We start from the raw sequence: 41267 nt of genomic DNA on the forward strand, positions 1-41267 counted from the left end.
CTGCTCACCAGCGTGGCCGCCCAGAAGGTCTACGGCTCGGTGGGACGCTCCCGCCGCGCCCCCGCCGGCAGCTGGGCCCGGCAAGAGCTGCGCTTCGTGCTGGCCGCGGGGGCTGATCTGGAGTGGCTGCCCCAGGAACTGGTGCTCTACGGCGGTGGGCTGTTTGAGCAGGATCTGCGGGTGGAGCTGAGCGAAGGGGCCTCCTTCCTGGCGATGGAGGTGGTGCGCCTCGGCCTCACCGCCGCCGGCGAAGACCTGGGGCCAGGCCGCTGGCGTTCGGCGCTGGAGATCCGACGCCAGACACCGATCGGCCCCCGCTGGGAGCTGGTCGATCGCCTGGAGCTGGGTGGGGCCGCCCTCGACAGCGCCCATGGCATGGCCGGCCAGCCGGTGTTCGGCTCGCTGGTGTGGGCGTCACCTGCCCCCCTGGCTCTCGAGCAGCGCGACGGACTGCTGGAGGCCTGCCGCCAGGACCGGAGCGGCCTGGAGGGCGACATGGCCTGTGGCGCCCTGGATCAGGGCCTGGTGGCCCGCTACCGCGGCCCCTCCAGCCAGGCGGCCCGCTTCTGGTTCACCCGGATCTGGCAGCGCATCCGCCTCAGCCAGGGTCTGCCGCCGCCGGAACTGCCGCGGGTGTGGCCCTTCCAGGAGCAGCCATTGCTGTCCTGCGGGTCGTGAGGCGCCATTCGGTTCCAGCTGAACCGGTCGAGTCCGCGGATCGCTGCCAGAGTGGAGCCGCCGTGCCGCCGCCATGCATCTCACCCCCCAGGAGAAAGACAAGCTCCTGATCGTGACCGCTGCCCTGCTGGCGGAGCGTCGCCTCAACCGAGGCCTGAAGCTGAACTATCCCGAGGCCGTGGCCTGGCTCAGTTTTCAGGTGCTCGAAGGAGCCCGGGACGGCCTCAGCGTGGCGGATCTGATGGCCACAGGCAGCACCTGGCTGAACCGCGAGCAGGTGATGGAAGGCGTGCCTGAACTGATCGACGAGGTGCAGATCGAGGCCGTGTTTCCTGATGGCACCAAGCTGGTCACCCTGCATGACCCGATCCGCTGATCGACCCTCACCCACCCCCAGCCGTTTCCTGTCCCCCCGCCGCCGCTGCCCACCATGGCCCCCCTGATTCCCGGCGAACTGCTGAGCGAACCCGGCACGCTTGAACTCAACGCCGGGCGGCCGGTCACCACCCTGCTGGTGGCCAACAGCGGCGACCGGCCGATCCAGGTGGGGTCTCACTTCCATTTCCACGAGGCCAACAGTGCCCTCAGGTTCGACCGCGACGCCGCCCGGGGCCTGCGGCTCGACATCCCGGCCGGCACCGCGATCCGCTTCGAGCCTGGCGACAGCCGCGAGGTGCAGCTGGTGCCGTTCACCGGAGAGCGCCAGGTGTTCGGCTTCAACGGCCTGGTGAACGGTCCATTGGACTGATCCTCCGTTTCCAACTCCACCAGTCCTCCGCCTCCCGGCCCTGGCCGGTCTCCCCCCAAGCTCCGGCCATGCCCTACCGCATCGATCGCCGCTCCTACGCCCAGACCTACGGCCCCACCACCGGCGACCGCCTGCGGCTGGCGGATACCGAGCTGATCCTGGAGGTGGAGCGCGACTTCACCACCTATGGCGATGAGGTGAAGTTCGGCGGCGGCAAGGTCATCCGCGACGGCATGGGCCAGGCCCAGACCACCCGCGCCGCCGGGGCTGTGGACACGGTGATCACCAATGCCCTCATCCTCGACTGGTGGGGGATCGTCAAGGCCGACATCGGCCTGCGCGATGGCCGGATCGTGGCGATCGGCAAGGCGGGCAACCCCGACATCAGCGATGGCGTCGACATCGTGATCGGCCCGGGCACGGAAGCGATCGCCGGCGAGGGGCACATCCTGACCGCGGGCGCGATCGACACCCACATCCACTTCATCTGCCCGCAGCAGATCGAGACAGCCCTTGCCAGCGGGGTGACGACCCTGCTGGGCGGCGGCACCGGCCCGGCCACCGGCTCCAATGCCACCACCTGCACCCCCGGCGCCTTTCACCTGGCCCGCATGTTGCAGGCCGCCGAAGGCCTGCCGGTGAACCTGGGCTTCTTCGGCAAGGGCAACGCCAGCACGCCGGAAGCCCTGGAGGAGCAGGTCCGGGCCGGCGCCTGCGCCCTGAAGCTGCATGAAGACTGGGGCACCACCCCGGCCGCGATCGACTGCTGCCTCTCGGTGGCGGATCGGATGGATGTGCAGGTCTGCATCCACACCGACACCCTCAACGAAGCCGGCTTCGTGGAAGACACGATTCGCGCCATCGGCGGCCGCACCATCCACACCTTCCACACCGAGGGGGCCGGCGGCGGCCACGCGCCGGACATCATCCGCATCTGCGGCGAAGCCAACGTGCTGCCCAGCTCCACCAATCCAACCCGCCCCTACACGCGCAACACCCTGGAGGAGCACCTCGACATGCTGATGGTGTGCCACCACCTTGATCCGCGCATCCCGGAAGACGTGGCCTTCGCCGAGTCGCGCATCCGCCGCGAGACGATCGCCGCCGAAGACATCCTCCACGATCTCGGCGCCTTCAGCATCATCGCCAGCGACTCCCAGGCCATGGGGCGGGTGGGGGAGGTGATCATCCGCACCTTCCAGACCGCCCACAAGATGAAAGTCCAGCGCGGCTCCCTGCCGGACGATGCGGCGGGCCCCGGCGGCGGCCGCAACGACAACTGCCGACTGAAGCGCTATATCGCCAAGGTGACGATCAACCCGGCCATCGCCCACGGCCTCGACAGCCAGATCGGTTCGGTGGAGGTGGGCAAGCTGGCCGATCTGGTGCTGTGGAAACCGGGCTTCTTCGGCGTCAAGCCGGAACTGGTGATCAAGGGCGGCTCGATCGTCTGGGCCCAGATGGGCGATGCCAACGCCTCCATCCCCACCCCGGGCCCGGTGCACGGCAGGCCGATGTTCGCCGCCTACGGCAGGGCCCTGGCCCCCAGCTGCCTCACCTTCGTGAGCCAGGCCGCCCTGGACGACGACCTGCCGCGGCGCCTGGGGCTGAGCCGGCCCTGCGTTCCCGTGGTGAACACCCGCGGCGGCATCGACAAGGGGGCGATGCGCAACAACACGGCCCTACCCAAAATGGAGGTCGACCCCCAGACCTACGAGGTCTACGCCGACGGCGAGCTGCTCACCTGCGAGCCCGCCGAGGTGCTGCCGATGGCGCAGCGCTACTTCTTACTGTGATGTTTGCCGGGTAAGGAGCCTGCACAAGCTGGTCAAGCAGTGATTTGACGCTTGGTGGACCGGCGGCAGGGCAGCAGAAGGGGCAGCGAGTCGAGGGGCTTCTCAAAGCCCACGCCGAGGGTGACCACAAAGCCGGAGCGTACGAACCAGCGCAGCACGGCCGGCATCACGTCCACGCCGAAGGAGGGATGGGGCCGCACATCCAGTCGTATCCGCAGGCGCTGGGCCAGGGGCATGGGCTGGTCTTCCGTGATCAGCAGACAGAAGCCGCCCACGCTCACATCAAGGATGTCGGCGAGATACCAGGCAGAGGCAGGTTGGCCGAGATCATCCAGCACCTGCACGGCAATCGGGCGGCAGGCCTCCACTGGATTGCGCAGATGTCGGCGGGAGTCCTGATCGTCGCTGGGGCCAATGGACGGCTGCAGGGTCGTGCCGGCAAAGAAACTGCCCGGATACTCGAGCCCTTCAGTGGCCAGGCCGGGATCGGAATCACTGAAGGGGAGGTAATGGCCCTGGGAGGTCATGGAAAGGGGGCACGGAACGAGCTGGGCCAGGTTGCGCGGCAAGGTCTCGGGTCGGAGCGGCGTTGCCAGGCAGGCAACCGCCTCTCAGCGGATGCATCGACTGGACAACCCGGTCAGTGCAGGCTTATCCCCTGCAGGAAGTCAACTCTCATATCCCAATCTCAACTACCACACTAGGCGCGGATTCTCGGAACAACCTGTCACCGTCACAACGGATCCGGCTGCCTGCGCCACGACTCCGTGCAACCAGCCCCAGAACGCTTCAGGCCAAAGCATCCCCACCTGCCAGCTCAGGCCTTACCAGCACGGGCTTCCCCCGCAGCACCGTCTTCGGACACGGTCCCAGCAGTCACCGATCAACCCGCCAGAGATGACATCCGAGCCCCGTCGCCGTCGTGCACGCCTGCCGACACACAGAGCTGCTCAGCCAAGACCGGCACCCACAGAACGGAGCCGACCTCCGGCGCGATTAGGTTGATTGAGGCATCTGCGCTGTTCGGCACGGACCCCTGGCCAGGAAAGCAGCGGAAGAGGACTTGAAGCTCCTGACGCCAAGCAGCCATTCCGTAGCTATTCATACCCAGAGGTGCCCCCGACGCTCAGCATGATCCGCCAAGGTCAGCCGGAGCCGGGACATGTTTACCGAGTACAAACCCAACCGCGGCTACGACGAGTACTTCAGTTCCACCGATGAACCCCGGGCGGCCCTGCGGCCCCTGCTCTCCTCGCTCGGCAATCTGGGGCTGGAGGAACTCAACCGCAACCATGCCGCCGCCGGCATGCTGCTCAAACGTCTCGGGGCGACCTTCCGCCTCAATGATTCCGGCAACCGTGGCGTCGAGCGGATCCTGCCCTTCGATCCGCTGCCACGGCTGATCGCTGTCGGGGAATGGCAGCGGCTGGAACTCGGACTGATCCAGCGCCTCGAAGCGATCGACCACTTCCTGGCCGATGTCTACGGCGATCAGAACATCCTCAACGACGGCGTCATCCCCCGCTCCGACGTCGAGAGCTCCCAGGGCTGGCGCCCCCAGATGCAGGGATTCCAGCTGCCGCTGGGCCGCTGGTGCCACATTTCCGGCCTGGATCTGGTGCGCGATGGCAAAGGCACCTGGCGCGTGCTGGAGGACAACCTCCGCTGCCCCTCCGGGGTGGCCTACTTCCTGGAGAACCGGCGCGTGATGAAACGCATGTTCCCCAGCCTCTTCCAGGGCCGCACCGTCCAGCCGATCGACGATTACCCCTCTCACCTGCTGCAGACCCTGCGGGAACTCGCTCCCTGGACCGAAACGCCGAAGGTGGTGCTGCTGACGCCGGGTGTGTTCAACAGTGCCTATTTCGAGCACAGCTATCTCGCCCAGCAGATGGGCATTCAGCTGGTCGAGGGGCGTGATCTGATCTGCCAGGACGATCGGGTCTGGATGCGCAGCACCAGCGGCCTCGAGGCGGTGGATGTGATCTATCGCCGCATTGACGACGACTTCCTCGATCCGGCGGTGTTCCGCAGCGACTCCATGCTGGGGGTACGCGGCCTGATGGCCGCGTACCGCGCCGGCCGCGTCGCGATCGCCAACGCCCCCGGCACCGGCGTGGCCGACGACAAGCTGATCTATGCCTATGTGCCGGAGATGATCCGCTACTACCTCCACGAGGAGCCGATCATCGAGAACGTACCCACCTATCTCTGCTCCCGCGACGAGGATCAGGCCTACGTGCTGGAACATCTCGGCGAACTGGTGGTCAAGGCCGTGGCCGAGGCCGGTGGCTACGGCATGCTGATCGGCCCCCACGCCAGCGCCTCTGAGATCAGCGAGTTCGCCGACAAGATCAAGGCCAATCCCCGCAATTACATTGCCCAGCCCACCCTGGACCTCTCCACCGTTCCCTCCCTCAGCGACGGTGAACTCTTCCCCTGCCATGTCGACCTGCGGCCCTACGTGCTGCGCGGCAAGGGGGCCTGGGTCAGCCCGGGAGGGCTGACCCGCGTCGCCCTGCGGCGAGGCTCCCTGGTGGTGAACTCCTCCCAGGGGGGCGGCTGCAAGGACACCTGGATCGTGGACGAACGCCAGGCCGAGGAGGTGGGCGCATGCTGAGCCGCGTCGCTGAATCGCTCTACTGGATCAACCGCTATGTGGAGAGGGCCGAAAACATCTCCCGTTTCGTGGAGGTGAGTGAAGCCATGGCGCTCGACTGCCCGCCCGGCAGCGCTGAACCCTGGCTGCCCCTGATCGACGCCAGTGGGGATCGCGAGCTGTTCGACAAGCTCTGCCCGGCAGGCTCGCCCACCGACGTGGTGCAGTTTCTGGTGCATGAGGTCGAGAACCCCAACAGCATCGTCAATTGCATCGCCATCGCCCGTGAGAACGCCCGCCAGATCCGCGAGGTGATCACCACGGAGATGTGGGAGCACATCAACGATCTCTACTGGACCCTGCAGGAGAATGAGGCGTTCTGGCGCAAGCCTCCCCAGGAGCAGCTCCATGAGATCCGGCGGGGCTGCCAGTTGTTCTATGGCATCACCGATGCCACCCTCAGCCGCGACCTCTCCTGGCAGTTCAGCCGACTGGGTCGCCTGATCGAGCGGGCCGATAAGACCACCCGCATCCTTGATGTGAAGTACTTCCTGCTGTTGCCAAGCCCGGCGGAAGTGGGTGGTGTGCTCGACGAACTGCAGTGGATCTCCCTGCTGCGTTCGGCCGGGGCCTATCAGATGTTTCGTCAGTCGAGCCAGCGGGCGATCGAACCCAAGGCCGTGGCCGCCTTTCTGTTGCTGGATCCGGTGTTTCCCCGTTCGGTGCGTTACTGCCTGGAGCGCATTCACGACACCCTGAGAATCGTGCAGGGCCGCTCCGTGCCCGGCGCTCCCGATGCGCTCGAATGCCTCAGCGGCCTCACCCTGGCCCGCTGGAGTTACACCCGTATCGACGATCTGATCGCCACTGGTCTTCACGAGGCGATCGATGCCTTTCAGAGCGATCTCAACGCCATCCACGATCTGATCGAGGCCCGTTACTTCGAGGTGGCCATCCCCACCAGCTCGGACAGCAGCGACAGCTCCGACGCCTGATCTCCCCATCCAGCGGCTCCACTCCACCGGCATGCGCGCCCGCGTCACCCACACCCTCACGTACCGCTACAGCGCACCGGTGCTGCTCGGTCCCCATCGTTTCTGTCTCAGGCCCCGCGGCCACGGCTTTCAGCACCTCCGCTCCTTCGAGCTGAGCATCACCCCCGATCCCAGCCGCCTCTACCCCCTGATCGCCGCCAGCGGCGATGAGATCCTGCGGGCCCGCTTTCTCGATGCCACGGAGGTGTTTGAGGTGAAGGCCACCAGTGTGGTGGACACCCTGGTGCCGGCAGCCCTGGCCGTTTGCCTTGAGGAGAACGAGCCGCTGCTCCCCTATCCGATGGGCCATCTCAATAGCGATCTGCTGGGAAGTCTCCAGGGTTGGCTACCGAATGGCCAGCACGATCCGGCGGCGGTGGACCTGGCCCAGGAGGCGCTGATGGGCTCCGACCAGCGGGCGCTGATGTTTCTGACGCAGCTGGTGGAGATCATCCAGGACCGGGTGAAATACACCCAGCGTCACATCGGCCCGGCCTGGCCGGCCGGCCGCACGCTCAAGGAGCGGGTGGGGTCGTGCCGCGACCTGGCGATGCTGATGATCGAGACCTGCCGCTGCGTGGGCCTGCCGGCCCGCTTCGTGAGCGGCTATCACCTGGTGGAGCCGAAGCCGAAACGCTACGACCTGCATGCCTGGGCGGAGGTGTACCTGCCGGGGGCCGGCTGGCGGGCCTTTGATCCCAGCGGCATGGGCGCCATCGACGATCGCTACATCCCGGTGGCCACCTCATCGAAGCCGGAACTGACCGCCGCCGTGACCGGCAGCTTCTCCGGCCCCCCCAAGGTGACCAGTGAGCTGGAGTGGAGCATCGAAGCCGAAGAACTGGCCATGACAGAAGCGCTGGCGGCCGTCTGACGAAGCCGAAGAGATGCCGAAACCCCCATCATCGGTAGCGATTGGTGCAGCATCGCCACCCCAGCGGGGAGCATGAAGGGACCACCCTTTGATCCAGATGCGGCACTGTGCCGCGCCCTTTCCATGGTTCTTTCCCCCCAGTCCTCGGGCACGGCGTCCAGCCATGGCCTTGCCGAGGCGATGCGCCGGCATCTCTTCTACAGCCAGGCGAAGGCCCCGTCGCTGGCCACCAGCCACGACCACTACCGCAGCCTGGCCCTGGCGGTGCGCGACCGGCTGCTGCAGAGCTGGGTGGACACGGCCGAGTCCTACACCGAGCAGGGGGTGCGCACGGCCATCTACCTCTCGGCCGAGTATCTGCTGGGCCCCCACCTGGAAAACAACCTGGTCAACCTGGGGATTCGGGATGACGCCGAGGCCGCCTGTGAGGAACTGGGCCTGGATCTTGAGGACCTGATCGCCGAGGAGCCGGAACCGGGCCTGGGCAACGGCGGCCTCGGACGGCTGGCGGCCTGCTTCCAGGAGTCGATGGCCAGCCTGGAGCTGCCGGCGATCGGCTACGGCATCCGCTACGAGTTCGGCATCTTCCGCCAGGGAATCGGCCCCACGGGCCAGGTGGAGAGCACCGACCCCTGGCTGAGCCGCGGCAACCCCTGGGAGGTGATCCGGCCGGAGTGGAGCTATCCGGTGGAGATCGGCGGTCAGATCGTGCTGGGCGTGGCCTACGACACGCCGATCCTGGGCTACGGCGTGCACACCGCCAACACCCTGCGGCTGTGGTCGGCCCAGGCGCCCGACGACTTCGACTTCGCCTCCTTCAACGCGGGCGATTACCCCAAGGCGGTGCTGCGCAAGACCCAGTCGGAGACCCTCTCGAAGGTGCTCTATCCCAACGACGAGATGGAGCAGGGCAAGCGCCTGCGGCTCAGCCAGCAGATCTTCTTCGTGAGCTGCTCCCTGCAGGACATGTTCCGCATCCTGCAGGGGCAGGGCCTGGCGGTGACCGATTTCCACAAGAAGTTCGCCGTTCAGCTCAACGACACCCATCCGGCGATCGCGGTGGCGGAGCTGATGCGCCTGTTGATCGATGAGCACGGCGTCGACTGGGACACCGCCTGGACGATCACCACCGCCTCGATCAGTTACACGAACCACACGCTGTTGCCGGAGGCCCTGGAAACCTGGGGAGTGGAGCTGTTCGAGCAGTTGCTGCCAAGGCAGCTGGAGATCATCTATGAGATCAACTCCCGCTTCCTGCGCATGGTGCGGCTGCGCCATCCCGGCCAGCCCCATCTGCTGGAGCGGCTCTCCCTGATCGAGGAGGGCGAGCATCGCCGGGTGCGCATGGCCCACCTGGCCGTGGTGGGCAGCCAGCACGTCAATGGGGTGGCAGAGCTGCACAGCAAGCTGGTGAAGGAGCAGCTCTTCCACGACTTCGCCGCCCTCTGGCCGGAGAGGTTCTGCAACATCACCAATGGCGTCACACCGCGGCGCTGGCTGGCGGTGTCGAACCGGCCGCTGGCGGCCCTGCTCGATGAGGCGATCGGCTCGGGCTGGCGACGGGATCTCGATCAGCTGGAGCGGCTCGAGCCCCTGGCCAGCGACGCCGCCTTCCTGGAGCGCTGGCAGGGGGTGCGTGAGCAGGCGAAGCAGCGCCTGGCCCAAGCGATCCGTCAGGAGGCCGGGGTGCTGGTGGACACCACCTCCCTGTTCGACGTGCAGGTGAAGCGGATCCACGAATACAAGCGCCAGCACCTGGCCGCCCTGCAGATCGTGGAGCGCTATCTGCGCATCCGCAATGGCGAGCAGCTGCCGCCCCGCACCTTCATCTTCGGGGGCAAGGCGGCGCCGGGCTACGCCATGGCCAAGCTGATCATCCGCCTGATCGTGGGCATCGCCGAGATCGTCAACATCGATCCGGCCATGGATGGGCGCCTGCGGGTGGTGTTCCTACCCAACTTCAACGTCAAGCTGGCGCAGCGCATCTACCCGGCGGTGGATCTCTCCGAACAGATCTCCACCGCCGGCAAGGAGGCCTCGGGCACCGGCAACATGAAGATGGCTCTCAATGGCGCTCTCACCATCGGCACCCTCGATGGCGCCAACATCGAGATCCGCGAGCGGGTGGGCGAAGACAACTTCTTCCTGTTCGGCCACACGGCCGAGGAACTGGCCGTGATCAACCGGAACGGCTACCACCCGATGCCGTGGCTCGAGAACGACCCCGTGACCCGCGAAGCGATCGACCTGATCGGTTCGGGCCATTTCAGCGAGGGGGACCGCGACCTGTTCCATCCCCTGCTGGCTAATCTCTGCAGCAGCGACCCCTTCCGGGTGATGGCGGACATTGGCGATTACCGCCGTGCCCACAATGCCGTCGACGCGGCCTGGAGTGATCCGAGCCGCTGGGGCACCATGTCGGTTCTGAACACGGCCCGCTGCGGATTCTTCAGCAGCGACCGCTCCATCCGCGAATACGCCGAGCGGATCTGGCAGGTGGAGCCAGCACCGGTGCGAGCCTGCAATGTGGTGGGGGGTTCCGGCGACGGGCGCCATTCCTGAGGCCGTCCGGCAACGGTCGGTCGCTGTCCGCCCTACCACCCCTGGGTTCCGTCCTTCTTCAGCGCCACCGTTGTCCCAGCCTCCGGTCCACCACCACTCCTCGGTTCACGCCCCCGCCGCTGACAACCAGCCGGAACGAGCGTCGGCAGCCGCCGCGGCCGAGGCCCGGCTGAGGGCCGCCGGCATCCACCTCACCCTCGGCGGCGAGCCCACCTACGTGCCGTTCGAGCCGGAGGGTGCCGAATGGAGCGTCTGCGCCGATGGCCCCACCAAGCTGCCGATCGCCCAGCGCCTGGCGCGGGAGCTGCAGCAGCAGGTGTGGCCGGGCAGCACCCTGCTGTATTGCCCCGGGAAGCGCTACGAGGGAGAGGTGAATCCCCGCTGGGCGCTACGGCTGATCACCGGCCTTGAGGGCAGTCCACCGCCGGTGCGCTGGCCCGAACCCTGTCAGCCCGGTGATCTGGGCAAGCCTCTCACTGCCGCCGAGGCGACCGCCTGGCTGGCGGACCTGGGGGCGCGGCTGGGGGTGGAGCTGCATCCGGTCGAACTCAGCGACCCGCTGGATCCTCACCGGCGGGTGTGGGCCGTGCCACTCACCATCGACGATGCAACCCCACCGGAGGGCCGCGATCCCGAACACCCCGCCTGGCTGGCGGTGCCCTGGCCCCTGGCGAAGGCGCACCGCCAGCTCAGCGGTGCGCCCGGACCAGCCGGCCTGCGCCTGCCGCTTGAGCACTTCCCCGACCACGCCCCCCGCCAGGTGCTCACCCTGGAGGTGATCGAGTCTGATGGGGCGGTGGCTGCCGGCAGCTGGGATCTGTTTCTTCCCCCCCTGCTGAGCGAGCCCCTGGGGCTGCTGCTGCAGGCGGTGGCCGATGGCCTGGCGGATGCGGTGCCGGGCGCCCCCCTGGCGGCCCCGGCCCTGAGCGGCGTGCTGCCGAGCGATGGACCAGGGCGCTGGCAGGTGCTCGGCCTCACCGCCGATCCGGGCGTGCTGGAGGTGAACCTGCCCGTGTGCCACAGCTGGGCTGAGTACGACGGCTGGTTGCGGCGGCTGGAAATGGCCTGCACCACGGTGGGCCTGCGCAGCTGGAAGAGCGCCGGGGGCGGACGCCAGGAGAGCACCGGCGGCGGCAACCATCTGCTCTGGGGAGGCGCCAGCCTGGAGCAGAATCCCTTCTTCGGTCGACCGGCCTGGTTGAGCGGCATCCTGCGTTTTTGGCAGCACCATCCCAGCCTGGGCTACCTGTTCAGCGGCGCCTGCGTGGGGCCGGCCTCCCAGGCACCACGGCCGGATGAAGCGATCGGCTCCCTGTTTGACCTGGAACTGGCCTACAGCTGCATCGAGCAGGCGGATGCGGGCAACCCCGATGGTCCGCCCGACGCCGGCGCCGATCGCCGCAGCCTGATCGGCGAAACCCTGCGCCACCTCCATGCCGATCGCAGCGGCAACAACCACCGCAGCGAGATCAGCTTCGACAAGTTCTGGAATCCGGGGGCGCCGGCGGGCTGCCTGGGGCTGATCGAATTCAGGGCCCTGGAATCCCTGCCGCGGGTGGAGTGGAGCAGCGCCATCGCCCTGCTCTGGAGCTCCCTGGCGGCCCACCTGCTCGATCCTCGCCACCGGCCGGAGCAGCTGCGCCCCTGGGGCACTGAAGTGCACGACCGCATGCTGCTGCCCAGCCAGCTGTGGGCCGATCTCGACACTGTGCTGGCGGCCCTGGCGGAGGATGGCCTTGGGCTCGATCCCACCCCCTTCCAGCAGCTATGGGACTGGCGCTTCCCGCCCCTGCTCGACTGGCAGGACGGCGCCGCCTGGCTGGAGATCCGCCCCGCCCTGGAACCCTGGCCCCTGATCTGCGACACCCCGGTGGAGGGGGGCTTCACCAGCCGCTTCGTGGATGCCTCGCTGCGCCGCCTGGAGATCCGAGCGAGCGGCAGCTTCCGCGATCACCACCACCTCCGTCTCAATGGCCGCCTGCTGCCGCTGGCGCCGCTGGCAGCGGGGGGTGAGGAACCACCGCTGGCGGTGCGCTACCGCCACCACAGGCTCTACCCCTGCATGCATCCGGCCATCGAGCCCCACATGCCGCTGGAGCTGAGCATCGAGCAGCACAGCCCCAACCCTGAGGGCAACCTGAACACGGTGGCCCGCTTCTGCCTCGACGACGACGGCACCACATTCCAACCGATCATCCGGAGTGGCTGGGTCGGCGAAGGCGATGCCCCTCCCTGGACCCTGCCCGCTGAAGGCCTCTGCACGGTGGACCTACGGCTGGCCTGAACCTGGAGTCGTCCGCCTCGGCACAACGGCAAGCGGGTCATGACTCGGGCGGAACGGGCGGCACCGGTCCCACCAAGGGATCGGGCGGCCCCCAGTCCCAGCATCCGCACCAGAAGTTCTCGGGCACGATCCGCCAGTTGTGGTCCCTGCTCGGCTGGGGTGGCAGATAGCGGCAGGAGAGCAGGCCATCGGCATCGAACGCCGCCGAGCGCCGCGCAAAACGGCAGTTGGCACAGGTCTGCTGAGAGAGCTGCAGGGACATGGCGGGGAGGCAAGGCGCTGCGGCAGACGCCTGAAGACCGCTGGCGGAAGTCCGCAGGCGGTTGAAGAAGGCCCAACCGTAGTGGCAGTTCGCCGATTAGGGATCCCGATAGGCAGCCGCGATGGCATGGCGCTGTTGCCTGGCCCCAAGCAGGGCATCGACACAGGCGCGGTCGAGCTTGCCGTCAGTCGCCATCTGAAGCAAGGTCGCCTCGGCCGCCTCCGCGGGAAGGGCGTCGTAGATGTCCGCCACCGCCACGATGCGGGCCTCCAGGGCAATGGCCCCGTTCTCCAGGCCGAAGGGATAGCCGCTGCCATCCAGCAGCTCGTGGCGGCCCGCCAGCATGCGATGCAGCATCTGCGCCTTGGGGCTGGCCACCAGGCGCAGCCCCGCGATCAGGGCGTCGACCAGCTCCACGCCACGCAGCACCTCAGCGTCCATGGCACGGCGCTCCTCCACGCTGAGGCGGCCGGGCTTGCTGGCCAGGGCGACGGTGGTGAGCTGCCGGCCCACATCGGCAAGGGAGGCGAAGCCATAGAGATCGGCGGCAAAGTCTGGGGGAAGTGGTCGACGGTGCCCCAGTTCCATGGCGATCAGACGGCTGTAGAGCGCCACACGCTCCACATGATCGGCACTGCCGCCCTCGGGAAGATCCGCCAGGTGCAGGGCCAGCTGCACCGCCTGCCGCAGCGCATGGACCAAGCCCATCTCCTGCAGGATCAGGCTGGCGCTGAGTTCCACCCAGGGTTGGAGCCGTTGCAACAGATCGGCCGTGAACAGACCCGGCTCAATCGCATTGAGAAAGAGAAAACCGAGCAGCTCACCGCCGCAATGGAGCGGCACGGTGTAGGAGCTGCGCCAGCCCTGCTGGAGCAGCCAGCGGGTGTGGAGCGAGATCGGGGGCAGCTCCGCCAGCATGTCGTCGATCACCCGACACTGGCGTGACGCGGCCAGCTGAGACAGGCTGGGGATGGTGGCGAGCTGATGGTCGTAGAAGGTGAGGTTGGGGGTGATGCAGCTGTGGCTCGCATAGGTGCTGAGCAGATCATTGCGGGGCTCATAGAGCGCGAAGGCCAGCCGCTCCACAGCCGGCACCTGCCTGCGAATCTGCCCGTGCAACTCAGCCAGACGCCTGTCCAGGGGCTGGCGGATGTCCAGGCTGGTGTAAGGCTGAGGAAACAGGGTGGCCATGCAGCTGACGGACCGAACCGGAAGAAGAACAACCTGTCCAGCAGATTCGTTGCCGGAACTGGAGCAGGGGACAGGGAACCCAGCTTCACTGTGTTCACCCCAGCCGGGGCGGGCCGGAACGCTCAATAAAGCGTTCCACTCCAACCATTAGATTCAAACCATCCAGGCCAGGCAGCAGCTCAGAACCCGGGCCCAGCAAGACGTGTCGATGCCCTCATCAACGCCGAAAACCAAGGGCGGTGATTCAGATGAAGGACGCATCCTGGCCAGCCTCAATGACCTGGCTGCGGCCAGCCTGGAGCTGGTTCACGACGCCATCCTGCTGATCGAGGCGACCAGCGGTGCGTTGATCGAGGCCAATCCAGCCGCCCGCCGGTTGCTTGGCAGCGGCTCGGGTGGACCAGGCGCCGCCAGCTCCAATCCCGCCGCCCCGGCGGATCCTGCGGTGCTGTCCGCTCTGCTGGCTCAGCTGCCGCCGCTGAGCCAGCTGCGGCAGCAACCCATGGGCCGCGCCGTGGCCCTGTGGACGGCAGCGGATCCAGGTCTGCCTGTGGAGCTGACCTATCGGCTGCAGGGCCTGGAGAGCGACAGCGGCTCTCTGGACGTGCTGCTGCTTGTGCTGCATCAGCCCCAGCCGCCGCTGGGGTCTCCGCCGGCCGTGCAGCTGCAGCACCTGAACGATCTGCTGAACGAAGCCGAACGGCAATCCCACATCGGCAGCTGGGAGCATGTGCACGCCACCGATGCGCTGGTCTGCTCCAGGGAGGCCCGCCGGATCTGGGGACTGGAGGACAGCGGCGATGAACCCTTGCGCTTCGCCAGCCTGCTGGCCCGGCTCGACCCCGACGATCAGACCAGGCTGCTGCACGCCTATGAACGAGCCATCCAGATCGGCGATCCGTTCCAGGTGGATTACCACCTGCAGCTGCCCCATGGCCCCCGCAGGACCCTGCGGCAGCAGGGCGAGACCGACTACGCCGCGAACGGCGAGCCGCTGCACACGGTCGGCACGCTGCAGGACATCACTGAGATCAACGCCCTGCAGGACCAGCTCGAGCAGGCCGCCTATACCGATCCGCTCACCGGACTGCCGAACAAGGCCGCCAGCCTGCGCCATCTCGAGCAGCTGCTGAAGGGGCGGCCCTACAACCAGTGCATCGGCCTGATCAACCTCGATCTCGACAGCTTCCAGTCGATCAACGACAGCTTTGGACCGGAGGCCGGCAACCACCTGCTCTCCGCCATGGCGATGTGGCTGCGCAACCGGCTGGAGCCCGACGACTGGATCGCTCGACTGGGCAGCGATGAATTCCTGGTGATCCGCGGCAACGGAACCAACTCCCTGGGAGATGCGGTGGCCCTGGCCAAGGAACTGCAGCAGTCGTTGATCCAGACGGCCCAGCTGGCCCCGCTGCTGCCGGTGCAACCCAGCGCCTGCTTCGGCGTGAGCACCTGCCCCGAACACGGCATCGACCCCCATCTGCTGCTGCAGGCCGCCAACACCGCCCTGATGGAGGCCAAACGCAGGGGCAGGAACCAGCTGCACCCCTATTCGACCAGCCTCAGCACCCGCATCCGCGAACAACTGGATCTGGAGATGCAGCTCAGCCATGCCGTGGAGCGCCAGCAGCTGCGGCTGGTGTATCAGCCCCAGGTGGATGGGGAGGGGCGGCTGATCGGCGCCGAAGCCCTGGTGCGCTGGTTCAAGACGCCCGCGACCTGCGTACCCCCGGATCAGTTCATCCCCCTGGCGGAGCGCTCGGGCCAGATCCACGCAATCGGCGCCTGGGTGGTGGAGGAAGCCTGCCGGCAGCTGCGGCAGTGGGACCTGCAGGGCCTGAGGCTGCCGCTGCTGGCCGTGAATGTGTCCGGCGTGCAACTGGAGCCGCAGGACCCACCCCTGGAGGCGGCCCTGGCAGCGGCCCTGGCACGGCATGCCATTCCCCCGCAGCGGATCGAGCTGGAGATCACGGAAACCGCCCTGATCAGCAATCCCCAGCAAGCGCGCCAGCAGCTGCAGCAACTGGCCCATCAGGGATTTCGCCTGGCCATCGACGACTTCGGCACCGGCTTCTCCTCTCTGGAGACCCTGCACGCCCTTGCGCTCAACAAGCTCAAGATCGATCGCTGTTTCATCAACGCCCTCGAGACCGACCTCACCGATCAGGTGATCGTGCGCGCCACGCTGTCAATGGCGCGGGAGCTGGGGCTGGAGACCCTGGCCGAAGGCGTGGAGACGGCTCAGCAGTGGCAGCTGCTCAAGCAGCTGGGCTGCACCAGCTTCCAGGGGTATTTCTTCGATCGGCCCCTGACGGCTGAGGCCTTTGCACAACGGCTGCGCGAGCGTCTCACCCCCTCCGCGCAGACCGCCTGAGCCCGGCGCAGACCGCCGGCTCGACCTGAATCGCGGGCAACCTTGCGAAGAAATGCTCCAGGACGTACCAAGCTGTATCCCTCGTGAAACTGGCCGTAGCTGAAAGCCTCGGCCTGACTAGGGTGTATGGATTCGACACCGGGGAGGCTGGGTCGGGGTGACCATCGTGGGGCCTCAAGCGTCGTCGAATTCGCACGATCCTCTGAGGACCAAGGTCCCCCTGGTCCTCAGGGGCAGCGGCCCAGCGACCGAGGACCAGGCCGACGAGCCGGCGGCTCCATTCATCCCCAGAGCCCTCAGCCTCGCTGAGGTGTTCCGCTACGCCCCGGAGGTCAGTGGCGACGACTACGTGCTGTTCGATCCCATAGCGCTCCGCTTCCTCGACTGCAACCGTTCCGCCCACGAACGGCTTCAGTACAGCCGGGAGGAATTTCTCGCCCTCGACCCCGCCGAGATCCAGGCCAACCACAACGAGGGCTGCGTCTGGCTCGCCAAACTGGCGGCCCGGATGCTGCAGGAAGGGCATGGCAGCTTTGCCTCCCTTCACCGCAGCAAAACAGGGCTGATCCGCAACGTGACCGTACGGTTTCTGCGGGTGCAGGTGGATCAGCAACCGATCATCCTGCAGGCCTTTCTGGATCAGACCGAGCAGGGGGAGATCAGCTGGAAGCTCGCCCAGATGAACCGGCAGCTGAACGAAGCCGAAGAGATCAGCCACATCGGCAGCTGGGAGCTGATTCATGCCAGCGGTCATCTGAGCTGGTCAGATGAAATCTTCCGGATCTTCGAAGTCGATCCCAACGCCCCGCCCAACACCTACAAAAACTTCCTGACGCTGGTCCATCCTGACGATCGCAGGGCCGTGGACGCCGCCTATCAGAAGGCCCTCCTGAGCGGCAATGCCTATCGCATCCAGCATCGCCTGCTCTTCCCGGATGGACGCGAGAAACACGTGCTCGAGCGGGGCAAAACCACCTACGACAACCGGGGATGGCCGCTGACCACGATCGGCACCGTACAGGACGTGACCACCATGCACGAACTCGAGCGCCAGCTCGAGGATGCCGCCTACCGTGATTCACTCACCGATCTGCCCAACAAAGCCGCGACGCTGCGCCATCTGGAAGGGCTTCTGCAAAGCAAGACTTACAACGAATCCATCGCCCTGATCAATCTGGATCTCGATCAGTTCGATTCGGTCAACGAGACCTTCGGGCCCGAGGTCGGCAACCGGGTGCTCTGCTCCACCGCTCTGACGCTACGCGATTTGCTGCAGCCGGACGATTGGGTGGCCAGGCTGGGCAGCGACGAATTCCTGGTGATCCGCCATCGCGGCATCACCTCGCTGGGGGCGGCGGTCGAACTGGGGCACGCACTGCAGAGCAAGCTTGCGTCAGGCAGGCTCGTGGGCCAGACCCTGCCGGTGCAGCCCACCGCCTGCGTCGGCGTGAGCAGCTGCCCGGAGCATGGGAGTGATGCCCACACGTTGCTTCAGTGCGCCAATTCAGCCCTGATGGAAGCCAAGCGCCGTGGCCGCAACCAGATGCAGGCCTATTCCACAACTGTGAGCCAGCGACTGCGGGCCAGGCTGGAGATGGAAACCCAGCTGGAGCATGCCGTGGAACGGGGGCAGCTGCGCCTGCTCTACCAACCCCAGGTGGATGGGGAGGGGGTGATCGTGGGCGCCGAAGCCCTGGTGCGCTGGACCAATCACCAGGGGGTGACCATTCCTCCCGACACATTCATTCCACTCGCGGAGCAGACCGGCCAGATCCATGCGATCGGGGCCTGGGTGATCGAAGCAGCCTTCGCCCAGATCCTCAGCTGGCAGAACCAGGGACTGATCGTGCCGCCGATCGCCGTGAACGTCTCAGCCGTGCAACTCGAACCCCGCCTTCCCTCCCTGCCGGACACCGTGCGCTCAGCCATGCAGCGGCATGGCCTGGCAGCCAGGCAGGTGGAACTGGAAATCACCGAAACGGCCCTGATGGCCTATCCCAAGGAAGCGGCGGAACAGCTGAACGCTTTGACAGCAATGGGCTTCAAGCTGGCCATCGATGATTTCGGTACCGGCTACTCCTCTCTGGCCACGCTGCATTCGCTGCATCTGAGCAAACTCAAGATCGATCGCTGCTTCGTGGACCGCCTTGAGCAGACGATCACCGATCGCGTGATCTTGCGCGCCACCATCAGCATGGCGCGCGAACTGGGCCTGCGCACCCTGGCCGAAGGCGTGGAAACCGAGCAGCAGTGGAACCTGCTTCAGGAGCTGGGCTGCGATCTGTTCCAGGGGTACCTGTTCGATCGGCCCCTGCCCCCGGAGCAGTTCGCCAGCAAGTTGCAGGGCACCGCCGGTTGAACGACGGTGCCGAGCAGGCCTGCACGCACCAAGGCCCCTTACCAGCGGACGCCGTGGAGCTTCGGCAGGGGAGCGGTGCGGGAGGTGGTGGCGAACAGCCGGGGGATGTCATGGCTGTTGTAGACACGGAACTCCCGGACCACGCTGGCCCCCTCGTCGCGAACGGCCTGGTTGATCACCACTGAGCCATTGGGGTCCGAGACGGAACGGTGGAAGGTACCGGGGGGAATGCGGAGAATGTCGCCTCCGGTCTGCAAGCGCACGATGTGGAACGGATAGTTCCAGCCCAGGTTGACCAGATAGAAGGTGCGGCCGCCGTGCAGGGCGAGCAGGTTGTCCTCCTGGTGGGGATGCAGATAGAACTGCCAGGCGCCGGTCTCAGGATCATCCGGTGGGCTGATCGCCGGGCCGCTGTGAACCACCAGATCGCGGGCATTGGAGGTGGGCACGGTGATGTCGTAAAAGCGCACCGCCGGCGTATCGCGGAAGCGCTCGTAGGGAATCATTTCGAACATCGGCGCCGGCCTCGGCGCTGATCGTTCACGCTCCTGCTGCAGGGGCAGAGGGGAGGGATGGGCTGCCGCGGAGAGGGGGGTGGCGGTCATGGCAGGAGATCCGTATCGGACGGATCAAGGGCTGAGTGACTCCAGTGAACCGAACCGTTGGCCCCCTGGAACGTGGGCGTCACTACGGAATGCCGCCCAGCCTCGTCCAGTTCGGGCATTGACACCAGCCTGGCAACTGACGCTCCAACCACGGCAAGCGGGGGAGAAGGACTCGCAGAATGCGGAGTGGTCGTCGGGGGACACCAGCCATGCAGCGCAGAGTCCCTGAGGGCCAGAACGACAACATTCCGCAGAGTTGAACCCGCAGATGACCACACAACCCATGGCGGCGCCCTGGATCCGGCTGTCCCTCGCCCTGCCCCTGCTGACTCTGCTGCTGGGCTCGCCCGCCGCGAATGCTCAGCAGGCGATCCGTGGCGGCAAACCCACCGTTTCGGTGCCGAACTTCAAGAACACCGTGACACAGCCAGCCTGGTGGTGGCAGGGCCCTGTGGCGACGGATCTGGCCGCGGCACTGGCCAACGAATTGCAGGCCACCGGCACCCTGCAGGTGGTGGAGCGGCAGCAACTGCAGGAGGTGCTGTCAGAGCAGGAACTGACTGAGCTTGGCATTGTGCGCCAGGGCACGAATGCGGCACAGAAAGGGCGAATGACCGGGGCGCGCTACATCGTGCTTGGCACCGTGACCTCCTACGACTCAACGGTGGATAGTAAGAGCTCGGGCAGCAACTTCGGCCTGCTGGGCTTCGGCACTCGCAAACAGCAGCTCGAAACCAAGGACTACGTGGCGATCGATGTGCGAGTGGTCGACAGCACCAGCGGCGAGGTGGTGGGCCGTCGCACCGTTGAAGGACGGGCGAGCAATGTGAGCGAGGCGCGCGAATCAGGGGGGAGTCTCCTGCCGGCGGCCGGACTGGCTCTCTATCTGGCACCGAACATGGGGCGGACAGGCCAGGCACTCACCGGCGCCGCAGGCACATTGAATTTCGGCAACAACAGCAGCGAAACACAACGCACACCGGCGGCGAAAGCGATCCGTGCGGCACTTGTGGAAGCCTCGGATTACGTGAGTTGCCTGCTGGTGCCTCAGGGAGACTGCATGGCCCGCTATGAGTCTCAGGACTTCGAGCGACGCCAGCGCACCCGGGGCACGCTGCAGCTGGAGTGATTGCCGGACAAGCAAGGCATCGGGCAGGCGGGAAGCAGGACAGGCGCCACTGCAACCCGCCGCCCTTCGGAGTCAAGCCGATTGGCGGCTCAATCCTCGTCGTCCGTGCTGCCGACCGGCACCAGGCGGATCTGCTTGCGGCCAAGCTTGATCTCAAATTCGTCGCCAGGCTGGAGATCGAGCATGGCGGTGTAGGCCTTGCCCACCAGGAGGTTGCCGTTGAACTGCACCTTGGTGATGTAGCTCAGCTTGCGGCCGCCTTTGCCCACGCCTTTGCTGCCGCCGTCGCCGAGGCTGACGCCCTTGGCTTCCAGCAGAGCTTCGTAGAAAGCGGTGAAGTTCAGCCGCTCGCTGCCGTCTTTCTTGGTGCTGACGTAGCCGCAGCTGCGGACCAGTTCGGATTTGGAGACATCGCCCAGTTCCTTGACCTTGGCGAGTAGATCGGATCCCGTGAGCATTGGGTCGATGTGATGAACTCACCAAACATAGCGGGTCATCGTCATTCAGGCCGCCACGGAGGCCCTACACGATGCGACCGACTACCTGGCGGGGCGTTCATGCCGACCCGTGGTGGGATCGAGCCACTCCGCCAGAACGGCCAGCGGAATCATCGGCAGCATCGGCAATGCACAGATCCACCACTCCGTCATGCCCAACGGTGCCGTTCCGAAGAAGGCGTTCATCCAGCCGAGCTGACTGAACACCACCTGGAACAGCAAAGCCAGACCCAGGCCCAGCATCAACACCGGTGACAGGGTGAACTGTTGCCAGCCATGACGGATCCAGCGCATCGGTTGCTTGCCGATCTGGGAGATGCTCAGCAGATACACCACCTGCGACAGCACCAATCCCTGGATCGCCATGGTGCGCGACAGCGCCAGAGAGCCGCCCTGCGCCTGTCCCCAGGAGAAGAGCGAGAAGATCAGCGCCCAGTTGAACAGGGAGATCAGCAGCACCCGCTGGATCAGGGCGGCGGTGAGCATCGGCTGGCCCGGTGGCCGGGGGGGCTGCTGCATCAGCAGGGGCGCCTTGGGCTCGAAGGCCAGCGGCACCGACATCAGCAGGGCGTTGATCATGTTCAGCCAGAGCACCTGCAGCGCCGTGACCGGTAGCTCCAGGCCGAACAGGGCCGCAAACAGGATCGTCATCGAGGCGCCTCCATTCACGGGCAGCACGAAGGCCAGGGTCTTGCGCAGATTGAGCGCGATCGCGCGCCCCTCCTCCACCGCCGCTTCAATCGAGGCGAAGTTGTCGTCGGTGAGCAGCATGTCGGCGGCTTCGCGGGCCACCTCGGTGCCGCCGCGGCCCATGGCGATACCGATATCGGCCTGTTTGAGGGCAGGGGCATCGTTGACGCCATCGCCCGTCATCGCCACCACGGCACCACCGGCCTGCAGGGCCCGCACCAGGGCCAGCTTCTGGATCGGAGCCACGCGGGCGAAGACATCGGTGTCGCCCACACAGGCCGCCAGTTGCTCGGGGCTCATCGCCTCCAGCTCTCGCCCCTCCAGGGCCCGCACCTCAGACCCCTGCCCCTCGGCTGCGGGCCGGCCCAGGCCGATCTGACGGGCGATCGAACGGGCGGTTTCGAGGTGATCCCCCGTGATCATCTTCACGGTGATGCCGGCGGCCTGACAGGCCGCCACCGCCTGGATCGCCTCCGGACGGGGCGGATCGAGCATGCCCTGCATCCCCAGGAACACCAGATCGGCAGCCACGTCGTGGGGTTCGAGCCGCGTCTGGCGCGGTTCGGCCCGCCCCACCGCAAAGGCCAGCACCCGCTGACCGCGGCCGGCCATGGCCGAGACCACCGCCTCGATCGTGGGCGCCACGAGCGGTTGCTCGCGGCCATCGGCCCCCAGCTGGTGGCTGCAGCGGGCCAGCACGGTTTCCACCGATCCCTTCACCAGGATCCGCTGATTGCCGTGCAGGGTGGCCATGAACTGCTGCTCCGCCGCAAAGGGAATGGCATCGCGGCGCGGATGGCGATCGAGGGAGCGGTCCCGATCCAATCCGGCGACCTGGGCCGCCACCAGCAGAGCGGTCTCGGTGGGATCCCCCAGCAGAGTCTGATCGTGGCTGGGGCGGGCGTCGTTACAGAGAAGACCCGCCAGCAGGGTTTCGCGCAGGGCCACGTTGGCGGCGAGGGGATCGGCCGCATCAGGCTCGGGGGCTTCGGGCCAGAGCTCCTCCAGCCGCAGCACCACCCCTCCGGCGTACACCTCCCGCACCGTCATCCGGTTCTGGGTGAGGGTGCCGGTCTTGTCGGAGCAGATCACCGTGGTGCTGCCCAGGGCTTCCACCGCCGGCAGCTTGCGGATGATCGCGTTGCGGCGGGCCATCCGGTTCACCCCGATCGCCAGGGTGATGGTCACGATCGCCGGCAGTTCCTCCGGAATCGCCCCCACCGCCAGGGCCACCGCGCCGTCGAACATCTCGGCCGGAGCACGGCCCCGCAGCAGTCCCACCAGGAAGGTGAGCAGGGCCAGCACCAGGATGAACCGCAGGATCGTGGTGCTGAAGCGGGCGAACTGCCGCGTCAGCGGCGTGCTCAGGTTCACCTGCTCCTGCAGCGAGGTGGAGATGCGTCCCACCTCGGTGGCATCGGCCGTGGCCACCACCAGGCCCTCGCCCTGGCCAGCGGTGATGAAACTGCCGGCATAGGTCATGCCGCTGCGCTCCGCCAGGGGGGTGTCCAGGGGCGCGGCGGCCGTGCCCTTGACCACGGGCCGGGATTCGCCGGTGAGGGCGGATTCATCGACCCGCAACGCACGGGACTGCAGCAGGCGCAGGTCGGCCGGCACCTTGTCGCCGGCCTCGAGCTGCACCAGGTCACCGGTCACCAGCTGCTCGGAGGGCAGACGCCGGGGCTGGCCGCCGCGGATCACGGTCACCTCTGTACGCACCGCGCGCGCCAGGGCGGCGATGGCGGTTTCGGCCCGGCTCTCCTGCACGTAGCCGATCACGGCATTGATCAGGGTGACGCTCCAGATCACCAGGGCTTCGCGCGGATCACCGATCAGCGCCTTGATCGCCCCCACCGCCAGCAGGGTGTAGAGCAGCGGATCGTGGAACTGGCCCAGGAAGCGCAACCAGGCCGGCTGACCGCCGCGGCTGGTGAGCGTGTTGGGTCCCTGGCGCCGCAGCCGCGCCTCCGCCTCATGGGCCGTGAGGCCAGCGGTGGGATCACTGTCGAGGCTGGCCAGCAGCTCCGGGCCGGCGCGGGCATGGGAATCGGCCAGGGCATCGGCCGGGTGGGCCTGGCGTCCCGAAAGAGCGGACGGCAGCGTGCTCATCGGGATCAGGCAGGTGCCCGAACCCTATCGATCAGGCGCTGAGGGAGGAACGGACACGGGACTGGGCGCCTCGATGGTCTTGACGACCCTCTGGGGGAAGGGAATCTCGATGCCCGCCGCGTCAAAAGCCTTCCAGACCGCCATATTCACCTCGCTGCAGATCGACACGTTGTCCATCGGATTGGCGATCCAGAAACGCAGGGCGTAATCGATCGACGATTCGCCATAAGCCAGCACCAGCGCCTTGGGCGGCGGCGAGGGCAACACACGCGCCTGGGCACGGGCCGTGGCCTCCAGCAGCGCCACCACCTGCTCGGGATCATGGCGATAGGCCGCTCCCACACTGACCTGGGAGCGCCGCATCCGATCGCTGCCGGTGTAGGTCGTGGTGGTACTGGTGAAGAAGGTCTGGTTGGGGATGACCAGCTCGGCGTTGTCGCGGTCGCGCCAGAGCACCGCCGCCCGCAGACCGAGGCTACGCACCTCGCAGGGATCCCCATCGATGAACAGCACTGCACCGGGCCGCACCGACCCCTCGAACAGCAGCCAGAGGCCGCTGACGAAATTGGAGAACACCTCCTTGATGCCGAAGCCCAGCCCCACCGAGAGCCCGCCGGCGATCGCCAGGATCGCCGTGGCGTTGAGCCCGAGATGGCTGCAGACCCAGACCACGCCGATCGCCACCACGAGGTAGCGGAACAGCAACTGCACGGCACGGCGACTGCCCTCATCGATCTCGAGCACCTTCTTGACCAACAGGGCCAGGGCCGCAGCCAGAGGGCCTGAGCCCACCACCACCAGATAGAGGATCACCAGCGCCAGAAACAGCCTGCTCAGATCCAGCGGCACTCCGAACCAGGTGCCGACTGAGATCAGCGCCAGGTCGTCGAGGGTGTCGAGTTGGTCGATCAGGGCTATCCCCGCCAGCAGCAGAAAAGCCGGACGAATCAGACGACTCTGCAGCTGATGCAGGAGTCCGGAGGGGAGCACCTTCGTCAGCAGGAGCTGCAGCAGATCCAGCCCGAACCAGGCTGCACGCAGCTGCAGCAGAAGCAGGGCCAACCCGTAGGGCTGACCAGCCCAGGCCAGCAGGCCAGTTCCCAGACCGATCAGAGCCAGGGTGAGGGGCAGAAGCAGAGGAACCAGAGGAGAGCGGCGGCGCAACCGCCTTCGCAACAGATGCAGCCCCACCAGGGGCAGGAGCACCAGCAACATCTGGCCCAGCACGGAGGGCCGCTCGAGATAACCGAACCAGCCGAAGAAATCCTGCAGCAACTGCATCATCGGCTGGCCTGGAGGGAAGGCAAAGGCCGGAGATCGCGGATCAGGGCCTCGGTGGCCGCCTCAGGGCTGAGGGCACCGAACACCAGCTGCACCAGGGTCTGGGCCAGCGCCTCCTGACGGGGATCGCCTGCATGGAGCAGATCCAGCAGCGGCTCGGTGGCATTCGATTGGCGCTGGGATTCCACCAGCGCCTCCAGGGTCGAGGAGCTGCTCACCGGTGGCGGTACGAACCGGTTCACCGGCAGCAGGGAGAAGGTGCCGATCGTCATGCTGCGCTGAATCAGGGGATTGATCGCAAAGCTCGCCATCGCCTTGGCAATCCGGCGCTGATCCGGGCTGGAGCCCTTGCCGAGCACCATCACCCGCTCCCGCGAAATCGGGGTGGGCTCACCGCCGGGGCCGGATGGCATGGTCGCGACCCCCAGCCGCGGACCCAGCTGGCGCTGGAGGGTCGAGAAGTTGGTGCTGCTGCAGCTGATCCAGTCGAGCCGGTCGTGGAGGAAGTCGTCCAGCACCTGCCCCTGATCGGCATAGAAGGTGACCCGCTGCTGCAGGCTGGCGGACTGCAACCAGCGCAGCCAGCCCAGCAACCGCTGGCGCAGCTCCGGCTGGAGTGGTTTGCCCCGCATCACCGTCACGAGAGCCTGATTGGCGCCGAGGGCACCGGCCGTCCAATAGATGTTGATCGGATTGGTGGCCAGCCCCACCCGCAGGCCCTCTGCACTGGCCTGCAGCAGCTCCTCGAGAGTGGCTGGACTGGTCTTCAGCTTGCTGCGGTTGAAGCAGATCACCTCTGGGAAATACAAGAGAGGCACGCCGCTCAGCCGCCCATTCGGCAGTCGCAGGCGAGCAAGGGATGCCGGATGGAACTGCTGCTGTTCCTGCGCCGTCAGCTGCACAGAGTCGGAGAGGCCCATCGCATGCAGATCACCGGCGATCAGTCCACTGGCCACCAGCAGGTCAGGACCGAGACCGCTGCGCACCCTGGCTTTCAGTTTCGGGATGACGCTGTCACTGCGGAACAACTGCACCTGCACCGTCACGCCGGGATGAACGGTGCGGAATGCATTGGTGAGACTTTGTACCCGTTTGTTCAGATCCCCATAGGCCTCAGGGTTGAGGATGCGGTCCGGGTCGATCACGATTCCCATGTAGAGGGTGCCCCTCAGGGGCGGACCGGACACCGACTCCAGGCTCTCCAGGGCCATGCCCTGCAGCTTCGAGCGCAGCGCAGGGCTGGCGGAATCGGCATCCCTGCCGAGCCACTGCACCGCGCTCTTCAGCGACCAGCCCCCGATCACCAGCAGCAACAACGCCAGGGGCAGGGCCACAGGGGAATGGTGCCGGAGCCACAGCTGCAAGCGTCGCTTCTGCCAAGGCCGCTCAGCCATCCGTCAGGTGCCCACCCGCGTGGCCCGCAGTTCGAGCACCGTGGGCCCGACCCAGTAGCTACCGGGATCGGAGCGTGCCGCCGCCATTTCCGCCACCGCCTCCTCGGCATCGGCCTCACTCCAGCGGCCCTGGCGGATCAGCTCCTCGCCGTAGAGGCTCACGAACCGCTCCATCCATTGAGACCAGCCATCGCCGCCACGTCCCAGCACCGGCAGGGGCCGCAGATCGTCGATGCGGAAGCCACGGCTCACCAACAGGGCCGGCAGGCGCCGGTTGACATCCTCATCGCCACCGGCCTCGCGGAAGCTGGCCCGCACGGCCCTGCCGAAGCGGTCCACGGCCTCGCCATAGGGATGAAGGGCGAACGTGTCCCAGTGCATGTATTCATGGGCCACGAAGCGGCCGCCCGGCCTCAGCCCCTCCCCGACCAGGGCCAGAAAGGGTTCCAGCCGGGGGAGGAACATGGCCAGCCAGCGGCTCCAGGCCAGATCGAAGCTGCCGGCCTCCCGCTTCCAGTCGAACGGGCCATCGCCGGCGAGATCGTGGCGGCGCACCTCCAGCTGCCCGAGGTTGGCGGCAGCCGCCGCCGCACGGGCGTGGTCCACGTAGGTGTCGCTGTGCTCCAGCGCCAGCACCCGCCCTTTCGCCCCCACCGCCCGGGCAAGCTCCACACTGCAGAAGCCCGGTCCAGCTCCCAGATCGAGCACCCGTTGACCCGGTGCCAGCTGGGCCCGCTCCCAGGCCGCCTGGGCCAGGGGCAACCAGACCTCATGCTGCAGGCGCAGCCGCTCCCGCTCGGGTGGCTCGGTTCCGAGCACGTAGGCGCCTGAGGCCACGCGGGTCAGTCCTCGGGGTAGAGCAGCGAGGCCAGTTCGTCGGGATCGACGTCATAGACGCGGGCGAGGGTGGTTTCGATGGCGCTGGTCACCACATCGGGCAGGAAGCGCATCGCATTCAGGGCATCGTCGGCGATGTCCTCGGTGAGCAGGGGCTCACCACCGAGCTTCTCGTCGTTGATGACGGCCATCACCCAGCTCTGGTAGGCGGTCACCAGATCGGCGAACTCGAGCTCCGGGTCGTTGAGATCCAGGGGCATCAGGCGTCTCCAGGGACGTTGCCTCTGCAGTTTGCCCGCTGGCGGCGACCTTGGCGGGAGGATGGGCCGATGGCTTCCGATTCCCAGGCCTCAGCTGCGGCGCTGCAGGCCACCCTGTTCGACTTCGCCATCGCCGAACTGGTGCGTCAGCACCGCCAGAGCTTTGCGCCCCTCTGGACCCGCGACAGCTGGGCGAAGCTGCTGATCTGGCTGGCGCTCAACTGCGGCTCCGGCCGCGAGCGCGATGACCTGGAGGCCTTCGCTGCCGCCCTGGGGCCGGTGCTCACCCGCCGGATGCGGCGCCTGTTCTTCGAGCGGGAGCTGGAGGATCTCGGTCTGCAGGTGATGGCGGATCCGGCCGAGCAGCAGGTGCTGGTGCTGCCCCTGACGGGCGAGGGGCCGGTGGATCAGCAGCTGGCGGCAGCGGCCCTGGAGCAGCTGGGCCTGAGAGAGCGGGTGGTGGAGCCGGAGCGCTGGCAGGCCCTGGAGGCCGTGCTGGCGGTGCCCTGGGCCCAGAATGGGAACGGACACGCCGCCGGCAGCGCGGTCGGCACGGACGGCACGGCTGGAGAAGGCCCATGCGCCTGATCGCCTCTTACCGGAATGCCGGATACGAAGCCCTCGCCGATGGGGTGATCGCCTTCTTCGATCGCCGCCCCGACCTGCACCGCCGCGGTGTGGCCTTCTCCTCAGGTGGCGCAGAGGGTCGGAGCGCAGAAGGGCAGGGCGCGGCAGCGGCCGGCGGCGACCAGGAGCCCGACAAGATCTCCACCGACATCAGCCTGGTGGCCATCGACCGCAGCGATCCGGAGGCCTTTGCCCTGGCGGAGGTGATCGTGCGCGGCGTGACCGCCGGTCTGAACCAGTACCTGAAAGAGCGTCCCTTGCTGCGCCAGTGCTGCCCGGAGCAGGCCCTGTTCGTCAACCCGATCTTCAACCTGCAGCGCTACGCCCCCGGGGAAGGCTTCAGGAGCTGGCACTGCGACTGGACCCTGAGCGAGGAGGCCACCGAGCCGAATCGCCGCGTGCTCGCCTGGATCCTCTATGGCAACAGCCTGCCGGAGGGGGGCACCGAGTTCCACTGGCAGGAGCACCACGAGGAGGCCGAGCGGGGCAAGCTCGTGATCTTTCCGGCCGGGCTCTCCCACATTCACCGGGGGCGGGTGAGTCACACCCACACCAAAACGATCGCCACCGGCTGGATCAATGCGGGTCGGCTCGAGGATTACCTGGCGAGGCTCGCGACAGGCTGAGCTGGGGCGCCGCCGAAGCAAGCGCAGGGACAGGGTCGCTTTGAGACCATGGGACCACCGCCGGTGCACCGTTTCCATGGCCGAGGCCGCCCTGCCCAAGACCTACGACCCGGCCGGCACCGAAGCCCGCTGGCAGGCGGCCTGGGAAGCGGCCGGTGCCTTCCACCCCGATCCGAACGCACCGGGTGAGCCCTTCTCGGTAGTCATTCCGCCGCCGAACGTGACCGGCAGCCTGCACATGGGCCACGGCTTCGAGACGGCCCTGATCGACACGATCGTGCGTTTCCAGCGCCTGCGCGGCAAGAACGTGTTGTGTCTGCCCGGCACCGACCACGCTTCGATCGCGGTGCAGTCGATCCTGGAGAAGCAGATCAAGGCCGAGGGCGGCAGCAAGGATGACCTGGGCCGCGACGCCTTCCTCGAGCGCGCCTGGAGCTGGAAGGACGAGAGCGGCGGCACGATCGTGGGTCAGCTGCGGCGGCTGGGCTATTCGGTGGACTGGAAGCGGGAGCGCTTCACCCTCGATCCCGGTCTCAACAAAGCCGTGGTGGAGGCCTTCGTGCGCCTGCACGAGCAGGGGCTGATCTACCGGGGTGAGTACCTGGTGAACTGGTGCCCAGCCTCGGGATCGGCGGTGAGCGATCTGGAGGTGGAGATGAAGGAGCTCGACGGGCACCTCTGGCACTTCCGCTATCCGCTCACGGCTGGCGCCAAGGGTTCAGCCGCCCATGGCAGCGAGAACGGTGCCGACAGCGTCGATCACCTGGTGGTCGCCACCACCCGCCCCGAAACCCTGCTGGGCGACACCGGCGTGGCGGTGCACCCCACCGACCCCCGCTACGCCGCCCTGGTGGGCCAGACGATCACCCTGCCGCTGGTGGGCCGAGAGATTCCGATCGTGGCCGATGAGCACGTCGATCCCGCCTTCGGCACCGGCTGCGTCAAGGTGACCCCCGCCCACGACCCCAACGACTTCGCCATCGGCTGCCGCCATGGCCTGCCGCTGATCACGGTGATGGCGAAGGACGGCACCATGAACGCCGCCGCCGGCCGCTTCGCCGGGCTGGATCGCTTCGAGGCACGCCAGGCGGTGGTGGCCGCCATGGAGGCCGAAGGCTTCCTGGTGAAGGTGGAACCCCACCGCCACAGCGTGCCGTTCTCGGATCGGGGCAAGGTGCCGGTGGAGCCGCTGCTCTCCACCCAGTGGTTCGCACGAGCCGAGCCGCTGGCGGCCCGCTGCCGCGAGGCCCTTGATCGCGGTGAGCCCCGCTTCGTGCCCCAGCGCTGGGAGAAGGTCTACCGCGACTGGCTCACCGACATCCGCGACTGGTGCATCAGCCGCCAGCTCTGGTGGGGCCACCGCATCCCCGCCTGGTTCGTGGTGAGCGAGACCGGCGGCGTGATCACCGACGCCACCCCCTACGTGGTGGCGCGCGATGCGGCCGAAGCCCAGGCCAAAGCGGAGACCCAGTTCGGTGAAGCCAGCCGGGCGGCCGGGCGGGAGCTGCAGCTGGAGCAGGACCCCGACGTGCTCGACACCTGGTTCTCCAGCGGCCTCTGGCCCTTCTCCACCCTGGGCTGGCCCGATGAAAGCAGCGCCGATCTGGCCACCTGGTATCCCACCAGCGTGCTGGTGACCGGCTTCGACATCATCTTTTTCTGGGTGGCGCGGATGACGATGCTCTCCGGCGCCTTTCTGCAGGAGGGCGAGGTACCGGTCGGCGGCCGCGACACCTGGATCCCCTTCCGTGACGTGATGATTCACGGCCTGGTGCGGGATGAAAACAACCGCAAGATGAGCAAGAGCGCCGGCAACGGCATCGACCCCCTGCCCCTGATCGAGCGCTACGGCGCCGACGCTCTGCGCTTCGCCCTGGTGCGCGAAGTGGCCGGCGCCGGCCAGGACATCCGCCTCGACTACGACCGCAAGGACGGCAGCTCCGCCACGGTGGAGGCGGCGCGCAACTTCGCCAACAAGCTCTGGAACGCCACCCGCTTCGCCCTGATGAATCTCGGGGGGGAGACCCCCGCCAGCCTCGGCAATCCCGATCCGGCTGCGCTGACCCTGGCGGACCGCTGGATCCTCTCGCGCCTGGCGCGGGTGAACCGCGAAACGGCCGAGCGCTACGGCAGCTACGGCCTCGGGGAAGCCGCCAAGGGGCTCTACGAGTTCGCCTGGAACGAGGTGTGCGACTGGACGATCGAGCTGCTCAAGCGGCGGCTCAATCCCCGCCCTGCCAGCGAGGCCTGCACCCCGGGCGAGCCGCTCAGCGCCGCAGCCCTGGCCGATCAGCGTGTGGCCCGCCAGGTGCTCGCCAAGGTGCTGACGGAGCTGCTGGTGCTGCTGCATCCGCTGATGCCCCACCTCAGCGAGGAGCTCTGGCACGGGCTCACCGGCGCACCCGAGGGCACCTTCCTGGCCCTGCAGCCCTGGCCCGCCGTGGACGAGGCCGCCCTTGACGCCTCCCTGGAAGCCCAGTTCGCCGAACTGATCGAGGCGATCCGGGTGGTGCGCAACCTGCGGGCCGTGGCCGGCCTCAAGCCCTCCCAACCGGCGCCGGTGGTGTTCGTCACCGGACGGCCGGAGCTGGCGGCGGTGCTGAACGCAGCCAGCGGCGACATCACCGCCCTCACCCGCGCCGCCTCCGTGGAGGTGCGCGATCCAGCTGCCTCAACCCAGGCTGCGGCGAGCGAACGCTGCCTCGCCGCCGTGAGCGGCGAACTGCAGGTGCTGCTGCCGATCGAGGGCCTGGTGGATCTCGATGCCCTGCGCGGCCGCCTCGAGAAGGACATCGCCAAGGCCGAGAAGGAGATCAAGGGCCTGGCCAGCCGCCTCGCCAATCCCAACTTCGCCGGCAAGGCTCCCCCGGAGGTGGTGGCGGAGTGCCGCGCCAACCTGGCCGAAGCCGAAGCTCAGGCGACGCTGGCCCGGGGGCGACTGGAAGGGCTGGGCTGAGCCCAGCCGCCTCTGGACACCGCCTGGGGGCAGGGCATCACCAGTACACCGGATCCCGGAAGGGCTCCACGCAGGTGGGGCGCTCCGGGATGGCGGGAATGCCCTCTGCCGTGAGCGAACGGCCGAGCCATCCCTCCGGCCGAGAGAGCTGCAGCGGCGGCTGGATCACCTCCTGCGCCAGAGGCCTGAATCCCGCTTGTCCATAGAAGGCGGGGTCGCCGTAGGTGAGCACCGCCGCCAGCGAGCGGCGCCTGAGCTCCTGCAGACCGTGATGGATCAGCCCCAGGCCGATGCCTTGGCGCTGATGGGCCGTGCTCACCGCCAACGGAGCGAGCAGGTCGATACGAATCTGATGCTGCGCAAAGTGCAGGCGGGTGAAGAAGAGGCAGCCCAGCAGGGAGCCTGCCTGCTGGGCCCCGAAGGCGATCACCTCCTGATCGTCGATCAGGGCGGACAGTGCAGAGGCAAGCCGGCCCACCAGCAAGCCTTCCTGCGCACCTTCGGAGGCTGTGAACACCTCGGTGAAGAGCTGGCTCACCGCTTCCCGGCAGTCTTTGCCGAGAAGGCTGACCTCCCATTCCTGCATGGCGCGCTGGGCGCCTCGAGGAGGCCGCGGCTGCTCAGGGTCCGGCAGGGAGGCGGATTGCATTCCATGCGGCGGCATGCAAGAACCAGGGCCAGCGTCTTCAGTTGCCGAGCACGCTCAGGTCCTGCACCTTGCCGGAATTCGACACCAGGCAGCGCCACTTCTCATTGGTGGAGCCGCCGCGCACGCCGATCGCGTTGATGATCACCTCCGAGTTGGCCTGGGAGAACTCGCTGCGCACCACCTTGAGGTTGCGCACCTTGCCGGCGTATTGCGTGTTGATCGCCGTCATGCAGGCTGATTTGGCCGCTTCGCTCACCGAGCTGGAACTGCTGCTGCGCGGGGCGGAGGGAACCACGGAGAGATCTTCCACCTTGCCGCTGTTCGACACCAGGCACCTCCAGGTTTCGTTCTCGCTGGTACCCCGCACGCCGATGGCTTTCACCATCACTTCGGAATTGGCCTGGGAGAACTCGCTGCGCACCACCTTGAGGTTGCGCACCTTGCCAGCGTATTGCGTGTTGATCGCCGTCATGCAGGCTGATGTGGCGGCGCTGGGCACTTCCGCCGTCCACGCATGGGGCGCGGAGAGGGCAAGGCCCAGCCCGGCAAGGAGGGCAACGCGGAGACCGACGTTCATGCCGACAACGACAGCAAGGGTTCAACTTACCCGGAGGGAGGAGGACCAGAGGCCCTCTGAATCCGTTGATTCATGGTTTCCTCGGAATCCTCCAGCGGGCGTGCTGACCGATCACAACCCTGCCGGCATAGCCACTGCACCCCCCGGCCACACCCGGCATGGCAGCCGATCCAACCGCAGCTCAGCCGGCCGCCGCCCCTCCGGAGCCCGGCTCTGGCAGACCCTCACCCACAAAAGTGCCTTCCTGTCGTGCGCCTGGGGCACCGGCGGCCAGAACGGCGGCTTCCGCGATGAACTGGGGGAACCGCTGCAGCGCTGCCTCAAGAGCGTGGAGGCGATCGGCGCCGAACTGCAACCGGCGGTGCCCCGCGAGGTGGCGGCCAGCTGATCAGCGAGGTGGAGTTCCTGGCGGAGCTGGCCCACCGCCGGAATGGCAGCGCTCCGATCGAATGGCGCCGCCAGCCGGCGCGAGTTCGAGGTGACCGGCCGGGTGTTCCACGAGCCGCGCTTCCCAACCCCCAGCGGCCGCGCCCAGCTCGCCGTCACGCCCCTGCCCGACCTCACCCTGCCGGGCCCGGAGCACTTCGGCGGCCTGGCGGAAGGCGAGCGGGGCCTGGTGCTCAGCCTGATCACCGCCCGCAGCTACGGCCAGCACAACACCGTGGTGTACAAGACCGGCGACCAGTACCGCGGCATGCCGCACCGCCACACTCTGCTGATCAATCTCGAGGATCTGGCCGCCAGCGGTCTGCGGGCCCATGAACGCGTCTTGGTGCAGGGCGAGGCCGGCGCCCTGGAGGGGATCGAGCTGATCCCCGGCTCGATCCGCCGCGGCGCGGGGCTGATGTTCTACCCCGAGGCCAATGTGCTGATGCGGCCGCACAAGGATCCCGAGAGCGGCACGCCGGCGTTCAAGCGGGTGCCGGTGCTGGTTAAAGGTTGCGCTGCTTCACACCCCAGCCCCCGAAGTACAGAACAGCCCTGTAGTAGAGCCAGGCCAGAGGAAAGCGCCGCTCCTTGAGCATGTCGTAGAACTGGCGATCGATCTCCCGCTTGGGAATCGGAACATCCTCGAGATACTGATAGAACGCATCGTGAACCAGGGAGGCGTGATAGGTGAGCGACTTCCCGGTCTCAATGTCGATGTGTCCGTCTGGCGTGCCCAGAATGAAGAGGCCGAGCACACTGAACTTGGGCGTGCAGCCATCCCAGGCGTAGCCGGTGGCATTGGCCTTGATCGTAACTGTTCCATCCGGCTCCAGCCGCAGCCATTCGGCGTGAAACGTTTTACCCCGATGGATGCTCTGGAATACGAAGTCTTCCCGGATCTTGTAGATCCAGGGATAGAGCCTCTCGCGGCCCGGGAATCGATCACGTGGGGCCGGACAGCCGAGAGCGGATGGTTCCATCGTGGTCTGGGGAGCAGGCCTCCCTCCAGGGCGGGGCAGTGATGCTCTTTACCCTAGGGGGAACTGAGAAGATTCACCAAGGATCGAGATATCTGGATCTTCCTCAAAGATCATTCGAAGCCTTTCCTGCAGCCGGGCGATCTCGGTAGAAGATTCCTGCGCCCGAGCGCCAAACCAGGGCCATCGACTGGCGAGGGGCGTAAGCACGGTGACACAGAGATCAAGATCTTCCGAATCATCGATGGTTCTGCCGTAGATCCCAATCCCACAGACCCTTCCCAGGCCCAGGATCTCCACCCACCATCCCCAGTCCTCGCAGGTGAAGAACGGAACCGCATACCCCCGAGCCGTGAGCTGCGCCTGCAGATAGAGGGCACAGGCCTTGCCGTAGGTGCCTTCATTCACCAGCTCCTGATCCTCACCGGGGAGCATCCGCAGCCCGGCTGATCGGATGTGCAGGAAGGGCTGAGCATCCATGCGTGGTTTGCATTGCGCGAGTTCTCAGGTGCCGCACGGCAGAGATGGCCAGCCGGCCGGGGTGGACTGCCCTGCAAACCCAGCTCCCTCTGTGCCCGGCTGGCGACGAGGAGGGGCACCCTCGACAGGGCCTCAGGATTATCAAATACCTTAGCAATGATACTCATCGGAAGGCATTGAAACCTTGGTTCAGTCTGCCGGTGATGGGACCCGCTTCGGTGAGGTGCGTTCAGGCCAAACGGACCCCATCCCCCGAGCCCTGCGCATCCTGGGCCTGGCCGCAACGGTCGGGCCGATCGGCGAACACGCCCCTGGTATTGCCAACGAAAGATCAAAAACCAACGGCGCCACGGTGCTGACGCTCACCGCGAAGACCATTCGACGCCGAAACGCGCGGCATCAGAACGTCGGAAAGGAATCGATCGGCAGACTCCTTGGAATCCCAGATCGTCACGATCAGAACACCATCATCGGATTGACCGGCAAAATGATGGAGCTGCCCTTCCGGCAAGCCCTCACCGGGATGAACTGCGGCAATCTCGTCCCTGTACTCTTGCTCGCTGGCGCCAGGGAAGAAGTCAGACAGGATATAGGTCATCAAGACTCCAATTCTTGCTTGCATCGTCTTGCCTTTGGCTTGATTTGTCAAGCCAGGTGGCGCTTCTCCCGCTTCCGTTTACATCGGCCGGTGAAAGTTTCCTGTTGGCAGCCTTGCCCAGATTGACGCTTGACAAGAGGGCCTTGATCACAGTGATCTGTTCTGGCAGGCCAGGCCTGTGGATCGAGTACGGGTTGATCTGAATCTGAGCCTTTGGGCGGCGTCGGGTGCCGCCCTACAGCAACGACCCCTGATGGTCCATCGGCTCCAGCTGCGCTGGCTCGGCCCGCTCCTCCGCTTCACCCGCCTTCACCTCCAGGGCCTGCTCGATCACCCGGTCGGTGAGGGCATCGAAGTAGGCCGAGAGGGTCTGCTGCAGCTCCTGGAATTCCGGCCAGAGCGTCTCATTCACGAAGGGGCGGCTCAACCGCGCCATCACCGTGGTGCGCCGCTGGCCGCGATACCGGTAAGGCTGGATGCCGTAGCGCCGCAGCAGGGCCACGAACAGGTGCCGCGACCACTGGTCGGCCAGGGAAAATCGGAACTCCACCGGGGGCTCCTCGGCCGCCAGTTCCCGCAGACGGCCCTGGATGCGCTCGCGGGCCCGCTCGGCCGCCATCCGCTCGCCGTCTGTGCCAGGCCTGGAGAACAGGGCCTCGATCCGCCGCAGTTTTTGCACCAGCTGCTCTTCCGGACCGCCTGGTGGCGCGCTCACGGTTCGTGGACCGGAGGCAAAGCCTCGGCTGGCTCCTGAGGTGGTGGATCGCTCGCGGCGGCCGATGGTGGTCGACTCCCAGATTCAGCTCAGTCACCGTAGGTGCGTCCGAGGTGCGGTCGGCCCAGCTGAGCTCGCCTACGCGCGCAGTGATCTCGAGCTGGAGATCGAGCTGGTGGTTCTTGCGGCCGCCCCTACAGACCCTTCCTGTCCAAGGCATCGGCTAACCGGGTCACCGCCGAAGCCAGCTGGGCCTGAGTATCGGGAGGTGCCACCGCCTCCTCCTTGCGTTTGGTGGCCTCGATCGCCCGCACGATCAGGAACACCACGAAGGCGATCACCAGGAAGTTGATCAGCGCCACGATCACGGCGCCGGCCGGCCAGGCGTTGATCGAGTCGACCTGGGCAGCCTTGAGCGCGGGCTCCAGCAGGCTGGTCATCACCAGGCTCACAACTGCGTCGACCACCTTGCCGAAGGCGCCGCCGATCACCACCGCTACAGCAAGGTCAACCACATTGCCCTTGTTGATGAAGGCCTTGAAATCGGCAAGGAAACTGGAGCGACGCGGGGCCATCAGCCGAACATCCGGAGGACTCGCGACAACCTACCGGTCGGATGAACGGACAACCCTCTAGGGGGAACTCAGATGATTCACCATGAATCGTGACTTTCTGGATCGTCCTCAATGATCATTCGAACCAGTTCCTGCAGCCGTGCAATTTCGGGCGAAGAGTCCTGCGCCTGAGTGCCAAACCAGGGCCATCGACTGGTGGAGGGCAAATGCACGGTGACGCAGAGATCAAGATCGTCCGAATCATCGAGGGCCCTGCCGTAGATCCCAATCCCGCAGACCCTTCCCAGGCCCTGGATCTCCACCCACCATCCCCAGTCTTCGCAGGTGAAGAACGGAACCGCATACCCCTGAGCCGTGAGCTGCGCCTGCAGATAGAGGGCACAGGCCTTGCCGTAGGTGCCTTCGTTCACCAGCTCCTGATCCTCACCGGGGAGAATCCGCAGCCCGGCTGATCGGACGTGCAGGAAGGGCTGGGCATCCATGCGTGGTTTGGATTGCTCGAGTTCTCTGGTGCCGCACGGCAGAGATGGCCAGTCGGCCAGGGATCTGAATGAACAGGCCTTTGAGGGCATCAAGGTTGCGGCGCCGGACTTCACTGATGCGGCTGTGATCAGGTTGCTGATTACCGGTCAGCACGCGGAACGCCAGATCCTCGTAGCAGGCGTAAAGCAGCCGCATCGTCAACCGCTGCGCGGAAGCCTGCGGCTACATCCGCGGATCAAAGCCCTTCTCCCCGCGGGGATCCTTGGCCAGAGCGGGGATCAAGACCTGTGAGAGAGCCAGCGCATCGACTAGATCCAGCCGGAACTACACCCGGTGGTCATCCGGGAGCCAGTCACTCGGTGATGGCGGCAGCAAGGTGGTCTGCTCCGGCTGCCATGGACGGAAGAACCTGGGCTTCTGCACACCGTATTCTCTCGCCCGAATCCATTGCAGTCACTGGGATCTGGGCAGATTACGGGGCGTCTGTGAAGAGGCTGAGTGCGATCGTTCTCCAGCCGCTGTGGCGGCCTTGTTCCCCGATGAGGTGGCCATCGATGGGAGGCAGGCCCAGGTCGGGATGGGCAGCGCCCCGACTGAAGCTCCGCAGAGCGACACCGTTGCTTGGCCCTGCAGCCTGGCGCCGCCTCATCAGGCAAGGGCACTCAACCCCGGGGGCTGTGGGTCACGGGCACGGGAATCGCGAGCAGGTCGCCAACGTCGCCAGACGACACAGCCGAGTCGGAGGCAGCGACAACGCTCATGTCATCGAGCACTGCCGGGATGATGCCGGCATCAAAGGAGAAGCGGCCAGGGCCGTTGAACAGCAGCGCAAGGCTGCCGCCCAGGTACAGCAGCACCAGCTCGAGCACGTAGATGTTGAAGCCGGCGGTGGAGATGTGCTGGTAGGCCGCCACGGTCATCGTGCCGCTCAGGGCCAGGGCGCCGAGGGGTGTGAGAAGGCCGAGGATCACCAGCCAGCTGCCGATCAGCTCGGAGAAACCGGCGGCATAGGCGAAAAACAGCGGGAAGGGCAGGTGCAGCGAGGCCACATAGGTGTTGGCGAATTGCTGGGGATCGGCGAGCTTCTCCTGGCCGTGGTGAATCATCAGGGCGCCGATGGTGAGCCGCAGCAGCAGCAGACCGAAGGACGCCATGGGGCCGGGCCTCAGATAGGCCTTCACCGCGGGAGCCAGCGCCGTGAGCCGAGCCGGAGGGGCAAAGCTGGTGACGGGCTTGCCGAGGGCGACGAACCAGAGGGCGAAGCAGGCGGCCATGAAGGCCACGAAGAGCTCGAGCAGGGTGGACGTGGACACTGGGAGGAAACGTTTGCAAAAATCATGGCAAGCCTTATGAAGGAGCGTGAAGCGCCGGGTGCGCGGCCGGGCCAAGTCACAGCAGGCCATCCGAGCAACAGATCGGTGGCGGAGACCTCGCGGAGGTCCCGCCGAATCGCCAGGATGTAACAGATCCGTTACAAGCCGATGACCGCTGGCGAGCTGTTCCTCGAGAGCCTCAGTTCCGGGGTGATCACCCAGGCCGAGATCGACTGGCTGGTCAGCCAGCAGGGTCGCTTTTCGAGGTCCGAACAAGCGGCGATGCAGCGGCTGGGACGGCTGCTGGATCATGGGCAGATCCAACTGGGGTGCCGAATTGCACCGCACTGGCAAGGGAAACGGCAGGTGCTGCGCGAGTGGTTCGAGCCGCTGGGCCTGCGGCGCAGATCCTCCCTGCTCCGAACCACCTGACGGCAAGGCCAGCATCAGGTGGCGTCCTTCCAGCCAGGTGGAACCAGCCGCTTGCCCTTCACGTTGCTGAGACTGGAAAGATCGCAAGCATGCAACACCCCATCCCCTTGCAACTGTCACGCAGCCTGCTGGGTGCCGCAGGGATTTCAGCGTCATTGCACAATCTTGAGAGAATTCCCACCAGGAATCGATTACTCATTGTCAGCAACCACCGCAGTCTTTTTGATGCTCCCCTGCTGATGACGGCGATCAGTCGGCCGGTGCGGTTCGTCTATCACTATTACATGAGTCAAGTGCCGCTACTGCAGCAGGCAATGATGCTGATGGGTGCCTTCCCGCTCGAGACTGGTCAAGGAAGGCAGTCGTCATTCTTTCTGAAGTCAGCAAGGTTTTTGCAAGACAATCAGGTGGTAGGCGTGTTTCCCGAAGGCGCGGATCCGATGGTGAAGGTCAACGCCCCCCATCAGCTGAGCCCGTTCCACAGGGGTTTTGCCCATCTTGCCCTGAGGGCGCCGGTGGATGACCTGGCGATCCTGCCAGTGGCCATCGCTTCAAGGGATGAAAAGCAGGGAAAGCTTGCACCACTTGAATGGTTTCGGCGTTTCGATCCATCGGAAGCACTGTTTCAAGGTGATGGCTGGCATTCTGCGGTCGTCTATCGACATGTTGATATTTTCTTTGGCTATCCTCTGCTGATCGATAAGGGTTTGAGATCCCGTTATCGAGGCAGCAGCGGAGCCACTGTTGCCAGAGAAATCACCCAGGTCTGTTGGAGCCAGATTGCTGAATTCTTGGCTCACAGACGCTGCTGAGGCTCCCAGATCCATGATCACCACCTCCAAGGTTTTACGGCTGATCCCTTGCACGCCTGCAACACCATCTCGGCCATTATTTGTCTTTTTGCCGGGCATGGACGGCAGTGGCACCTTGCTGCAATCCCAGGTTGCCGGACTCAGCCCGCACTTTGACATCCGCAGTTTGTCCATTCCCCCAGACGACCGCACAGGATGGGGCGAACTGACCGAGCGGGTGGCCACTCTGATCAGGGTGGAGCAGCAACGGCATCCTGGCCACACGACCACAGTTTGTGGCGAATCGTTTGGAGGTTGTTTGGCGTTGAGCCTGATCTCGCGCTTTCCAGACCTGTGTGATCAGTTGATTCTGGTCAATCCCGCTTCATCTGCCCGGCGACAACCATGGATCAGTGCCTGCAGTTCGCTGACTCAGCTGTTGCCGGCACCGCTCTACCACCTCTCCACCCTCAGTCTCTGCAATCTTTTGATTGCATCCCACCGGGTCAGCAGGCCACGACGGCAGCGGCTGCTGGCTGCCATGCAGGCAGTCAGCCCCCAGAGTGCCGCCTGGCGATTGGCATTGCTCCGGCAATTTCGTCTGGAGGATCTTGCAATCGATCGCGTTCGTCAGCCTGTTCTGATCCTGGCCTCAGGAGCGGATCGCCTCCTCCCTTCCCAGCACGAGGCGTGGCGATTGGAACGCTGTCTTCCGAGGGCAACGACCCTGCTGCTTCCCGATAGCGGGCATGCGTGCCTGATAGAGAGTCAGGTCCATCTATCTGCCATCCTCAAGTCGCAGGCTCAGTGGTCTGATCGGATGTCACTCACCCGGGCGATGGGCGCGCCAGTCCAGCCTGCCGCAGTTCTCCGGTAGCCCCCGGCGGCCCTGGCGATGCCTGCAACCACGTTGCCGAGCTCAGGCGCATCGCCAAAACCCTGCTCACGGCCTGGCACCTGCAGTCCGATATGACGAGATCCTGCGGTGGGTCTGCTGGCGCTGAGTGACCCGGTGGGTCTGCTCAGCGTGGTGGGCCAGGCCGGTGCCGGAAGCGGGCCCCGACTACGGCGCCTCAGTCGTTTGGCGGTGCTCACCTATGGGGCTGTTCTGCTCGTGGCCTGCTGGTGGGGGCCGGGGCTGCTCGGCTTGTTCGGCATCAGCCTGCAGGCCTTCCGAATCGCTGGGGGGCTGATCCTGCTGCCCCTGGGGTTGAGGCTGCTGGAGGGTCAGCCGGTGTTGCAGGGAAGTGGCCTGGCAGACGATCCGGCAGCGGCGATTGTGCCGATCGGGGTGCCGTTGATGGCAGGTCCCGGCACCATCTCACTGGTGGTGGCGGAAGCCCCAGAGGCCTAGGAGCCTGTCGCGCATAGATCACCGCCCGCATGCTCCACAGACGCCCCTGAATCTGCCCAGATCTCAGTGGCTTCAATGGATCTGGTCGATAATATGGGGCATGAGCAAGCCCAAGACCTTCC

42 protein-coding genes are annotated in these 41267 nt (G+C 66.4%); 22 read left to right on the forward strand and 20 right to left on the reverse strand.

Annotated features, from left to right (window positions below; all coding sequences use genetic code 11):
* From VB716_RS10205 to ureC, 4 genes are all read left to right on the forward strand, one after another.
* Positions 1-678 (forward strand): urease accessory protein UreD (locus VB716_RS10205; protein ID WP_323270388.1); only part of this gene is annotated, 678 nt, incomplete at its 5' end.
* Positions 679-751: 73 nt separating this feature from the next.
* Positions 752-1054 carry an urease subunit gamma gene (locus VB716_RS10210; RefSeq protein WP_197158223.1) on the forward strand — a complete coding sequence of 101 codons (303 nt, stop codon included), beginning with the start codon at positions 752-754 and terminating at the stop codon, positions 1052-1054.
* Positions 1055-1108: 54 nt separating this feature from the next.
* Positions 1109-1426, forward strand: a complete 318-nt coding sequence (locus VB716_RS10215; RefSeq protein ID WP_197158221.1) for an urease subunit beta — start codon at positions 1109-1111, stop codon at positions 1424-1426.
* A 68-nt stretch (positions 1427-1494) separates the two neighbouring features.
* Positions 1495-3222 (forward strand): urease subunit alpha, encoded by a 1728-nt coding sequence (gene ureC, locus VB716_RS10220; RefSeq protein ID WP_197158219.1) that lies wholly within the window; start codon positions 1495-1497, stop codon positions 3220-3222.
* A gap of 32 nt (positions 3223-3254) precedes the next feature.
* Here the strand turns inward: ureC and VB716_RS10225 are convergent, their stop codons facing one another.
* Positions 3255-3749 (reverse strand): PilZ domain-containing protein, encoded by a 495-nt coding sequence (locus tag VB716_RS10225; RefSeq protein WP_197158217.1) that lies wholly within the window; start codon positions 3747-3749, stop codon positions 3255-3257.
* Between the two features lie 635 nt (positions 3750-4384).
* On the opposite strand from VB716_RS10225, the gene VB716_RS10230 reads away from it, so the two are divergent.
* The 5 genes from VB716_RS10230 to VB716_RS10250 all read left to right on the forward strand — a co-directional run bounded on the left by VB716_RS10230 (position 4385) and on the right by VB716_RS10250 (position 12575).
* Positions 4385-5842 carry a circularly permuted type 2 ATP-grasp protein gene (locus VB716_RS10230; protein ID WP_197171067.1) on the forward strand — a complete coding sequence of 486 codons (1458 nt, stop codon included), beginning with the start codon at positions 4385-4387 and terminating at the stop codon, positions 5840-5842.
* Complete coding sequence (locus VB716_RS10235) at positions 5836-6816, forward strand: alpha-E domain-containing protein (RefSeq protein WP_322758058.1); 981 nt, start codon at positions 5836-5838, stop codon at positions 6814-6816. The genes VB716_RS10230 and VB716_RS10235 overlap by 7 nt, the downstream gene beginning before the upstream one ends.
* A 31-nt stretch (positions 6817-6847) precedes the next feature.
* Positions 6848-7729 (forward strand): transglutaminase family protein, encoded by an 882-nt coding sequence (locus VB716_RS10240; RefSeq protein WP_322758057.1) that lies wholly within the window; start codon positions 6848-6850, stop codon positions 7727-7729.
* A 123-nt stretch (positions 7730-7852) separates the two neighbouring features.
* Positions 7853-10291, forward strand: a complete 2439-nt coding sequence (locus tag VB716_RS10245; RefSeq protein ID WP_197158210.1) for a glycogen/starch/alpha-glucan phosphorylase — start codon at positions 7853-7855, stop codon at positions 10289-10291.
* Between the two features lie 70 nt (positions 10292-10361).
* A complete protein-coding gene (locus VB716_RS10250) occupies positions 10362-12575 on the forward strand; it encodes a transglutaminase family protein (protein WP_323270389.1) in 2214 nt (737 codons plus the stop codon).
* A 37-nt stretch (positions 12576-12612) separates the two neighbouring features.
* Here the strand turns inward: VB716_RS10250 and VB716_RS10255 are convergent, their stop codons facing one another.
* Positions 12613-12837, reverse strand: coding sequence for a hypothetical protein (locus VB716_RS10255; protein WP_197158206.1), 225 nt, complete (start codon positions 12835-12837; stop codon positions 12613-12615).
* 96 nt (positions 12838-12933) lie between these two features.
* On the reverse strand, positions 12934-14028 hold the full coding sequence (locus VB716_RS10260; RefSeq protein ID WP_197158204.1) for an HD-GYP domain-containing protein: 1095 nt from the start codon (positions 14026-14028) through the stop codon (positions 12934-12936).
* Positions 14029-14236: 208 nt separating this feature from the next.
* On the opposite strand from VB716_RS10260, the gene VB716_RS10265 reads away from it, so the two are divergent.
* Both VB716_RS10265 and VB716_RS10270 read left to right on the forward strand, forming a co-directional pair.
* Positions 14237-16402, forward strand: coding sequence for a putative bifunctional diguanylate cyclase/phosphodiesterase (locus VB716_RS10265; protein ID WP_323270390.1), 2166 nt, complete (start codon positions 14237-14239; stop codon positions 16400-16402).
* 310 nt (positions 16403-16712) lie between these two features.
* Positions 16713-18761 carry a putative bifunctional diguanylate cyclase/phosphodiesterase gene (locus VB716_RS10270; RefSeq protein ID WP_323270391.1) on the forward strand — a complete coding sequence of 683 codons (2049 nt, stop codon included), beginning with the start codon at positions 16713-16715 and terminating at the stop codon, positions 18759-18761.
* A gap of 38 nt (positions 18762-18799) precedes the next feature.
* Here the strand turns inward: VB716_RS10270 and VB716_RS10275 are convergent, their stop codons facing one another.
* Positions 18800-19276, reverse strand: coding sequence for a redox protein (locus tag VB716_RS10275; protein WP_197159013.1), 477 nt, complete (start codon positions 19274-19276; stop codon positions 18800-18802).
* A 358-nt stretch (positions 19277-19634) separates the two neighbouring features.
* Here VB716_RS10275 and VB716_RS10280 point away from each other — a divergent pair, with 358 nt between their 5' ends.
* Positions 19635-20495 (forward strand): CsgG/HfaB family protein, encoded by an 861-nt coding sequence (locus tag VB716_RS10280; protein ID WP_197158199.1) that lies wholly within the window; start codon positions 19635-19637, stop codon positions 20493-20495.
* An 89-nt stretch (positions 20496-20584) separates the two neighbouring features.
* On the opposite strand, the gene VB716_RS10285 is transcribed toward VB716_RS10280, so the two are convergent.
* From VB716_RS10285 to VB716_RS10310, 6 genes are all read right to left on the reverse strand, one after another.
* On the reverse strand, positions 20585-20953 hold the full coding sequence (locus VB716_RS10285) for an AbrB family transcriptional regulator (RefSeq protein ID WP_197158197.1): 369 nt from the start codon (positions 20951-20953) through the stop codon (positions 20585-20587).
* A gap of 81 nt (positions 20954-21034) precedes the next feature.
* Positions 21035-23791 (reverse strand): cation-translocating P-type ATPase, encoded by a 2757-nt coding sequence (locus VB716_RS10290; protein WP_197171081.1) that lies wholly within the window; start codon positions 23789-23791, stop codon positions 21035-21037.
* 24 nt (positions 23792-23815) lie between these two features.
* Complete coding sequence (locus VB716_RS10295; RefSeq protein ID WP_323270392.1) at positions 23816-25075, reverse strand: mechanosensitive ion channel family protein; 1260 nt, start codon at positions 25073-25075, stop codon at positions 23816-23818.
* The gene (locus VB716_RS10300; protein WP_323270393.1) at positions 25072-26406 is read right to left on the reverse strand and encodes an extracellular solute-binding protein; all 1335 of its coding nucleotides are present in this window, start codon (positions 26404-26406) and stop codon (positions 25072-25074) included. The genes VB716_RS10295 and VB716_RS10300 overlap by 4 nt, the downstream gene beginning before the upstream one ends.
* A 63-nt stretch (positions 26407-26469) precedes the next feature.
* Positions 26470-27303: a methyltransferase domain-containing protein gene (locus tag VB716_RS10305; protein ID WP_323270394.1), complete on the reverse strand. Its 834-nt coding sequence runs from the start codon at positions 27301-27303 to the stop codon at positions 26470-26472.
* 5 nt (positions 27304-27308) lie between these two features.
* Positions 27309-27563, reverse strand: a complete 255-nt coding sequence (locus VB716_RS10310; RefSeq protein WP_197158187.1) for a hypothetical protein — start codon at positions 27561-27563, stop codon at positions 27309-27311.
* A gap of 69 nt (positions 27564-27632) precedes the next feature.
* Between VB716_RS10310 and VB716_RS10315 the strand changes: the two genes are divergently transcribed.
* The 3 genes from VB716_RS10315 to VB716_RS10325 all read left to right on the forward strand — a co-directional run bounded on the left by VB716_RS10315 (position 27633) and on the right by VB716_RS10325 (position 31772).
* Positions 27633-28151 carry a protein phosphatase gene (locus VB716_RS10315; RefSeq protein ID WP_322758049.1) on the forward strand — a complete coding sequence of 173 codons (519 nt, stop codon included), beginning with the start codon at positions 27633-27635 and terminating at the stop codon, positions 28149-28151.
* The gene (locus tag VB716_RS10320; RefSeq protein ID WP_197158183.1) at positions 28142-28816 is read left to right on the forward strand and encodes a 2OG-Fe(II) oxygenase; all 675 of its coding nucleotides are present in this window, start codon (positions 28142-28144) and stop codon (positions 28814-28816) included. The genes VB716_RS10315 and VB716_RS10320 overlap by 10 nt, the downstream gene beginning before the upstream one ends.
* A gap of 76 nt (positions 28817-28892) precedes the next feature.
* On the forward strand, positions 28893-31772 hold the full coding sequence (locus tag VB716_RS10325) for a valine--tRNA ligase (RefSeq protein WP_323270395.1): 2880 nt from the start codon (positions 28893-28895) through the stop codon (positions 31770-31772).
* Between the two features lie 37 nt (positions 31773-31809).
* Here the strand turns inward: VB716_RS10325 and VB716_RS10330 are convergent, their stop codons facing one another.
* Together VB716_RS10330 and VB716_RS10335 are read right to left on the reverse strand one after the other, a co-directional pair.
* The gene (locus VB716_RS10330; protein ID WP_323270396.1) at positions 31810-32358 is read right to left on the reverse strand and encodes an N-acetyltransferase; all 549 of its coding nucleotides are present in this window, start codon (positions 32356-32358) and stop codon (positions 31810-31812) included.
* Between the two features lie 100 nt (positions 32359-32458).
* Positions 32459-32893, reverse strand: a complete 435-nt coding sequence (locus VB716_RS10335) for a hypothetical protein (protein ID WP_323248870.1) — start codon at positions 32891-32893, stop codon at positions 32459-32461.
* Between the two features lie 42 nt (positions 32894-32935).
* Between VB716_RS10335 and VB716_RS10340 the strand changes: the two genes are divergently transcribed.
* Genes VB716_RS10340 through VB716_RS10350 form a run of 3 tightly spaced genes read left to right on the forward strand, consistent with a single transcriptional unit; the run spans position 32936 to position 34019 of the window.
* Positions 32936-33058: a hypothetical protein gene (locus tag VB716_RS10340; protein ID WP_323248868.1), complete on the forward strand. Its 123-nt coding sequence runs from the start codon at positions 32936-32938 to the stop codon at positions 33056-33058.
* Positions 33059-33098: 40 nt separating this feature from the next.
* Positions 33099-33386: a hypothetical protein gene (locus VB716_RS10345; protein ID WP_322758044.1), complete on the forward strand. Its 288-nt coding sequence runs from the start codon at positions 33099-33101 to the stop codon at positions 33384-33386.
* A 42-nt stretch (positions 33387-33428) separates the two neighbouring features.
* The gene (locus tag VB716_RS10350) at positions 33429-34019 is read left to right on the forward strand and encodes a molybdopterin dinucleotide binding domain-containing protein (RefSeq protein WP_322758043.1); all 591 of its coding nucleotides are present in this window, start codon (positions 33429-33431) and stop codon (positions 34017-34019) included.
* Here the strand turns inward: VB716_RS10350 and VB716_RS10355 are convergent.
* From VB716_RS10355 to VB716_RS10390, 8 genes are all read right to left on the reverse strand, one after another.
* Positions 33931-34407, reverse strand: a complete 477-nt coding sequence (locus VB716_RS10355) for a hypothetical protein (protein WP_322758042.1) — start codon at positions 34405-34407, stop codon at positions 33931-33933. The two genes, VB716_RS10350 and VB716_RS10355, sit on opposite strands and share 89 nt — an antisense overlap.
* Positions 34408-34455: 48 nt before the next feature.
* A complete protein-coding gene (locus VB716_RS10360) occupies positions 34456-34884 on the reverse strand; it encodes a hypothetical protein (RefSeq protein ID WP_323270397.1) in 429 nt (142 codons plus the stop codon).
* 331 nt (positions 34885-35215) lie between these two features.
* Entirely contained in the window at positions 35216-35482 is a 267-nt protein-coding gene (locus VB716_RS10365; RefSeq protein ID WP_197158174.1) for a hypothetical protein, read from the reverse strand.
* 235 nt (positions 35483-35717) lie between these two features.
* Positions 35718-36197, reverse strand: a complete 480-nt coding sequence (locus VB716_RS10370) for a hypothetical protein (protein WP_323270398.1) — start codon at positions 36195-36197, stop codon at positions 35718-35720.
* Positions 36198-36391: 194 nt separating this feature from the next.
* Positions 36392-36772 carry a large conductance mechanosensitive channel protein MscL gene (gene mscL / locus VB716_RS10375; RefSeq protein ID WP_197158170.1) on the reverse strand — a complete coding sequence of 127 codons (381 nt, stop codon included), beginning with the start codon at positions 36770-36772 and terminating at the stop codon, positions 36392-36394.
* Positions 36773-36849: 77 nt separating this feature from the next.
* Positions 36850-37254: a hypothetical protein gene (locus tag VB716_RS10380; RefSeq protein WP_323270399.1), complete on the reverse strand. Its 405-nt coding sequence runs from the start codon at positions 37252-37254 to the stop codon at positions 36850-36852.
* Complete coding sequence (locus VB716_RS17465) at positions 37196-37450, reverse strand: transposase (RefSeq protein ID WP_416238101.1); 255 nt, start codon at positions 37448-37450, stop codon at positions 37196-37198. Before VB716_RS17465 ends, VB716_RS10380 begins: the two co-directional genes overlap by 59 nt.
* A 467-nt stretch (positions 37451-37917) precedes the next feature.
* On the reverse strand, positions 37918-38568 hold the full coding sequence (locus VB716_RS10390) for a DoxX family protein (protein ID WP_231598096.1): 651 nt from the start codon (positions 38566-38568) through the stop codon (positions 37918-37920).
* A 168-nt stretch (positions 38569-38736) separates the two neighbouring features.
* Between VB716_RS10390 and VB716_RS10395 the strand changes: the two genes are divergently transcribed.
* The 4 genes from VB716_RS10395 to VB716_RS10410 all read left to right on the forward strand — a co-directional run bounded on the left by VB716_RS10395 (position 38737) and on the right by VB716_RS10410 (position 41145).
* Positions 38737-39000 (forward strand): hypothetical protein, encoded by a 264-nt coding sequence (locus VB716_RS10395; RefSeq protein WP_322758036.1) that lies wholly within the window; start codon positions 38737-38739, stop codon positions 38998-39000.
* An 89-nt stretch (positions 39001-39089) separates the two neighbouring features.
* The gene (locus tag VB716_RS10400) at positions 39090-39812 is read left to right on the forward strand and encodes a lysophospholipid acyltransferase family protein (protein ID WP_322758035.1); all 723 of its coding nucleotides are present in this window, start codon (positions 39090-39092) and stop codon (positions 39810-39812) included.
* A gap of 13 nt (positions 39813-39825) precedes the next feature.
* Positions 39826-40668, forward strand: coding sequence for an alpha/beta hydrolase (locus VB716_RS10405; RefSeq protein ID WP_323270400.1), 843 nt, complete (start codon positions 39826-39828; stop codon positions 40666-40668).
* Between the two features lie 108 nt (positions 40669-40776).
* Positions 40777-41145 carry a MarC family protein gene (locus VB716_RS10410; protein WP_323270401.1) on the forward strand — a complete coding sequence of 123 codons (369 nt, stop codon included), beginning with the start codon at positions 40777-40779 and terminating at the stop codon, positions 41143-41145.
* The last annotated feature ends 122 nt before the right edge of the window (positions 41146-41267 follow it).

Source organism: Synechococcus sp. CCY9201 (assembly GCF_034931105.1).
Classification (GTDB): Bacteria; Cyanobacteriota; Cyanobacteriia; order PCC-6307; family Cyanobiaceae; genus CBW1002.

Bases quoted from the DNA above. Each gene is read 5' to 3' on its own strand.
- VB716_RS10210 (WP_197158223.1), top strand. From the start codon at position 752: ATGCATCTCACCCCCCAGGAGAAAGACAAGCTCCTGATCGTGACCGCT.
- VB716_RS10215 (WP_197158221.1), top strand. From the start codon at position 1,109: ATGGCCCCCCTGATTCCCGGCGAACTGCTGAGCGAACCCGGCACGCTT.
- ureC (WP_197158219.1), top strand. From the start codon at position 1,495: ATGCCCTACCGCATCGATCGCCGCTCCTACGCCCAGACCTACGGCCCC.
- VB716_RS10225 (WP_197158217.1), bottom strand. From the start codon at position 3,749: ATGACCTCCCAGGGCCATTACCTCCCCTTCAGTGATTCCGATCCCGGC.
- VB716_RS10230 (WP_197171067.1), top strand. From the start codon at position 4,385: ATGTTTACCGAGTACAAACCCAACCGCGGCTACGACGAGTACTTCAGT.
- VB716_RS10235 (WP_322758058.1), top strand. From the start codon at position 5,836: ATGCTGAGCCGCGTCGCTGAATCGCTCTACTGGATCAACCGCTATGTG.
- VB716_RS10240 (WP_322758057.1), top strand. From the start codon at position 6,848: ATGCGCGCCCGCGTCACCCACACCCTCACGTACCGCTACAGCGCACCG.
- VB716_RS10245 (WP_197158210.1), top strand. From the start codon at position 7,853: ATGGTTCTTTCCCCCCAGTCCTCGGGCACGGCGTCCAGCCATGGCCTT.
- VB716_RS10255 (WP_197158206.1), bottom strand. From the start codon at position 12,837: ATGTCCCTGCAGCTCTCTCAGCAGACCTGTGCCAACTGCCGTTTTGCG.
- VB716_RS10260 (WP_197158204.1), bottom strand. From the start codon at position 14,028: ATGGCCACCCTGTTTCCTCAGCCTTACACCAGCCTGGACATCCGCCAG.
- VB716_RS10265 (WP_323270390.1), top strand. From the start codon at position 14,237: ATGCCCTCATCAACGCCGAAAACCAAGGGCGGTGATTCAGATGAAGGA.
- VB716_RS10275 (WP_197159013.1), bottom strand. From the start codon at position 19,276: ATGTTCGAAATGATTCCCTACGAGCGCTTCCGCGATACGCCGGCGGTG.
- VB716_RS10280 (WP_197158199.1), top strand. From the start codon at position 19,635: ATGACCACACAACCCATGGCGGCGCCCTGGATCCGGCTGTCCCTCGCC.
- VB716_RS10285 (WP_197158197.1), bottom strand. From the start codon at position 20,953: ATGCTCACGGGATCCGATCTACTCGCCAAGGTCAAGGAACTGGGCGAT.
- VB716_RS10290 (WP_197171081.1), bottom strand. From the start codon at position 23,791: ATGAGCACGCTGCCGTCCGCTCTTTCGGGACGCCAGGCCCACCCGGCC.
- VB716_RS10295 (WP_323270392.1), bottom strand. From the start codon at position 25,075: ATGATGCAGTTGCTGCAGGATTTCTTCGGCTGGTTCGGTTATCTCGAG.
- VB716_RS10310 (WP_197158187.1), bottom strand. From the start codon at position 27,563: ATGCCCCTGGATCTCAACGACCCGGAGCTCGAGTTCGCCGATCTGGTG.
- VB716_RS10315 (WP_322758049.1), top strand. From the start codon at position 27,633: ATGGCTTCCGATTCCCAGGCCTCAGCTGCGGCGCTGCAGGCCACCCTG.
- VB716_RS10320 (WP_197158183.1), top strand. From the start codon at position 28,142: ATGCGCCTGATCGCCTCTTACCGGAATGCCGGATACGAAGCCCTCGCC.
- VB716_RS10325 (WP_323270395.1), top strand. From the start codon at position 28,893: ATGGCCGAGGCCGCCCTGCCCAAGACCTACGACCCGGCCGGCACCGAA.
- VB716_RS10330 (WP_323270396.1), bottom strand. From the start codon at position 32,358: ATGCAGGAATGGGAGGTCAGCCTTCTCGGCAAAGACTGCCGGGAAGCG.
- VB716_RS10335 (WP_323248870.1), bottom strand. From the start codon at position 32,893: ATGACGGCGATCAACACGCAATACGCTGGCAAGGTGCGCAACCTCAAG.
- VB716_RS10340 (WP_323248868.1), top strand. From the start codon at position 32,936: ATGGGGCGCGGAGAGGGCAAGGCCCAGCCCGGCAAGGAGGGCAACGCG.
- VB716_RS10350 (WP_322758043.1), top strand. From the start codon at position 33,429: ATGGCAGCGCTCCGATCGAATGGCGCCGCCAGCCGGCGCGAGTTCGAG.
- VB716_RS10355 (WP_322758042.1), bottom strand. From the start codon at position 34,407: ATGGAACCATCCGCTCTCGGCTGTCCGGCCCCACGTGATCGATTCCCG.
- VB716_RS10360 (WP_323270397.1), bottom strand. From the start codon at position 34,884: ATGGATGCTCAGCCCTTCCTGCACATCCGATCAGCCGGGCTGCGGATG.
- VB716_RS10365 (WP_197158174.1), bottom strand. From the start codon at position 35,482: ATGACCTATATCCTGTCTGACTTCTTCCCTGGCGCCAGCGAGCAAGAG.
- mscL (WP_197158170.1), bottom strand. From the start codon at position 36,772: ATGGCCCCGCGTCGCTCCAGTTTCCTTGCCGATTTCAAGGCCTTCATC.
- VB716_RS10380 (WP_323270399.1), bottom strand. From the start codon at position 37,254: ATGGATGCCCAGCCCTTCCTGCACGTCCGATCAGCCGGGCTGCGGATT.
- VB716_RS17465 (WP_416238101.1), bottom strand. From the start codon at position 37,450: ATGCGGCTGCTTTACGCCTGCTACGAGGATCTGGCGTTCCGCGTGCTG.
- VB716_RS10395 (WP_322758036.1), top strand. From the start codon at position 38,737: ATGACCGCTGGCGAGCTGTTCCTCGAGAGCCTCAGTTCCGGGGTGATC.
- VB716_RS10400 (WP_322758035.1), top strand. From the start codon at position 39,090: ATGCAACACCCCATCCCCTTGCAACTGTCACGCAGCCTGCTGGGTGCC.
- VB716_RS10405 (WP_323270400.1), top strand. From the start codon at position 39,826: ATGATCACCACCTCCAAGGTTTTACGGCTGATCCCTTGCACGCCTGCA.